This is a genomic window from Streptomyces sp. NPDC058284, from assembly GCF_042881135.1.
Classification (GTDB): Bacteria; Actinomycetota; Actinomycetes; order Streptomycetales; family Streptomycetaceae; genus Streptomyces.
In genome coordinates this window covers 118,826-163,878 of record NZ_JBHVYE010000005.1, presented here as the reverse complement: position 1 = coordinate 163,878, position 45,053 = coordinate 118,826, and the positions used below count along the sequence as shown (strand labels likewise).

41 protein-coding genes and 2 tRNA genes (1 of these 43 cut by a window edge) are annotated in these 45,053 nt (G+C 71.6%); 21 read left to right on the top strand and 22 right to left on the bottom strand.

The window, feature by feature from the left end; genetic code table 11:
* Positions 1–3: 3 nt before the first annotated feature.
* The 6 genes from ACFVYR_RS10055 to ACFVYR_RS10030 form a co-directional block, all read right to left on the bottom strand.
* A tRNA-Glu gene (locus tag ACFVYR_RS10055) sits at positions 4–76 on the bottom strand.
* Between the two features lie 55 nt (positions 77–131).
* Positions 132–203: transfer RNA gene (locus tag ACFVYR_RS10050), tRNA-Gln, on the bottom strand.
* A gap of 86 nt (positions 204–289) precedes the next feature.
* Positions 290–1,018 (bottom strand): HAD family hydrolase, encoded by a 729-nt coding sequence (locus ACFVYR_RS10045; RefSeq protein WP_384249917.1) that lies wholly within the window; start codon positions 1,016–1,018, stop codon positions 290–292.
* Positions 1,019–1,254: 236 nt separating this feature from the next.
* A complete protein-coding gene (gene gltX / locus ACFVYR_RS10040; protein ID WP_384249914.1) occupies positions 1,255–2,733 on the bottom strand; it encodes a glutamate--tRNA ligase in 1,479 nt (492 codons plus the stop codon).
* Complete coding sequence (locus ACFVYR_RS10035; RefSeq protein ID WP_384249912.1) at positions 2,726–3,514, bottom strand: fumarylacetoacetate hydrolase family protein; 789 nt, start codon at positions 3,512–3,514, stop codon at positions 2,726–2,728. The genes gltX and ACFVYR_RS10035 overlap by 8 nt, the downstream gene beginning before the upstream one ends.
* A gap of 131 nt (positions 3,515–3,645) precedes the next feature.
* Complete coding sequence (locus ACFVYR_RS10030) at positions 3,646–3,846, bottom strand: hypothetical protein (protein WP_389611587.1); 201 nt, start codon at positions 3,844–3,846, stop codon at positions 3,646–3,648.
* A gap of 572 nt (positions 3,847–4,418) precedes the next feature.
* Here ACFVYR_RS10030 and ACFVYR_RS10025 point away from each other — a divergent pair.
* From ACFVYR_RS10025 to ACFVYR_RS09990, 8 genes are all read left to right on the top strand, one after another.
* Positions 4,419–8,426 (top strand): nitrate- and nitrite sensing domain-containing protein, encoded by a 4,008-nt coding sequence (locus ACFVYR_RS10025; protein WP_384249907.1) that lies wholly within the window; start codon positions 4,419–4,421, stop codon positions 8,424–8,426.
* 9 nt (positions 8,427–8,435) lie between these two features.
* Positions 8,436–8,849 carry a roadblock/LC7 domain-containing protein gene (locus ACFVYR_RS10020; protein ID WP_030787430.1) on the top strand — a complete coding sequence of 138 codons (414 nt, stop codon included), beginning with the start codon at positions 8,436–8,438 and terminating at the stop codon, positions 8,847–8,849.
* A gap of 141 nt (positions 8,850–8,990) precedes the next feature.
* Positions 8,991–9,392, top strand: a complete 402-nt coding sequence (locus ACFVYR_RS10015; RefSeq protein WP_384249904.1) for a DUF742 domain-containing protein — start codon at positions 8,991–8,993, stop codon at positions 9,390–9,392.
* Entirely contained in the window at positions 9,373–9,963 is a 591-nt protein-coding gene (locus ACFVYR_RS10010; RefSeq protein ID WP_384249901.1) for an ATP/GTP-binding protein, read from the top strand. Before ACFVYR_RS10015 ends, ACFVYR_RS10010 begins: the two co-directional genes overlap by 20 nt.
* Positions 9,964–10,302: 339 nt before the next feature.
* Positions 10,303–13,497 carry a nitrate- and nitrite sensing domain-containing protein gene (locus ACFVYR_RS10005; RefSeq protein WP_384249898.1) on the top strand — a complete coding sequence of 1,065 codons (3,195 nt, stop codon included), beginning with the start codon at positions 10,303–10,305 and terminating at the stop codon, positions 13,495–13,497.
* A gap of 10 nt (positions 13,498–13,507) precedes the next feature.
* Positions 13,508–13,921, top strand: coding sequence for a roadblock/LC7 domain-containing protein (locus ACFVYR_RS10000; RefSeq protein ID WP_055564496.1), 414 nt, complete (start codon positions 13,508–13,510; stop codon positions 13,919–13,921).
* A gap of 95 nt (positions 13,922–14,016) precedes the next feature.
* Positions 14,017–14,607 carry a DUF742 domain-containing protein gene (locus tag ACFVYR_RS09995; protein ID WP_384249894.1) on the top strand — a complete coding sequence of 197 codons (591 nt, stop codon included), beginning with the start codon at positions 14,017–14,019 and terminating at the stop codon, positions 14,605–14,607.
* Positions 14,588–15,172, top strand: a complete 585-nt coding sequence (locus tag ACFVYR_RS09990) for an ATP/GTP-binding protein (protein WP_030361923.1) — start codon at positions 14,588–14,590, stop codon at positions 15,170–15,172. Before ACFVYR_RS09995 ends, ACFVYR_RS09990 begins: the two co-directional genes overlap by 20 nt.
* A gap of 64 nt (positions 15,173–15,236) precedes the next feature.
* Here the strand turns inward: ACFVYR_RS09990 and ACFVYR_RS09985 are convergent, their stop codons facing one another.
* Positions 15,237–15,632, bottom strand: coding sequence for a 4-oxalocrotonate tautomerase family protein (locus tag ACFVYR_RS09985; protein WP_384249891.1), 396 nt, complete (start codon positions 15,630–15,632; stop codon positions 15,237–15,239).
* Positions 15,633–15,747: 115 nt separating this feature from the next.
* On the opposite strand from ACFVYR_RS09985, the gene ACFVYR_RS09980 reads away from it, so the two are divergent.
* Positions 15,748–16,635, top strand: a complete 888-nt coding sequence (locus tag ACFVYR_RS09980; RefSeq protein WP_384249888.1) for a LysR family transcriptional regulator — start codon at positions 15,748–15,750, stop codon at positions 16,633–16,635.
* Between the two features lie 64 nt (positions 16,636–16,699).
* Here the strand turns inward: ACFVYR_RS09980 and ACFVYR_RS09975 are convergent, their stop codons facing one another.
* From ACFVYR_RS09975 to ACFVYR_RS09965, 3 genes are all read right to left on the bottom strand, one after another.
* On the bottom strand, positions 16,700–16,894 hold the full coding sequence (locus tag ACFVYR_RS09975; RefSeq protein ID WP_384249885.1) for an acyl-CoA carboxylase subunit epsilon: 195 nt from the start codon (positions 16,892–16,894) through the stop codon (positions 16,700–16,702).
* Between the two features lie 49 nt (positions 16,895–16,943).
* Positions 16,944–18,536 carry an acyl-CoA carboxylase subunit beta gene (locus ACFVYR_RS09970; protein WP_384249881.1) on the bottom strand — a complete coding sequence of 531 codons (1,593 nt, stop codon included), beginning with the start codon at positions 18,534–18,536 and terminating at the stop codon, positions 16,944–16,946.
* Positions 18,537–18,721: 185 nt separating this feature from the next.
* Complete coding sequence (locus tag ACFVYR_RS09965; RefSeq protein WP_384249877.1) at positions 18,722–21,082, bottom strand: polysaccharide lyase 8 family protein; 2,361 nt, start codon at positions 21,080–21,082, stop codon at positions 18,722–18,724.
* 211 nt (positions 21,083–21,293) lie between these two features.
* Here ACFVYR_RS09965 and ACFVYR_RS09960 point away from each other — a divergent pair, with 211 nt between their 5' ends.
* The gene (locus ACFVYR_RS09960; protein ID WP_384249873.1) at positions 21,294–21,914 is read left to right on the top strand and encodes a YceI family protein; all 621 of its coding nucleotides are present in this window, start codon (positions 21,294–21,296) and stop codon (positions 21,912–21,914) included.
* Positions 21,915–21,993: 79 nt separating this feature from the next.
* Positions 21,994–22,542 (top strand): hypothetical protein, encoded by a 549-nt coding sequence (locus ACFVYR_RS09955; protein WP_384249870.1) that lies wholly within the window; start codon positions 21,994–21,996, stop codon positions 22,540–22,542.
* A gap of 27 nt (positions 22,543–22,569) precedes the next feature.
* Here ACFVYR_RS09955 and ACFVYR_RS09950 read toward each other — a convergent pair whose 3' ends face one another.
* The 5 genes from ACFVYR_RS09950 to ACFVYR_RS09930 form a co-directional block, all read right to left on the bottom strand.
* Positions 22,570–23,469 (bottom strand): alpha/beta fold hydrolase, encoded by a 900-nt coding sequence (locus ACFVYR_RS09950; RefSeq protein ID WP_384249867.1) that lies wholly within the window; start codon positions 23,467–23,469, stop codon positions 22,570–22,572.
* A 115-nt stretch (positions 23,470–23,584) separates the two neighbouring features.
* Complete coding sequence (locus ACFVYR_RS09945) at positions 23,585–24,985, bottom strand: hypothetical protein (protein ID WP_384249864.1); 1,401 nt, start codon at positions 24,983–24,985, stop codon at positions 23,585–23,587.
* A gap of 48 nt (positions 24,986–25,033) precedes the next feature.
* Complete coding sequence (gene cimA / locus ACFVYR_RS09940) at positions 25,034–26,638, bottom strand: citramalate synthase (protein WP_384249861.1); 1,605 nt, start codon at positions 26,636–26,638, stop codon at positions 25,034–25,036.
* A 374-nt stretch (positions 26,639–27,012) separates the two neighbouring features.
* Positions 27,013–27,258 (bottom strand): hypothetical protein, encoded by a 246-nt coding sequence (locus tag ACFVYR_RS09935; protein ID WP_384249858.1) that lies wholly within the window; start codon positions 27,256–27,258, stop codon positions 27,013–27,015.
* 128 nt (positions 27,259–27,386) lie between these two features.
* Complete coding sequence (locus ACFVYR_RS09930; RefSeq protein ID WP_384249855.1) at positions 27,387–27,995, bottom strand: TetR/AcrR family transcriptional regulator; 609 nt, start codon at positions 27,993–27,995, stop codon at positions 27,387–27,389.
* Between the two features lie 293 nt (positions 27,996–28,288).
* Here ACFVYR_RS09930 and ACFVYR_RS09925 point away from each other — a divergent pair, with 293 nt between their 5' ends.
* The 3 genes from ACFVYR_RS09925 (at position 28,289) to ACFVYR_RS09915 (ending at position 30,337) form a co-directional block, all read left to right on the top strand.
* On the top strand, positions 28,289–29,500 hold the full coding sequence (locus ACFVYR_RS09925; protein WP_384249852.1) for a helix-turn-helix domain-containing protein: 1,212 nt from the start codon (positions 28,289–28,291) through the stop codon (positions 29,498–29,500).
* A 121-nt stretch (positions 29,501–29,621) separates the two neighbouring features.
* Positions 29,622–30,140: a hypothetical protein gene (locus ACFVYR_RS09920; RefSeq protein ID WP_384249849.1), complete on the top strand. Its 519-nt coding sequence runs from the start codon at positions 29,622–29,624 to the stop codon at positions 30,138–30,140.
* Entirely contained in the window at positions 30,137–30,337 is a 201-nt protein-coding gene (locus ACFVYR_RS09915; RefSeq protein ID WP_384249846.1) for a hypothetical protein, read from the top strand. Before ACFVYR_RS09920 ends, ACFVYR_RS09915 begins: the two co-directional genes overlap by 4 nt.
* Positions 30,338–30,526: 189 nt before the next feature.
* On the opposite strand, the gene ACFVYR_RS09910 is transcribed toward ACFVYR_RS09915, so the two are convergent.
* From ACFVYR_RS09910 to ureA, 3 genes are read right to left on the bottom strand one after another with little or no spacing between them, the layout of a single operon-like run.
* Complete coding sequence (locus tag ACFVYR_RS09910) at positions 30,527–31,573, bottom strand: agmatine/peptidylarginine deiminase (RefSeq protein WP_384249843.1); 1,047 nt, start codon at positions 31,571–31,573, stop codon at positions 30,527–30,529.
* A gap of 11 nt (positions 31,574–31,584) precedes the next feature.
* Complete coding sequence (locus ACFVYR_RS09905; protein ID WP_384249840.1) at positions 31,585–33,306, bottom strand: urease subunit alpha; 1,722 nt, start codon at positions 33,304–33,306, stop codon at positions 31,585–31,587.
* On the bottom strand, positions 33,303–34,007 hold the full coding sequence (ureA, locus tag ACFVYR_RS09900) for an urease subunit gamma (RefSeq protein WP_384249837.1): 705 nt from the start codon (positions 34,005–34,007) through the stop codon (positions 33,303–33,305). Before ureA ends, ACFVYR_RS09905 begins: the two co-directional genes overlap by 4 nt.
* A gap of 168 nt (positions 34,008–34,175) precedes the next feature.
* On the opposite strand from ureA, the gene ACFVYR_RS09895 reads away from it, so the two are divergent.
* Complete coding sequence (locus tag ACFVYR_RS09895; protein ID WP_384249834.1) at positions 34,176–35,603, top strand: cytosine permease; 1,428 nt, start codon at positions 34,176–34,178, stop codon at positions 35,601–35,603.
* A 417-nt stretch (positions 35,604–36,020) separates the two neighbouring features.
* Here ACFVYR_RS09895 and ACFVYR_RS09890 read toward each other — a convergent pair whose 3' ends face one another.
* Entirely contained in the window at positions 36,021–37,112 is a 1,092-nt protein-coding gene (locus ACFVYR_RS09890; protein WP_384249832.1) for a branched-chain amino acid aminotransferase, read from the bottom strand.
* 246 nt (positions 37,113–37,358) lie between these two features.
* Complete coding sequence (locus ACFVYR_RS09885) at positions 37,359–38,399, bottom strand: 3-isopropylmalate dehydrogenase (protein WP_384249830.1); 1,041 nt, start codon at positions 38,397–38,399, stop codon at positions 37,359–37,361.
* A gap of 129 nt (positions 38,400–38,528) precedes the next feature.
* On the opposite strand from ACFVYR_RS09885, the gene ACFVYR_RS09880 reads away from it, so the two are divergent.
* The gene (locus ACFVYR_RS09880) at positions 38,529–40,118 is read left to right on the top strand and encodes a purple acid phosphatase family protein (protein ID WP_384249827.1); all 1,590 of its coding nucleotides are present in this window, start codon (positions 38,529–38,531) and stop codon (positions 40,116–40,118) included.
* A gap of 33 nt (positions 40,119–40,151) precedes the next feature.
* Here ACFVYR_RS09880 and ACFVYR_RS09875 read toward each other — a convergent pair whose 3' ends face one another.
* Both ACFVYR_RS09875 and ACFVYR_RS09870 read right to left on the bottom strand, forming a co-directional pair.
* Positions 40,152–40,280, bottom strand: coding sequence for a hypothetical protein (locus ACFVYR_RS09875; RefSeq protein WP_384249824.1), 129 nt, complete (start codon positions 40,278–40,280; stop codon positions 40,152–40,154).
* Between the two features lie 277 nt (positions 40,281–40,557).
* Positions 40,558–41,109, bottom strand: a complete 552-nt coding sequence (locus ACFVYR_RS09870) for a GNAT family N-acetyltransferase (protein WP_384249822.1) — start codon at positions 41,107–41,109, stop codon at positions 40,558–40,560.
* Positions 41,110–41,161: 52 nt separating this feature from the next.
* On the opposite strand from ACFVYR_RS09870, the gene ACFVYR_RS09865 reads away from it, so the two are divergent.
* From ACFVYR_RS09865 to bla, 5 genes are all read left to right on the top strand, one after another.
* A complete protein-coding gene (locus ACFVYR_RS09865; RefSeq protein ID WP_384249819.1) occupies positions 41,162–41,767 on the top strand; it encodes a CDP-alcohol phosphatidyltransferase family protein in 606 nt (201 codons plus the stop codon).
* Positions 41,764–42,627, top strand: a complete 864-nt coding sequence (locus ACFVYR_RS09860) for a phosphatidate cytidylyltransferase (protein ID WP_384249817.1) — start codon at positions 41,764–41,766, stop codon at positions 42,625–42,627. Before ACFVYR_RS09865 ends, ACFVYR_RS09860 begins: the two co-directional genes overlap by 4 nt.
* A gap of 71 nt (positions 42,628–42,698) precedes the next feature.
* Positions 42,699–43,856 carry a lysophospholipid acyltransferase family protein gene (locus tag ACFVYR_RS09855; RefSeq protein WP_384250211.1) on the top strand — a complete coding sequence of 386 codons (1,158 nt, stop codon included), beginning with the start codon at positions 42,699–42,701 and terminating at the stop codon, positions 43,854–43,856.
* 80 nt (positions 43,857–43,936) lie between these two features.
* On the top strand, positions 43,937–44,644 hold the full coding sequence (locus ACFVYR_RS09850) for a nitroreductase family protein (protein WP_384249815.1): 708 nt from the start codon (positions 43,937–43,939) through the stop codon (positions 44,642–44,644).
* Positions 44,645–44,671: 27 nt separating this feature from the next.
* Positions 44,672–45,053 carry the start of a class A beta-lactamase gene (bla, locus tag ACFVYR_RS09845; RefSeq protein WP_384249812.1) on the top strand. It continues 536 nt past the right edge of the window, so the window shows 382 of its 918 coding nt (coding positions 1–382); it begins with the start codon at positions 44,672–44,674; the stop codon falls past the right edge of the window.

Here is a 45,053-nt window from a genome sequence, read left to right as displayed (position 1 = left end):
CTGTACCCCCGACCGGATTCGAACCGGCGCTACCGCCTTGAGAGGGCGGCGTGCTAGGCCGCTACACAACGGGGGCCTTGCGGATGCTGTGTCATTGAACGACACCCGCGGTTGCAGATGAGCTCTGCGAGCTGGCCTACCAGGACTCGAACCTAGACTAACGGAACCAGAAACCGTCGTGCTGCCAATTACACCATAGGCCATCAAAACGCAACCCCTTGCGGGGTTTTATTTGATGTGCGCTTCCCGGCCGGACCTTTCGGCCTTCTCGGGCGGCGCAGAAAGAACATTACCCGAAGGTGGACGGCGCTCCAAAACGGGTATCCGCACGCAGCAGCGCGGGGAGCTCGGAGAGACGCGAGATGCGGTGTACGCCCGCCGGGGCGTCCCGCGCCGAGCCGTCGCGGTCGAGCCAGATGCCGAGCAGACCGGCGTCCCGCGCCCCTCTCGCGTCGATCTCCGGCTGGTCGCCGACGTAGGCGATCTCGGCGGGCGCGAGGCCGAGCGTCGTGCAGACCGCGCCGAAGGCCTCCGCGGCGGGTTTGGAGAAGCCCAGGTCAGCGGCGCACAGGACCGCCTCGAAGTGGCTGCGGATGCCGAGGATGGTCAGCTTGCGGTCCTGGACGGCCAGGGCGGAGTTGGACAGGACCGCCTGGCGGTAGTCGCCGGCGAGGGCGTCCAGGGTGGGGAGGGTGTCGGGGAAGAGCGACCAGGCCGATTCGTAGTGACCGACGTAACGCGCGAACCAGGCGTCGGCGTCGGCGTCGGACAGCTCCGGGGCGTCGAGGAAGTCGCGTACGCGGTCGCGGCGCTGCTGCTCGAATGTCACTCCCCCGGCGCCGAAGCGGGCCCAGTGGCGCTCGGTGAGCCCCTTCCAGAGGTCGAGGGCGCGCTCGGCGGACTCGTACCGCTCAAGGAGCCCCTCGGCGCTGAGGTGGGCCCGCATACCGGTGGTGTCGGCGCGCGCGTAGTCGAAGATCGTGTCATCGATGTCCCAGACCACGGCTTTGATCGGCATGGCTTCGACGGTAACGCTCGCCGTCGGTTCCGGCTGGGGGTTCGGGGGTTCTCGACGGTAACGCTCGCCGTCCGTTCCGGCTGGGGGTTCGGGGGTTATCCCCCGATGAACGCAGTATCGATGTCCCAGACCACGGCTTTGATCGGCATGCCTTTGACGGTATGCGAAGGACCCGGAAGCCGGGAGGGCTTCCGGGTCCTTCGTGGACTTCCGGGTCCTTCGTGCAGGGATCTCGGCTACGCGGTCAGCTTCGCCAGGGCCGCGTCGATGCGGGAGAGCGCCTTCTCCTTGCCCAGGATCTCCATGGACTCGAAGAGGGGCAGGCCGACCGTGCGGCCGGTGACGGCGACGCGGACCGGGGCCTGGGCCTTGCCGAGCTTCAGGCCGTGCTCCTCGCCGGCGGCCAGGACGGCCTCCTTGAGGGACTCGGGGGAGGTCCAGTCGGCGGCGTCCAGCTTGGCGCGGGCCGTGCGCAGGAGCGCGTCGGAGCCTTCCTTCATGGCCTTCGTCCAGGAGGGCTCGTCGAAGACCGGCTCCGCGCGGAACAGGAAGTCGACGTTGGCCGTGATCTCCGAGAGGACCTTGAGGCGGGTCTGCGCGTGCGGCGCGATGGCCTGCCAGGCCGCCTCGTCGAACTCCTCGGGCGCCCAGTTGGCGTGCGGGGCCTTCAGCCAGGGCTCGCAGGCCTCGGCGAACGCCCGCACGTCCAGCATGCGGATGTGGTCGGCGTTGATCGCCTCGGCCTTCTTCAGGTCGAAGCGGGCCGGGTTGGCGTTCACGTCCGCGAGGTCGAACTTGGCGACCATGTCGGGGATCGAGAAGACGTCCTGGTCCGCGGAGAACGACCAGCCCAGGAGGGACAGGTAGTTCAGCAGGCCCTCGGGGAGGAAGCCGCGCTCGCGGTAGAGGTTCAGGGACGCCTGCGGGTCGCGCTTGCTCAGCTTCTTGTTGCCCTCGCCCATGACGTACGGGAGGTGGCCGAACTCGGGGATCGTCTTCGCGATGCCGAGCTCGATCAGCGCCTTGTAGAGCGCGATCTGGCGGGGCGTGGAGGAGAGCAGGTCCTCGCCGCGCAGGACGTGGGTGATCTCCATCAACGCGTCGTCGACCGGGTTGACCAGCGTGTACAGCGGGGCGCCGTTGGCGCGCACGATGCCGTAGTCGGTGACGTTCTCCGCCTGGACGGTGATCTCGCCGCGGACCAGGTCGGTGAAGGTGGTGGCCTCGTCGGGCATCCGGAAGCGGACGATGTGGCTGCGGCCCTCGGCCTCGTACGCCGTCTTCCGCTCGTCGGTGAGGTCGCGGCAGTGGCCGTCGTAGCCGGACGGCTTGCCGGCGGCGCGGGCGGCCTCGCGGCGGGCGTCCAGCTCCTCGGTGGTGCAGTAGCACGGGTAGGCGTTGCCGGCCGCGATGAGCTTCTCGGCGACGTCCTTGTAGATGTCCATGCGCTGCGACTGGCGGTACGGCGCGTGCGGGCCGCCGACCTCCGGACCCTCGTCCCAGTCGAAGCCCAGCCAGCGCATCGAGTCGAGGAGCTGCTCGTAGGACTCCTCCGAGTCGCGAGCCGCGTCGGTGTCCTCGATGCGGAAGACCAGGGAGCCCTCGTTGTGCCGGGCGTAGGCCCAGTTGAAGAGGGCGGTGCGGACCAGGCCCACGTGGGGGTTGCCGGTCGGCGAGGGACAGAACCGTACGCGTACGGGGGTCGCGTTAGCCACGCTTGATCACCTTGTTGGTGAGAGTGCCGATGCCTTCGATGGTGACGGCGACCTCGTCGCCGACGTTGAGGGGTCCGACGCCTGCCGGGGTGCCCGTGAGGATGACGTCGCCGGGGAGCAGCGTCATGGCCTCGGAGATGTTGACGATCAGGTCCTCGATGGAGTGGACCATCTCGCTGGTGCGGCCGAGCTGGCGCTGCGAGCCGTTGACCGTGCACTGGATGGTGAGGTCGCTCGGGTCGAGCTCGGTCTCCACCCAGGGGCCGAGCGGGCAGGCGCTGTCGAAGCCCTTGGCCCTGGCCCACTGCTTCTCGCGGCGCTGGACGTCACGCGCGGTGACGTCGTTGGCGCAGGTGTAGCCGAAGATCACGTCCTTGACCCGCTCGCGCGGGACCTCGCGGCACATGCGGCCGATGACCACGGCCAGCTCGGCCTCGTGGTGCAGCTCCTCGGAGAACGAGGGGTACGTGATGGCGTCACCGGTGCCGACCAGCGAGGTGGAGGGCTTGAGGAACGCGAAGGGGGTGTCGGGCACTTCATTGCCGAGCTCCGCCGCGTGCTCCCGGTAGTTGCGGCCGAAGGCGACGATCTTGTTGGGGAGCACGGGTGGCAGCAGGCGCACCTTGCTCAGCGGGACCTTGGTGCCGGACAGCTCGAAGTCGGCGTACGGGATGCCCTTGATGATGTCGAGGACGAGCTCGCCCTCCTTGCCGGGGGCGCTCTCCCCCTCGACCACGCCGTACCCGACATTGCCGTCGATGGAGAACCTGGCGATGCGCACGTGAGCCTTAGCCTCTTGAGGTGGGTGGGGTCTGACACTCCAGGCTAACGGGGGCCTGCGGCCTGCGGTGACGGTGTCGCCGTGCGGCGGTGACTTCGGCTCCGTCTGGCGCCGCTGCGCGGCTGGGAGTGTCAGGCGGCGCTCGGGGTCGGCTGCTCCGGTACGTCCATGAGGATCGTGCGCTTGGGGTTGGCCGTCTGGGCCGGGAGCTCGACGGCGTGCTCCGGCTGCTCGGGGGCGGCCTGGAAGTCGTCCGCGTCCGTGAGGTGCGCGAGCGTGGTGCGGCGCGGGTTGGCTATGTTGCGGAACATGGTGGACTTCACAGTCTTCATCTGCTGTTCGGACCCTGTCGTTCGGGCGTCGCGTGACGGACGCGGTTGTCGGATTCGCCATCCCTGTAAAGCGTCAGGCTAAACATCCAATTCCCGGCCAAAGTCCGGAAGACGCCATGATCTTCGTGTGAGTTTGCTCACGAGGGAGCGGGCAAATGGGTCAATTCCGGCCCGCGGCCAGTCAGTTGGAAACGGACATTGCGCCACTGAAGGCACCATTCCGCTCCTGATCATGAACACTGGGACACCCCCCGTCGGTAGCGGCTTTGTAGGCATCCGCCCGTTTTCACCTAGATCACTTTCTACGTCTCGTTACCCCGCACTCACAACGCGTCACGTAGGTCGTGGCGCGACACACGGGCCTTGTTGGAGGTCCGGCACTGTGCTGGAATTCCCGGGACCGCCGCGGGATCGAACCGGCGCGCAGGGGCGCAACGCAGCGCCGAGTGGCGGCGGGAAGGGGAAGCAGCGCCGGTCACTCACGACCACCCATGGGGCGCTCGCCGCCCCACGACGCCGACACCGTCCCGCCGTTATCCGGCAGGACGCCTGGTCCAGAGGTTGCGACGCTAGTGCAGGGACGTTTCAAGAGGGATGGCAAGGGGTCTCCCCAGGCCGACCACGGCCGAGGGAGTGCTCCGGCGGAGCCGGAGCGCGGCTCCTCGCCCCAGCACGCCCAGAGCCCCGCACCGGGTACGCCCGGCGACAGCGGCCTCGGCGCCGCGCGCCAGGGCACCGCGGGGAGCGGCACGGCGACCGCTCCGGCCAAGGGCAAGGGCAAGGGTTCGGCCGGCACCAAGACGCCCACCGGACCGGGCTCGCGAATAGCCCTGCGCAACTGGCGCATCTCGACCCGCCTGGTCTCGCTGCTCGCCCTCCCCGTGATCACCGCGACCTCGCTCGGCGCGCTCCGCATCAACTCGTCCCTGGACGAGATCCAGCAGCTCGACAACATGAAGCTGCTGACCGAGATGACCAAGCAGGCCACCGAGCTGGCCGCGGCGCTCCAGGAGGAGCGCGACAAGTCGGCGGGCCCCCTCGCCCACAACGCCGACGCCTCGGACTACACGGTCAAGGGAGCGCGCGAGAAGACCGACCGGGTCTACCGCAACTTCCTCCAGGGCACCCAGGACCTCAACGACACCGACGGCGAGAAGGGCCTCCTCGGCGTCCGGCACAGCGCGGTCCAGATCACCCAGCAGCTCCAGGGCATCAGCGACGTCCGCAAGAAGGCCTTCAAGGCCAAGGGCTCCACCTCGCAGACCGTCGAGGCCTACAGCCAGCTCGTCGAGCAGCTGCTCAAGCTCTCGCAGGACATGGCGCAGGCGACGAGCAACCCCGACATGATCCAGCGCACGCGTTCGCTGGCCGCCTTCTCCTCGGCCAAGGAGTACGCCTCCGTACAGCGCGCGATCATCGCCGCGGCGCTGCCGCCGAACGACAGCGAGTACGGCAAGATCTCCGAGACCGACCGCACCTTCGGCCTCAGCGCCAACGAAAAGGAGCGCTCGGAGCTCCAGACCTTCAGCAAGATCTACGCGGGCAACGCCGGTGAGCTGACCAAGCCCATCGACGGCGGCAACCCCGCGGTCAAGGCCGCCAACGAGTACGCCAAGCGCGTGCTCGAGCAGGAGGGCGGCATCAAGCTCCAGGACAAGCGGTCGTACAAGGACTGGGTCGACAACGACACCACCAAGATCGACGCGATGTCCAAGATCGAGCTGACGCTGCTCGGCGAGATGGAGCAGAAGGCCCGCGAGCTGCGCAACGAGGCCGAGCAGGAAGCCATCATCAACGGTGCGCTGATCCTGCTCGTGCTCGGCGTCTCGCTCGTCGGCGCGTTCGTCGTCACCCGGTCCATGATCCGCTCGCTGCGCAGGCTCCAGGACACCGCGACCAAGGTCGCCCAGGACCGCCTGCCCGAGCTGGTCAAGCAGCTCTCGGAGTCGGACCCGCAGGACGTCGACACCTCCGTCGAGTCCGTCGGTGTGCACTCCAGGGACGAGATCGGCCAGGTGGCCGCGGCCTTCGACGACGTGCACCGCGAGGCCGTCCGCCTCGCCGCCGAGCAGGCCCTCCTGCGGGGCAACGTCAACGCGATGTTCACCAACCTCTCGCGGCGTTCGCAGGGCCTCATCCAGCGCCAGCTCTCGCTCATCTCCGAGCTGGAGTCGCGCGAGGCCGACCCGGACCAGCTGTCCTCGCTGTTCAAGCTCGACCACCTCGCGACCCGCATGCGCCGTAACGGCGAGAACCTCCTCGTCCTCGCCGGTGAGGAGCCGGGCCGCCGCTGGACCCGGCCCGTCCCGCTCGTCGACGTGCTGCGTGCCGCCGCGTCCGAGGTGGAGCAGTACGAGCGCATCGAGCTCTCCTCGGTGCCCGCGACCGAGGTCGCCGGACGCGTCGTCAACGACCTCGTGCACCTCCTCGCCGAGCTGCTCGAGAACGCGACCTCGTTCTCCTCGCCGCAGACCAAGGTCAAGGTCACCGGTCACGCGCTGCCCGACGGCCGCGTGCTCATCGAGATCCACGACACCGGCATCGGCCTCTCGCCCGAGGACCTGGCTGCGATCAACGAGCGGCTCGCGTCGCCGCCCACCGTGGACGTCTCGGTCTCGCGCCGCATGGGTCTGTTCGTGGTCGGCCGTCTGTCGCAGCGCCACGGAATCCGCATCCAGCTCCGTCCTTCCGACTCCGGTGGTACGACCGCGCTGGTCATGCTCCCCGTCGACGTCGCCCAGGGCGGCAAGAAGATGCCGGGCAAGCCCGGCGCGCCCACTCCGACCGGTGGCCCCGCCGCGGCGCAGGCCGCCGCCGGTGCCGCGGCCGCGCGACGCGGTGTCGGCGCGGGCAACGGCGGTCCCGGTCTGACCGGTGGCCCCGGCCGCGGCGGTCCCGCGCTCGGCGGCGGCCCGGGAGCCGGTGGCCAGGGCGGTCCCGGGCTGCTCGGTGCCGGTGCGCCGCGTCAGCAGGTCGCGGGCTCCGGTCCGCGGGCCGCGCTGCCCTCCCGGGACACGGGCCAGGGCCAGGGCCAGTCCCAGGGGCCGGGCCGGGGTCAGGGTCAGGGTCAGGGTCAGCAGCGTCCTCCGGTCGCTCCGCAGGGCGGTCAGCCGCAGGGCGGTCAGCCGCAGGCGCCGCGGCGGGGTCGCGGTGCCAACGCGCCGCAGCCTCCGGTGCCCCAGCAGCGTACGAACGCCATGAATCCCCCCGCCGACTCCGGCGCGGGCAACGACCAGGCCGGCCAGGGCCGCAGGCCGCAGCTGCCGCCGCGCGGCGGCCCCCGTGCCGAGCTGCCCGGCGGCAACCCCGCGCCGAGCGCGCCCGGCGGCTACTCCGGTCCTCGCGTGCCCAGCTGGAGCGACGAGAACGCGCAGCCGCAGGTGGGGCGCGAGCCCTTCGACACCCCGCGCGGGCACGAAGAGCCCGAGTCCACCGGGCAGTTCCCCCAGGCCCCGGCCGACGACCGGCAGGGCCCCGGCTCCACCGCGGAGTTCCCCCGCCCCGACTTCGACGCTCCGCAGCCCGGCACGTCCGCGCCGCAGGGTGACGGATCCACCGGCCAGTTCGTCCGCTCGGACGTCTTCGGCGGCGGGCAGAACCCCGGCCAGAACGCCGGCCTGCCCACCGGGCAGAACGACTTCGGCCAGAACGCTTTCGGGCAGAACCAGCAGGGCCAGCAGGACCCGCAGGACCCGCAGGACCAGGCGAACGGTTCCGCGCAGCACGGCAATCGGGAGATGCCCGACTACACCGTGCCGCGTCCGCCGACCCCGCGCCGCGGCCAGGGCGACCCGAACCAGGGCATGCCGCAGCGGTCGCAGCGCTCGGCTCAGCAGCCGGGTCAGGCGCCGCAGCCCGGTCAGGCACCGCAGCAGAACCAGGCGCCGCAGCAGAACCAGCAGGCTCAGCAGCAGCTGCCGCCCTCCGCGCCCCTGCAGCCCGCGGAGCCCGAGCCGCTGCCCCCCGCGGGTCCCGGCGACGGACGCACGCCGCTCTTCGACACGCTGGAGACCAACTGGTTCCAGCAGCAGCAGAGCCAGCGGGCCGCCCAGCACCAGCAGGCCGCGCAGCAGCAGGACCAGAGCCAGCAGGCGGCACACCAGCAGCAGCACCAGCAGGAGGAGCAGAACCGGCAGGCCCGCGAGGCCGCGCCGCGCCCCGCTCCCGAGCCGGCGCGGCACCAGGCCCCCGAGCCGCCGCAGCGTCCGCTCCCCTCGCGCACCCCGCGCCAGGACCCGGCCGGTGCGCCCGTCGCCGCGGCCGGAGAGGGCACCAACGGCATGGGCGCGCCCGGCAACTGGCGCTCCTCCCCCAACGACGAGCTGGGCCGCCAGGCCGAGCGCGTCAGGCAGCCGTCCGCGGGCGGCATCACCACATCCGGACTGCCGCGCCGCGTCCCGCGGGCCAACCTGGTCGCGGGCACGGCCCAGCAACAGCAGGACAGCACAGGTCCGCAGGTCTCGCGTGCGCCCGAAGAGGTACGCGGCCGGCTGACGAATCTCCGTCGGGGCATCCAGCAGGGTCGCCAGGCCGGTACCGGCCAGACCGGCAGTTTCCCCACTCACCAGCAGGAGCGTTAGTTGAGTCCGATGAGCCAGGCGGCACAGAATCTGAACTGGTTGATCACCAACTTCGTGGACAACACCCCCGGGGTGTCCCACACGGTCGTGGTCTCCGCCGACGGCCTCCTTCTGGCCATGTCCGAGGGCTTCCCGCGCGACCGCGCCGACCAGCTCGCCGCGGTCGCCTCCGGGCTGACCTCACTCACCGCGGGCGCCTCCCGGATCTTCGAGGGCGGCACCGTCACCCAGACCGTGGTGGAGATGGAGCGGGGGTTCCTCTTCATCATGTCCGTCTCCGACGGTTCGTCCCTCGCGGTGCTCGCGCACCCCGAGTGCGACATCGGCCTCGTCGGGTACGAGATGGCCCTCCTCGTCGACCGCGCGGGCGCCGTCCTCACCCCGGACCTCCGCGCCGAGCTGCAGGGCAGCCTGCTCCACTAGCCCCGAGCACGCTCCGAAGTCCTACCCCTTCGGCCGCCCCACCGACCGAACGTACTGACCAACCGTCCGGCCGCCACACTGCCCCCACCGGCTCTGTCAGACGGCACACGCAGATGACCTGCTGTCCCGCCCGGAGGATCCATGACCCCGCCCACCGCCTCTCACAACCCGTACGGGGACGCTTCGTACGGAATGGAGGGCGACCAGCCGCTGGTGCGTCCCTACGCGATGACCGGCGGCCGGACCAGGCCCCGTTACCAGCTCGCCATCGAGGCGCTGGTGAGCACGACGGCCGACCCGGCCCAGCTGATGGGGCTGCTCCCCGAGCACCAGCGGATCTGCCACCTGTGCCGTGAGGTCAAGTCGGTGGCCGAGGTCTCGGCGCTCCTGTCGATGCCGCTCGGCGTGGCCCGGATCCTCGTGGCGGACCTGGCCGAGGCCGGGCTCGTCGCGATCCATCAGCCCGGCGGCGACGAGACCGCCGGCGGCCAGCCTGCCGTGACACTGCTCGAAAGGGTGCTCAGTGGACTTCGCAAGCTCTAGCGGTACGGGCACGGACACGGCCCGTTCCACCACCTCCGCGAAGATCGTGGTGGCGGGCGGCTTCGGCGTGGGCAAGACCACGTTCGTCGGGGCGGTCTCCGAGATCAACCCGCTGCGCACCGAGGCCGTCATGACGTCCGCGTCCGCGGGCATCGACGACCTGACCCACACCGGGGACAAGACGACGACCACCGTCGCCATGGACTTCGGCCGCATCACCCTGGACCAGGACCTGATCCTGTACCTCTTCGGTACGCCGGGCCAGGACCGCTTCTGGTTCATGTGGGACGACCTCGTCCGCGGCGCCATCGGCGCGGTCGTGCTCGTGGACACCCGCCGCCTCGCCGACTGCTTCCCCGCCGTCGACTACTTCGAGAACTCCGGGCTCCCCTTCGTCATCGCCCTCAACGGCTTCGACGGCCACCAGCCGTACACCCCCGACGAGGTACGCGAGGCACTCCAGATCGGGGACGGCACGCCGATCATCACGACCGACGCGCGACACCGTGCGGACGCAAAGAGTGGCTTGATCACATTGGTTGAACACGCACTTATGGCACGTCTCAAGTAACCAGGTCCGTACGGTAGTTGCCGTAGCCCACTTGGAGTGATCTGTGTCCTTTGACACGGCCGCGAGCCGTGTTCATAACGTTTCGACAGAGAATTGCCCGGCGGCGGCCACGCGTCGCGGTCACCTGGTGTCGCTGTGCTCACAAGAGCCCCGCCTTTTGGCGGGGCTCGCTCTTTATGACCGATTTATCTTGGGCTTACATCACGGGGCGTCACCGCATCCCACTGTTTGGAAGAGCAGCCCCTGACGTGCTGGAATGCGCTGAACTGCCCAGTAGCACGGGCCTTGGAGACGACAGCGGCACGACGTGAGTGCCGCCGCCGAGAGGTTGTTGGTCGAGTGAGGCGAAGCAAGCCGAGCCCCGCGGCATCCCCCACGGGGGACACCCGGGGCAACTTCACCCCGCCGCCGCGCACAGCGGCGTCCCCCGCCGACATGGCCGCCGCGCCAGGAAACGAGCCCCCGGTCGCCTCCGGTGGACGGATGTCCCCCCGCAACTGGCGTGTGCCGACCCGGCTGAACGCGATCCTGCTCATACCCGTGCTCGTCGGCCTCGTCATGGGCGGCTTCCAGGTGAAGGGCTCCATCGACACCTGGAGCGAGGCGCAGGACGCCGAGAACACGGCCCGTCTCGTGCGGGCCTCCCTCGACTACGGCAACCGTCTCATCGAGGAACGCGACATCACCGCCGCTCCGCTGCTGAGCGGCAAGCGGAACGACCCGGCCGTCGTCAAGGCGCGCAAGGCCACCGACCAGGCCGCCGCCGATTTCAAGGCCGCCGCCGAGAACATGCCCGACAAGGAAGGCCTCAACCGCCGCCTGGAGGGCTTTCGCAAGGTCGAGCCGAAGCTCGTGCCGCTGCGCCAGGCCGCGTACACCACCAGGCTTCCCGGTGTGCAGACCGAAGAGGGCTACGTCGCCATCCAGCACCCGCTGATGGAGTTCGCCAACGAGCTCGGCCTGGGCACCGGCAACATCACCAGCTACGGCCGGACCGTCTACGCGATCTCCCTCTCCAAGGCCGCGCTCTCCCTTGAGCGGTCCATCGGCACCCATCTGCTGGTCAAGCCGGGCCCCGGCACCGGTTCGCTGACGTTGCAGCGCACCTCTCTCGCGTCGTACGCCTACCTCGAGCGCATCGCCATCGAGGAGTACACCGGCGGTGGCACCCCCGAGGACGTCGCCAAGCTGGAGGACGCCAGGAAGGAGCTGACGGCCGCCGGCGAGAAGCAGGCCAAGCAGGCCGCCGCCGACGCCAAGGCCGAGGGCAAGACCTTCGTCCCGCCGCCCTCGCAGGACAAGATGGTCGCGGCCCTCGCCACCCTGCCGAGCACCCAGCCGAGCGCCCGCGTCACGCTGGCCGGCAAGGGCATCACCCGCCAGGCCTGGTGGGCCACCACCACCGCCAAGGTCGACGCGTACCGCACCATCGAGTCGGACCTCGCCGACAAGGCCGTGGACGAGGCGTCCGACATCGCCGCCACCGCGCAGCGCAACGCGTACATCACCGGCGCCATCGTCGTCCTCGCGCTGCTCGCCGCCTTCATCCTGGCCGGGCTCATGGCCCGCCAGATGTCCAAGGCGATGCGCCAGCTGCGTACCGCCGCCTTCGGCATCGCCGAGCAGCGGCTCCCGATGCTGGTCGACCAGCTGTCGCGCACCGACCCGGGCCGGGTCGACACCCGTGTGCAGCCCATCCCGATCTCCACCACGGACGAGATCGGCGAGGTCGCCCGCGCCTTCGACCAGGTGCACCGCGAGGCCGTCCGGCTCGCCGCCGAGCAGGCGCTGCTCCGCGGCAACATCAACGCGATCTTCACCAACCTCTCGCGCCGCAACCAGTCGCTGATCGAGGGCCAGCTGACTCTCATCACCGACCTGGAGAACAACGAGGCCGACCCGGACCAGCTGGAGAACCTCTTCCGCCTGGACCACCTGGCGACCCGTATGCGCCGCAACGGCGAGAACCTCCTCGTCCTCTCCGGCGAGGAGCCCGGCCGCCGCTGGGACCAGCCGGTTCCGCTGGTGGACGTGTTGCGCGCCGCCTCCTCCGAGGTGGAGCAGTACGAGCGCATCGAGCTCTCCGGCGTACCGGAGGCCGAGATCCACGGCCTGGCCGTGACCGACCTCGTGCACCTGCTCGCCGAGCTCCTGGAGAACGCGACCACGTTCTCCTCGCCGCAGACCAAGGTCCGGGTCACCGCGACCCGGCTGCCCGACGGCCGCATCATGGTCGAGATCCACGACAAGGGCATCGGCCTCACCGCCGAGGACTTCGCGGACATCAACCACAAGCTGGCCAACCCGCCGACCGTGGACGCCGCGATCTCGCAGCGCATGGGCCTGTTCGTGGTCGGCCGGCTCTCCGACCGGCACGGCATCCGCGTACAGCTGCGCCCCTCGGGCGAGCAGGCGGGCACGACGTCGCTCGTCATGCTGCCGGACGCGATCACGCACGGTGGTGGCGGCGACCAGTCCCCGCACGACAACGAGTTCACCGTCTCCTCGATCATCCCGGAGCAGCAGGCCCTGGCGCCCGAGCCGCTGCGCACGGCCGCCGAGCTCGGCTTCGACGACAGCCGCTACCACGGTGACGGCTCCGAGGCGCAGCCCGAACTCGACCCGGTCGGCCGCTCCCTGATGCGTGAGGAGCGCCGCGCGGCGCTGGAGGCGCAGGCCCAGCAGGCCGACGGCCGCCCGCTCTTCCGCGACGAGGTGGCACCGCAGCAGCACCAGCAGCCCCAGCAGGGCGGCTACGAGCAGCAGGCCCCCGCGTACGATCAGGGCCAGGGTCAGGGCCAGGGTTACGAGAACGAGCAGTACGCCACCGGCCAGTACAACGACCCGCAGTACAGCGACCCGCAGTACGGAGACGGGCAGTACGCCGACCCGCAGTACGCGGGTGACGGTTACCGGGACGAGCAGTACGCGGCCGAGCAGTACACGACGGGGCAGTACCCGGCCCAGCCCTCCCAGGACGGCTACCAGGACCCGCAGATCTCCTATCCGGAGCGCTCCGGTCAGGACGACTGGCCCAGCGCGGACGGCTATCAGCCCGAGTACGGCCAGGAAGCGGAGTCTGCCTCACCGGCCCACGCGGGCGAGGCCGAGCGCGTAGGCTTCGACCGGCCGGGACCGACTCCTTCGGTCGTCCACGACACGACCGACGCGGGTCTGCCCCGCAGGGGCTCCGCCGCCGCGAACGGGAACGGCAGTTCCCCCGCCGAGAGCGAGGGCAAGGACGACTGGCGTTCGTCCAACGACGAGCGCTGGCAGCGCGCCGAGCGCCTCAAGGAGCCGAAGGCGGGCGGGATCACCCCGTCCGGGCTCCCGCGGCGGGTGCCCAAGGCCAACCTGGTCGAGGGCACCGCGGAACAGACCCCACAGGGCGGCCCCCAGGTCTCCCGCGACCCCGAGGAAGTACGGGGCAGGCTGAGCAACCTGCGCCGCGGCGTCCAGCGGGGCCGCACCGCAGGCAGTGACACGAATGGCCAGGGCTTCAGCCCTGATAGCACCTACAACCAGGAGCGTTAGTGTGAGCCCGATGAGCCAGGCGGCACAGAACCTGAACTGGTTGATCACCAACTTCGTGGACAACACCCCCGGGGTGTCCCACACAGTGGTGGTCTCCGCCGACGGACTCCTTCTGGCGATGTCCGAAGGCTTCCCCCGCGACCGCGCCGACCAGCTCGCGGCCGTCGCCTCGGGTCTGACCTCGCTGACCGCCGGGGCCTCCCGGATCTTCGAGGGCGGCTCCGTGACCCAGACCGTTGTGGAGATGGAGCGAGGATTTCTCTTCATCATGTCCATCTCCGACGGCTCCTCGCTCGCCGTTCTCGCCCACCCGGATGCGGACATCGGTCTCGTTGGGTACGAAATGGCACTTCTTGTCGATCGCGCGGGCACGGTCCTCACTCCGGACCTGCGCGCCGAGCTCCAGGGGAGCCTTCTCAACTAACAGACAGACGGTGCGTTTTCGTGTCCCGTGCCCGTAAGGTTTCGGGACGCGGCTCCACAGTGATGGTGCCCGGCACAGTTGGAGGAGGAAGCAACGTGGCAACACCCCCAGACGGTTCGTCATCGGCGAACTGGTCCCCTGGTCACGGCCAGGGCGGCCAGCACGACGGCGGTCCGAACAGGTACAACTTCCCCTCCGCGCCGAGCCACCGCCGCCAGCCCTACGCGCAGCCCCAGCAGCCGGGACCGCGCCCGTACGACCAGGGCACCCCGGCGCACGCGCCCCGTATCCAGCCCGTGCACCCCCAGCGGCGCGCCCCCGAACCGGCGCCCGCGGGGTCGGCGCACAACCCCCTGGTGCGCCCGTACGCCATGACGGGCGGCCGCACCAGGCCCCGCTACCAGCTCGCCATTGAGGCGCTGGTGCACACCACCGCACAACCGCATCAGTTGCAGGGCCAGTTGCCCGAGCATCAGCGCATCTGCAACCTGTGCCGCGAGATCAAGTCAGTCGCCGAGGTCTCGGCGCTGCTCTCCATCCCCCTCGGCGTCGCCCGGATCCTCGTAGCCGACCTGGCGGAGGCCGGACTTGTCGCCATCCATCAGCCCGGCGGCGACGAGACCGCCGGCGGCCAGCCAGACGTGACACTGCTCGAAAGGGTGCTCAGTGGACTTCGCAAGCTCTAGCGGCGGAGCAACAGCCCGCTCCACCACCAGCGCGAAAATCGTGGTGGCGGGCGGCTTCGGCGTGGGCAAGACCACGTTCGTCGGGGCGGTCTCTGAGATCAACCCGCTGCGCACCGAGGCCGTCATGACGTCCGCGTCCGCGGGCATCGACGACCTGACCCACACCGGGGACAAGACCACCACGACGGTGGCCATGGACTTCGGCCGCATCACCCTGGACCAGGACCTGATCCTGTACCTCTTCGGTACGCCGGGCCAGGACCGCTTCTGGTTCATGTGGGACGACCTCGTCCGCGGCGCCATCGGCGCGGTCGTGCTCGTGGACACCCGCCGCCTCGCCGACTGCTTCCCCGCCGTCGACTACTTCGAGAACTCCGGGCTCCCCTTCGTCATCGCCCTCAACGGCTTCGACGGCCACCAGCCGTACACCCCCGACGAGGTACGCGAGGCACTGCAGATCGGCCCGGACACCCCCATCATCACCACGGACGCGCGCCACCGCGCGGACGCGAAGAGCGCGCTGATCACGCTGGTCGAGCACGCGCTGATGGCGCGCCTTCGGTAGCGGTCCTTCCCACCTTTGCCCGTACGCGGATGTGGGCCCGCGCGCTTCGGCGTGCGGGCCCCTGTCAGTTCCCGCGGTAGTGCTCGAACTGGGTCACGCCCTGGTAGCCGTAGCTCTCCGGGTGCAGTTCGTGCAGGGCGACGCCGCCCCGGGCGAGCGGACCGAGCAGCCGCGAGAGGAACGCGTTGGCCTCGCTGACGAACGCCGCCTTCTCGGCCGCGCTGTTCGTGCCCGCGGTGATGCTGACTTCCAGATGGGCGTCCCGGGCGCCTTCGGCTCCGGCAAGGGGTTTTCCGGCCACGTAGTAGCGCTCCGCGGGGACGAGGTCGAGGTGGACGATGGTCCGCGCGGCGGACTTGCCGAGCGCGGAGACCGCCAGGCGGGTCAGCCCCTCGGCGAGCGACTGCTGCACGTCGGCGGAGAGTTCGGGGTCGGTGACGGTGGCCCTGATGTGGGGCATGGCGCTCCTTCGCGTGGGGTTCGGTGTACGCCGGACCGGCGGCACGGAGCAACCCTCGCCCGGCCGGGCATGATTGATCCAACGCATAGCTGTCATAGCCATATGAGGCCGCCTCATGACCGTGAACCTCCCGCAGCTCAGGGCCTTTCTCGCCGTCGTCGACACGGGCGGCTTCAGTGCGGCCGCCGCCGACCTCGGCATGAGCCAGTCGGCGGTGTCGCACGCCGTGGCCTCCCTCGAACGTGAGCTGGCGGGACCGCTGCTCGTGCGGGCTTCCCCGGCGCGGGCGACGGCGCTCGGCGAACGCGTCCTGCCGTACGCCCGCAGCGCGCTGTCGGCGGTCCGTTCCGTCGAGGAGATCGCGGCGGACGCGAGCCGCACGCTGACCGGCACGGTGCGGCTCGCCGCGACGCCCACGGTCTGCCAGGGCCTGCTGCCCGGCCTGCTGCGGCACTGGCGGGAGAGCAGTCCACGCGTCACGGTGCGGGTCTTCGAGGGCGACAGCGCCGAGGTCGCCGAGTGGCTGGAGAACGGCACGGCCGACGCGGGCGTGCTGATCGACCCGCCGCCGGGCCCCGGCACCCGGCTCGCGGTGGACGGCTACCGTGCCCTGCTCCCCCGCGACCACCCGCTGGCGGGCGAGCCCGCCGTCGACCTCGGCGATCTGGAGGACGACGACTTCCTGCTGTCGCCGGGCGGCTGCGAGGACCGGCTCCGCGCGCTGCACGGCCGCGCAGGGCTGCCGCTCGCCCCGGCGCACCGCGTACGCGACCTCGCCACCCTGATCAGCATGGTCCAGGCAGGCCTCGGCGTGACCGTCCTTTCCGAGGTCTCCCGCTCACTGGTCCCGCCCGACCTGGTGCTGCTGCCGGTGACTCCGCCGGTCTCACGCCGGCTGGTGCTGTCGGGACCGCGGGGCCGCGTATGGCATCCGGCGGTCGGACCGCTGGCGGAGTCGGCGGCGGCCCACCTGTCCCGTCCCGGCCGTGAGCCCGCCCGGTAGGAACGCACGCGGGCCCCGCCCTCCCGAAGGAGAACGGGGCCCGAAGTCAGGAGAGCCGAAGCGCTCAGCCCTGCCAGCTGTGCGGGGCGCGGAAGCCCGGGGTGCGCTCCAGGCGGCGCCAGCCGGCCTTGTCACGGCCGCGGCGCGCGGGGGCGGCGGCGGGCTGAGCGGCGGCGCGGGCCAGCAGGATCGCGGTGATGGCCGCGACCTCCTCGGGCTCGGCGTGGCCCTTCTCGACGCGGATGTCTGGGGTGGTCATCTGCAGCGTTCTCCTTGTGGGCTACTGCGGTGCAGGAACGGACCTGCTGCTACTGCGGGGGGTTGCCGTGCTTACGCGAGGGCAGGTCGGCGTGCTTGTTGCGGAGCATCGCGAGGGACTTGATGAGGACCTCGCGGGTCTCGGCCGGGTCGATGACGTCGTCGACCAGACCGCGCTCGGCGGCGTAGTAGGGGTGCATCAGCTCGGCCTTGTACTCCTTGACCATGCGCGTCCGCATCGCCTCGGGGTCCTCCGCGGCCGCGATCTGCCGACGGAAGATCACGTTCGCGGCGCCCTCGGCGCCCATGACCGCGATCTCGTTGGTGGGCCAGGCGTAGGTGAGGTCGGCGCCGATGGACTGGCTGTCCATGACGATGTAGGCGCCGCCGTAGGCCTTGCGCAGGATCAGCGAGATCCGCGGGACCGTGGCGTTGCAGTACGCGTACAGCAGTTTCGCGCCGTGCCTGATGATGCCGCCGTGCTCCTGGTCGACGCCGGGCAGGAAGCCCGGGACGTCCAGGAGGGTGAGGATCGGGATATTGAAAGCATCGCACATCTGCACGAAGCGGGCGGCCTTTTCCGAGGCCTCGATGTCCAGGACACCGGCCAGGGCCTGCGGCTGGTTGGCGACGATGCCGACGACCTTGCCGTCGAGGCGGGCCAGGGCGCAGATGATGTTGCGCGCCCAGCGCTCGTGGACCTCCAGGTAGTCGCCGTCGTCGACGAGCTCCTCGATGACCTTGGTCATGTCGTACGGCCGGTTGCCGTCCGCCGGGACCAGGTCGAGCAGGACGTCCGAGCGGCGCTCGGCCGGGTCCTCCGACTCGTGCGCCGGCGGGTTCTCCCGGTTGTTGGAGGGGAGCATCGAGATCAGGTAGCGGACCTCGGCGAGGCAGGTCTCCTCGTCGTCGTAGGCGAAGTGGCAGACGCCCGACGTCTCGGCGTGCACGTCGGCGCCGCCCAGGCCGTTCTGGGTGATCTCCTCGCCGGTCACCGCGCGGACCACGTCCGGCCCCGTGATGAACATCTGCGAGGTCTCGCGGACCATGAACACGAAGTCGGTCAGCGCCGGCGAGTAGGCCGCGCCGCCCGCGCACGGGCCGAGCATGACCGAGATCTGCGGGATGACGCCCGAGGCCTTGGTGTTGCGCTGGAAGATGCCGCCGTACCCGGCGAGCGCCGAGACGCCCTCCTGGATACGGGCGCCCGCGCCGTCGTTCAGGGAGACCAGCGGGGCACCGGCCGCGATGGCCATGTCCATGATCTTGTGGATCTTGGTGGCGTGCGCCTCGCCGAGGGCGCCTCCGAAGATCCGGAAGTCGTGGGCGTAGACGAAGACCGTGCGGCCCTCCACCGTGCCCCAGCCGGTGATGACACCGTCCGTGTACGGCTTCTTGGCCTCCAGGCCGAAACCGGTCGCCCGGTGCCTGCGCAACTGCTCGACCTCGTTGAACGAGTCCGGGTCGAGGAGCAGCTCGATCCGCTCACGGGCGGTCAGCTTGCCCTTGGCGTGCTGCGCCTCGGTCGCCTTCTCGCTCGGTCCGCGCAGCGCCTCCGCACGGATCTCGTGCAGTTCGGCCACGCGGCCACGCGAGCCGGTGGGCTCGCCGTCAGAGGAAGCGGTCTCGTCCAAAACGGTCATGTAGCGACCTTACGGAGCGCGCCCGGGGAAAGGGACCGTCGACTCCTCACAGTCTCCGGGCCGTTTTCCTGGCACCCCCGGACAGAAGAGAGGCCCGGCGACGAAGAAGTGACGGCTCACAGCGGCCCCCGCTGTAGGGGTTCCACAAAGGGAAGGCCGTCCCGCATTTCCCGCGGCGACCTGCGTCAACCCAGGACCACCTCACATCGATGGCTCATACAGGCAGTGCCCGGCGTGATCCGCAGCCGCAAGGCGCTTCCCGTGGCGAGAACCTCCACCGATGGGTCCTTGTCCACCACTCGGGAGACGGGCCGGTTCCAGGTGAATTCCACGGAATCTCCAGTTCGCGGCGGCTCGCTCACCCGAACCGTAGCGCTTCTCCCCCTGCGCCGGACGAGCACGCTCGCGGGCGCGGTGACGGCGAGCGGTCCGGCCCGCCCTGCCCGCCAGAAGTTGGCGGCCGTCAGACCGAGCGAATCGACGGCCACGGCCTGGACCTCCGCCGAATTGGCGAGGACCGACAACCAGCGGCGGTCGGCCGCACGGGCCGCCAGGGCGCGGCGCGAGGCCCCGGGCATCAGGACATAGGCGTACGTCGCGTCCGTGGGGTCCGTGCCGTGGTCGAGCCAGAGCGTCTGCCAGCGCCGGGTCCGCCGCTCCGTGGAGCTGGTGGTGTTGATGTCGGACCAGGCGCCCGTGCGGTCCTCGCGCAGGGTGCGCAGCCGGGACGTACCGCCGGGGAAGACCCAGCCGCCGTGCCCTTCGAGGTGGGCCCAGCGCGGGTTCGGACGGTCGTCGAGGGTGAAGGCCGCGGTACCGGCCTCGCCGAGGTTGCGGTTGTCGACGACGCTCTCCACGGGGACGCCGTCGGCGGCGGTGATGCCCGCGCCCAGGCAGATCACGGCGTCCGCGGCGCAGAACCACGACTTGCGGGCCCGCAGCGTGGAGCCGAGGCCCCTGACGTGCTGGCCGACGGCCGCGAACTCGCCGTCGGTCGCGCCGCCCACCCAGCTCGCGGCGGGCCTGGACGCGCCCCACTCGCCGCCCGCCCTGTCGGGGAGCCGCTTGGTGGAGACGGTGGTGCCGGGCAGCCGGTAGGGGTCGACGGTCGGCCAGAACCAGTCCGTGTACTGGTCGCTGCGCCGGCCTGCGGCCCACCACAGGAGCATCCCCGCGCCCGTGTGCCAGCCGCGGGGATTCTCGCCGTTGCCGCACTCGTAGTACGCGATCCGCTCCGAGGCCATGGAGAGGTTCGCGGTGAAGCCGGGGCGCCGGTGCACCGCGCGGTCCATGGCGGGAAACAGCCGGTGCTCCACCGGTTCGGGCGCCGCCGTCACGCCGGAGTCCGCGACCGCGTGCAGCCGGGCGAGATCGGCGACCCCGAGCTGCCGGGCGCCGAGGATCGGCGTGACGGTGTCCCGCTCGATCCACCCCTTGATGCGCCCGTACCAGCGCTCACGCTCGGCCGCGCTCGCGCCGCCCGCGAGCAGCGCCATGGCGGCGATGAGACCCTGCCCGTGGAAGTGGTCGCTGCGCATGATCTTGCGGTCGTCGCTCTTGAGGTAGCCGCGGCTGACGGCGCGGCCGTTGACGCTGTCCATCATGAGGCCGTCGACGATCAGGGGCGCGTACGCCCGCTCGACGCTGTCGAGGATGATCTGCTTCTTCGGGTCGGTGACGGCCCAGGATGACCCGGCGAGCAGCGCGAAGAGCCTGCCGAGACCGTCGAGCATGACTTGCCCGTACGTTCCCGAGTAGGCGACCCAGGCGTGCTGGATGAACGAGCCGTCCGCGTAGAGGCCGTCTCCCTTGGTGACGTGGGGGAAGACAGGTGAGAGCGCGTCGCGGGCGAGGGCGATCTTGGCCGGGGCCCTGCCCAGGACGCCGCGCAGGGCGACGGAGCGGCACAGGTCGACGCGGTTGGCGCCGGTCGATGTGCCGGTGTAGTCGCCGATCGCGGAGTCGGGGACGAAGTGGTCGACGGCGGCGAAGGCCTTCTCCCTGCGGTCCGCGCCGAGCTCGTCGTGGAGGGCCGCCACGATGTCCATGAGCAGTCGCGGGCTGCCGATCTGCCACTCCCACCAGTTTCCATAGCGGGTGGTGGCGGGATGGTAGACGGTGGCGGCGACGTGGTCGAGGCCGCGCAGGATGTCGGTGAGTAGTCCGGCGTCGCCCGTCGATCCGGTGCCTTCGCAGACGTACGCCTGGGTCATCGTCCACAGCCTGCTGTAGCTGAGGGTGATGCCGGACGGTGGGTCGAACGGGGCGTCGGGCCAGAGCGACGCGGCGGCGGGGGCCATGGCCGTGCGGAAGGTGCGGGCGAGGTCGCCGGTCTCCTTGAGCCGGAAGGCGTACGGCTCGTCGGCGGGGTCGTAGCCGGTGCCGAGGGAGATCTCCAGCCAGCGTTCGCGCAGGACCGTGAACTCGTCGGCCGTTTCGGCGGCGGATGCCGGGGGCGGCAGGGTCAGCATGGTGGTTGCTCCGGCTCCGGTGGCGGCGACGCTGAAAGCGGTTGCTGCCAAGAAGGTGCGGCGGGTTGGCGTCATGCGTCAGGGGTGTATCAGCGGGGAGAAAGCGCTGTCTAGACCTCACACCGAAGCTCCTGCATCCATGGGCCCCCACACCCCTCCTTCGAGTGACCCACAGAAGACACGCCGCGCTAGAGGTTGAAAGTTGAACAGAATCGCGCTACTGTCAATCTCGTTGAACATTCAACAGTAGCTCCCCATCGGAGCTCTCGTCCCCAAGGAGCACGTCATGGGCATCTTCGGCCGCAAGAACGACACCGCCACCACCGCCGCGACCCCGGCCGCACCCGCCGCGGTCAGCCCGGAGCTCGCCGCGCTGACCGGTGACTACACCATCGACCCCGCGCACACGACGATCGGCTTCGTCGCCCGGCACGCCATGGTCACCAACGTCAAGGGCTCCTTCCTCGACTTCACCGGCTCGCTGCACCTGGACGGCACGGACCCGGCCCGCTCGACCGCCTCCCTCGACATCACGATGGACAGCATCGACACGGGCAACGCCGACCGTGACGGGCACCTCAAGAGCGCCGACTTCTTCAAGACCGACGAGTTCCCCGCCATGACCTTCCGCTCGACCGAGGTGAAGGCGCTCGGCGGCGACGACTACCGCGTCACCGGCGACCTGACGATCCTGGGCACCACGAAGCCGCTCTCCATCGACCTGGAGTTCAACGGCGCGGCCAAGGACCCGTTCGGCAACGACCGCGTCGGCTTCGAGGGCAAGGCGGAGATCCTGCGCTCGGAGTGGGGCCTCACGTGGAACGCCGCGCTGGAGACCGGCGGCGTGCTCATCTCCGACAAGATCAAGCTGAACTTCGACATCTCGGCGATCAAGGCCGGGGCCTGAGCCGACCGCCCGCGCCACCCGCTCGGCCGCGCCACCTGCCCGGCCACGCCGCCCGAACCGTACACGCTACCGTTTCGCCGTGCCCGAGTTCATCCAGCAACTGCCCGCTCTCCTCGGCGTGATCGTCGGCGCGCTCGGCTCGTACGTGGCGATCACGCGGGGCGACCGCATCCGGTTCCGGCGGGAGCAGGCGGCGCGCTGGGAGGAGCGGCGGCTCGCCGTCTACACCGAGTACGCCCGGGTCCTGCGGCAGACCGTCAGCCTCACCTACCGGGTCGCCGCCCACCTCGGCAACGACCCGCACCCTCACCCGCTCACCCCCGAAGAGGCGGTGCCGCTCTTCACCCAGGCCGCCGAGGCGCGCGACCCCGCCGGAGAGGCGCTGCTCATGCTGGGCGCGCCGGAAGTGGTCGACGAGGCGCGGGCATGGGTGCTCCTGGTCATCCGGATGGAGCGGTTCCTGCGCGCGGACACGCACGACCCCGAGGCGTGGGGCGAACTCCTTGAGCGGCAGCGGGCCGCGCGCGAGGCGTTCTACGCGGCGGTCCGGCGGGACCTGGCGCTGCCGCCGGGGCATCCGGGGCGGTGGCCGGTGACGGATCCCCCGGCCGACCCCCGGACGGACTGACCTGGCCGCCCTCCCCGGTCGGACCGATCACCCCGTGCCGAGCGTGTGCCCCAGGATCGCCTTCGCCAGCGGCTCCTGCACCGCCGGCGGCAGCGAATGCCCCATGCCGGGAATCTCCACGAGCCGCGCACCGGCGATGACCTGGGCCAGATGCTGGGGATGCGGCAGCGGGAAGACGGGCTCGGCGGGGGCGGACACGACGAGCGTCGGGACCTTCGTCCGGGCCAGTTCGGCGGTGCGCACCATCCCCGAGGAGTCGGCGCGCCCATGGGCTGTCGAGTCCAGGTAGCTGCCCGCGTGCTCGATGATGCGCCGCTCAAGGTCCCTGAAGTACGCGGCGTCGAAGGGCAGTTGGTCTCCGCTCAGCAGACGCCAGTGCTCCACCCTGCGGTCCAGCTCGGCCTCCAGCCCGTGGTCCTCGACGGGGCGGGACCACAGCTCCAGGATCTCCGGCGCGATACCGGGCAGCTCCGCGACGGGGACGTGTACGCCGTCCGGCCGCACGTACGGCGTCTCGCTCAGCGCGCACGTGCCCATCAGGGTCGCGCTCAGCACCCGCTCGGGGTGGTCGGCGACCAGCAACTGGGCGAGCATGCCGCCCAGCGAGAGCCCCACGACGTGCGCGCGCTCGACGCCCAGGCCGTCCAGGACCGCCACGGCGTCTTGCGCCAAGTCGGTGACGGCGTAGGGGTTCTGGTCGAAGGGGCGGTCCGAGCGGCCCGTGTCGCGGTGGTCGTAGCGGATGACGTGGTGGTGGGCGGCGAGCGCCTCCACCAGCGGCTCGGGCCAGCCGAGCCCGGAGGCTTGGGCCCCCATGACGAGGAGCAGCGCGGGGGCGTCGGACGCCCCTCGCCGCTCGGTCCACAGCCGAACTCCCGGCGCGACCTCGACGTACTGCTCGTACTGCTCCTGAACGTGTTCCGGCACGAGTCATCCCCTCTCCGGGCGCGTATCCGCGCCCACTCTAAGACGAAACGTATCGTCTCGCATCAGGGCCGTGCGGTCAAGCGCCGGAGCCCGCGCCGCGGCCCAGGCCCCCGGCCTAGAACCCGCCGCCCCCGCCCCCGAAGTCTCCCCCGCCTCCGAAGTCACCGCCCCCGCCGAAGTCCCCACCACCGAAGTCACCGCCACCGAAGTCACCCGGGTCGAAGTCGGCGCCCGAGAAGTCGCCGCCCTCGTAACCGCCGCCGAAGTCGCCGTACCCCGAGCCGTAGTCGGCGGCGTAGGCGGGGGCCGACATCATGCCGCCGAGCATCGTGCCGAGCAGCAGTCCTGGCAGCAGGCCGCCGCCGAAGTAGCCGCCCGCCCAGGGCCCGTACGCCGGGCCCGCCTCCCAGTAGGGCCGCCGCTCGCCGGAGTCCGTGGCCACCGTCCGCGCCATCGGGTCCCGGCCGTCCGCGAGGCGGGCCGCGTCCGCCGCGCAGACCGGGACCGAGCGTTCCGGCGCGCCCGGGGGCGCCCACATGACGTCCTCGACCGAGGGGCCGTGCCGCGGGTCGAAGAAGCAGGGGGCCCGCCGCTCCGGCAGCTCGCGGCCCTCGCGGCGCGCGGCGAGCAGGGCCAGGGAGAAGCGTCCGTCCTCCAGGGCCTGGGTGACGGCCCGCACGTCCTCGGGGCCCGTCGCCGCGGCCATGTACGACTTCGCCTTCTCGTACGCGTCGAGCGCCCGCTCGTAGTCCGCGCGCATCGCGTCGTTCGCACCGGCCTCCGCGGGATGGAAGTCGAGCCGGTCAAGCTCCTCGCCGAACGCGGTGATGTCCTCGTCCACGACGACGGACAGCTTGTTCAGTGCCTCGCGCCGGCTCTCCTCGTGGCGCCGCTTCTTGCGCCGGATCACGGCGTACGCGCCACCGGCGCCGGCGACGACCACCACTCCGACGCCGATGACGGCGCCCGCCGAGACGCCGTCGTCCGCGCCGCCCCAGGACTGCGGGGCCCTGCCGCGCGCCTGCACCAGGGCCTGGCCGACGAAATGGTCGAGCTGGACGGCGGTGTCCTCGCCCTGGACCAGCGAGACGAGGTTCCTGACGGCGTTGCCCGTCAGGACCGAGCGGTCGGCCCGCGCGTCGAAGCCGCCGCCGAGCCGGACCGCGTAGACGCCGGTCACGCCGGTCTCGGCGCGCAGCCGCGTGAAGAGGCGCTGCTGCGGGAAGTTGTCCGGCAGCACGGCCACGAACACCGGCTTGTCGGCCTTCTTGATCTTTTGGGCGAGGGCGTCCGCCTGCGCCTCGGACAGCTGGTCCGACGCCGCGGGATCGACGTACACCGGACTCTTCTCCCAGGCGTCCGCCACGACCGACGCGCTGGAGGCGTTCGGCGCCACCGGCGCCGCCGAGACTCCGGGCGCCGCCGAGACCCCGGGCGCCGCGGTGAAGGATACGGCGCCCAGGACGAGCAGGAGCCCGGAGAGTCCTACGGTGATCCGCTTCGTCCGATTCTTCATACTTCGAACGTAACCCAGCGCGGACCCCGACGGAGGCTCGGGCGGCTGCTATTCCACCGGCTCGACCCCGGCCCGCAGCAGGCCGTAGGTGTACGCGTCCTCCAGGGCGCCCCACGACGCGGCGATGACGTTCTCGGCGACGCCGACGGTCGACCACTCGCCGACGCCGTCGGAGGTGGAGATCAGGACCCGCGTGGTGGAGGACGTGCCGTGCTTGCCCTCCAGGATGCGGACCTTGTAGTCGACGAGCTCCAACTTGGCGAGCTGCGGATAGATCCGCTCCAGGCCGACCCGCAGCGCCCGGTCGAGGGCGTTGACCGGGCCGTTGCCCTCGGCCGTGGCGACGATGCGCTCGCCCTTCGCCCACAGCTTCACGGTGGCCTCGTTGGCGTGCGTGCCGTCGGGGCGGTCCTCGACGATGGCCCGCCAGGACTCGACGCGGAAGTAGCGGCGGGCCCGGCCCTCGGCCTCCTCGCGGAGCAGCAGTTCGAAGGAGGCGTCGGCGGCCTCGTATGTGTACCCCTGGAGCTCGCGCTCCTTGACGCGCTCCACGACGCGGCCGATCAGCTCGCGGTCGCCGCCGAGGTCGACGCCGAGCTCCTTGCCCTTGAGCTCGATGGAGGCGCGGCCCGCCATGTCGGAGACGAGCATGCGGATGCGGTTGCCGACGAGGTCCGGGTCGATGTGCTGGTACAGGTCGGGGTCGACCTTGATCGCGGAGGCGTGCAGGCCCGCCTTGTGCGCGAAGGCGGAGACGCCGACGTAGGGCTGGTGGGTCGATGGGGTCAGGTTGACGACCTCGGCGATGGCGTGCGAGACGCGGGTCATCTCGCGCAGGGAGCCCTCGGGCAGGACCTGCTTGCCGTACTTGAGCTCCAGGGCGGCAACGACGGGGAAGAGGTTGGCGTTGCCGACGCGCTCGCCGTAGCCGTTGGCCGTGCACTGCACGTGGGTGGCGCCCGCGTCGACGGCGGCGAGGGTGTTGGCGACGGCGCAGCCTGTGTCGTCCTGGGCGTGGATGCCGAGCCGTGCGCCGGTGTCGGCGGCGACGGTGCCCACGACGGCCTGGACCTGGGCGGGCAGCATGCCGCCGTTGGTGTCGCACAGGACGACGACGTCGGCGCCCGCGTCGGCGGCGGCCCGCACGACGGACTTGGCGTACTCGGGGTTGGCGCGGTAGCCGTCGAAGAAGTGCTCGCAGTCGACGAAGACGCGGCGTCCCTGGGCGACGAGGTGGGAGACGGTGTCGCGGACCATCTCCACGTTCTCTTCGAGGGTGGTGCGCAGGGCCAGCTCGACGTGCCGGTCGTGGGCCTTGGCGACGAGGGTGATGACGGGGGCGCCGGAGGCCAGGAGGGCGGCCACCTGCGGGTCGTCGGCCGCCTTGGCGCCCGCGCGGCGGGTGGCGCCGAAGGCGACGAGCCGGGCGTGCCGGAAGGTGATCTCCTGCTGTGCCCGCGCGAAGAACTCGGTGTCGCGCGGGTTGGCGCCGGGCCAGCCGCCTTCGATGAAGCCCACGCCGAAGTCGTCCAGGTGCCGGGCGATGGTCAGCTTGTCCGCGACGGTGAGGTTGATGCCCTCGCGCTGCGCGCCGTCGCGCAGCGTGGTGTCGAAGACGTGGAAGGAATCGTCGGGTGCGCTGGTTTCCGTCATGCTGATCTGGCTCCTGTGTCGGATCTCGGTCTACCGGAATGACCGGCTCCACCACCCCCAATGATCCCTCGCGCTCCGTGTCCGGCTGCAGTTGGGCCGGGAAACGAAAAAACCCCTCGCGGGTGCGAGAGGTCTGCGCGCGGGTCGAGGCGACGGTGTCCGCCCGTACGTGATGGGTACGAGGCGGTCACTGCGGACCGGCGCGCCTGCTGCCAATAATCATGGCGAACGAGAGCACGACAGGCAGCTTGCCACGGTTCGCCCCCGTGCGGAACGGCGTCTCACGATGCGGGCGGCGCGTGCTCGCGCCGCCCGCTCCGGGTCGAACGTCAGCGCAGACGGCGTCAGCGCAGGCGGCGTCAGCGCAGGCGGCGTCAGCGCAGGCGGCGTATGAAGATGTCGTCGCCGTCGTTGGTGTCGCCGGGCAGCAGCGTGGCGTCGCCGGACGAGAAGGCGATCCGGCGGGCGTCCGCCGAGATGCCGCCCGGCGCGACCGTCGCCGTGGCGGCGCCGCCGGTGGTGTCCGGGGTGACGAGCGTGGTCGTGCCCGTCCTGAGGTCCCGCAGGTAGACGGGCCACTCCTTGCCGTACTGGCTGCCCGCCTCGGTGAGTTCGGACATGAAGGTCAGGCGGCGGCCGTCGGCGCTGATCGCGGGCGCCCGGGTGTAGGCCCTTGCCCTTGCCCGCAATGACGGGCTGCACCGGTGGCGCGGTTCCGCACGCGGAGGTCGAACGGCCTCAGCGGCTCTCAGACCTCCGCGCCGAGCGACCCGTCCAGGAAGTCCCGTACGTGCGTGAGGACTTGGGCGCGGCCCGTGCCCCGCAGCCCGATCGCCACGTGGATGGCGAAGCCGTCGAGCAGCGCCCTCAGCCGGGTCGCGAAACGGTCCGGGTCGACCGTCTTGAACTCGCCGCGCGAGACGCCCTCGGCGAGCAGCGCCACCAGGTCGCGGTGCCAGGCGCCCTCGATCGCGGCCTGCCGGTCGCGGGCGTCCTCGTCGGCCCCCAGGGAGCGGTTCCAGACCTCGAGCCAGAGGGTCCAGTGCGGGTCACCGGGGCCGTCGGGGACGTACAGCCCGACGTAGGCGTCCAGGCGGGCGCGGGCCGTGCCGGGGCGGGCGAGGAGGCGGCCACGCTCGGCGCCGAGGCGGCCCTCGCTCCACTCCAGGGTGCGCAGGAGCAGTTCGTCCTTGGTGCGGAAGTAGTAGAGGAGGTGGCCGGAGCTCATGCCGACCTCGCGGCCGAGCGCGGCCATGGTCAGCTTCTCCAGGCCGCGCTCGGCGATCATCTCCATGGCGGCCGCCAACACGTCCTCACGCGGCGGGGCGTTCTTCCGCGCGCGGGCCTGACCGGCCATGTCCGTACTCCTTGATCACACCTTCGGCTGCCGCCGGGAAGCAGACCCCGGCCCGCGCCCGCCGCACCACCGCGTCCGGCGCCCCATCTTAGGCACCACGCCCCACCACCCGACGAGCCGGACCCGCCCCGGCTCACGGCGTACGGCCAGGGCTTCTCCGGCGCGGCCTGCGCACCGGTGGGGTGGCCAGGCGGGCCCGGCCCGGCCCGCCGCCAATACCCGTGGCGCAGGCCCCCTTCGCCTTCGGGTGGAGGGGCCCTTTCGTCATGCTCGAATCGGCGTACCGTGACGGCGTGGCAAACGACGACCTCGGGCGAACTCTCCGACGCCTGCGCCGCCTGGCCTCCCTGACCCAAGAGGAGTTGGCCGAGCGCTCCGACGTGTCCGTGGACGTGATTCGGCAACTGGAGCAGCGCCGCAAACACTCGGCACGTCTGCCCACACTGCACGCCCTGGCCAACGGTCTCGGCGTGGAGCTGACGACGCTCCTGGGCGATCCGCCGGCTGTCTCGACGGGCGAGAACGACGGGCCCCGTTTCGTGGCAGTGCGCCGGGCCGTCATGCCTGCCCTGGGGGGCGCTGAACCCAAGGCACCAGGGCCCGACTTCTCACTGCCCGACCTGCGGGAGCAGATCGCCGAGGGCTGGACGCAGTATCACGCTGCTGAGTTCGACACTGTGATGAAGACCCTGCCTGGCATGATCACGGACGCGCGTACCGCCACAGCGGCGCCGGACCGCGTGGACCAGGGCGCCGGATTCGCGGCGCTGGGCAAAGTCCTGCAGCTGGCGGGACACGTCGCTGTGCGGATGGGGAAAACCGACCTCGCCCTGATCAGTCTGGAGCGGGCCATAGACGCGGCGGGCCGATCGTCCGACCCCCTGCTCCGCGCGATGATCGTCAACTCTGTGGCGTGGACGTACCAGCGGCAGGGCCGCCTCGGCGATGCCCTGGACATTGCCCTGCACGCCGCCGCCGACATCAAGAACGACGGGCGCACCGGTACCGCTGACGGCCTGAAGGTCTGGGGCGCGCTGACGATGTCCGCCGCTACGTCGGCCGCGCGCGGCAACGACTATGAGCGAGCCGCCTCGTTGATGGAGCACGCAGAGACGGAAGCGGCTCGCGTGGCCAAGCTGCCACAGAGCAGCGACAGCCGCATGGTCAGCGTCTTCAGCCCGTCCTCGGTACGCATCGAGCGCGTCCGCCTGGCCGTGCAGTACGGGCACCCCGAGGAGGCCCTGACTCTGGCGAAGGGGATGCGGCTGAGCAAGGACACTCCGCCGTCCTGGCGGACGTGGCTGTTGCTGGACGTGGCCCGCGCTCACACGGACCTCGGAGACGCTCCGGGCGCCGTAAAAGCCCTGGAGTCGCTTCGGCGCGTGGCGCCGACATGGATGCAGCACCACACCCTGGCGGTCGCCATCGTGCGCGACCTGTGGTCACTTCCCAACCATCCCGCCGGACTGCGTTCGTTGGCCGAATTCCTGGGGGGCGACGGGTAGCGTCGCGAAACTAGGACGCCACGCCACTGTCACCCTGTGCAACGCACCGATTCCATGAGTCGCACAGCGTCCCGGCGACCGCCCGACGGCCCCGGGGCATGGCCGACTGGTAGGAGTCGACATGGCCGACAGTATGGGCCGCGCCCTCAGCGCGGGACGTAGCGGATCACCGGCGCTGATGAGTGCCGCGTTCGACTGGCTGGCGCGCGCCCAGCGGGAGCCGCATCTGGCGCACCGGGAGTGGATGGAGCGCGGCGCCGCACTGATGCCGCTCGGCACTCGGTTCAACGCCGTGTGCTTGTCCGCACGGATCGTGCACGCGGGCGTCGACACCGATGACCCGGAGACGGTGGCCGCGGCGCTGGCCCATCTGCTCTGCGGCCCGGTCCTCCACCACCGACCGAAGCAAACGTACTACGCACTGACCGCACCGCATCCGCCCACCCTGTGGGCCCGCGCCGACGAGGCCCCGATGCTCGGCGCCGGTCACTTCCTCTCCGTCCCGGCCCCGGACATGCTCGGCCCGTACGGCCTGCACTGGGTCGTGCGCCCACGCATCGTCGGCGACCTGTGCCCGGTGCCGTCCGTCGCCGCCCTCGTCCACATCGCGATCGGCACGGGAACAGGGGGCCATCGGTGAACGCCGCCATCAAGAACATAGACCTGCGGCAGTACGAGCACGAGGTCTACGTGATCCTCCTCATGCACACCGTGGAGTGCGCCACCTGTGGGGCCGAGCAGGACTGTCCTGACGCGGCGTGCATCCGGCGCGTACTACGAGAGACACGGTTCGTCCTCCGACACGGCGACGAGTTCGCCGCGGCCGGCGATGAGTGAAGGCGCGCGGTTCTGCCGGCGCTGTGACGAGCCCATCTTGCCCGGGCAGGCCGTCGTGACGTACGTGAAGCCGTCGGTCTCGGTCGGCGGCTACGTCGTCATCGTGCACGCGGAGTGTCCGAAGCCGAAGCCGAAGTCGCCCCGGCGGGCGTGAGCCGGGGCCTTACCTCCCGTCGGAGACCGGCGCGCTCACCGGCCCGTGACCGCCGGCTGCTGCTGGGTGATGCAGTGGATGCCACCGCCCCCGGCAAAGATCGTACGGGCGTCGACGAGCGTCACCGTACGGTCGGGGAAGAGGCCGCGGAAGATGCCGGCCGCGATCTCGTCGTGGGGGTCGCCGAAGGCGCACAGGACGACGCCGCCATTGCAGAGGTAGTGGTTGATGTACGAGTAGTCGACCCAGCCCTCGTCGTCCTTCAGGACGGTCGGGGCGGGCACCTCGACGATGCGCAGGGTGCGCCCGCGCGCGTCCGTCTGTCCCTCCAGCGCCGCCACGACCTCCTTGCTGACCTCGAAGTCGGGGTGGGCGGGGTCGCGCTGGGAGTGGACGAGGACCACGCCGGGGGCGGCGAAGGCGGCGACGATGTCGACGTGGCCGAGGGTGCCGTAGCCGTGGCCGGGGTAGTCGGCGGTGAGGCCGCGCGGCAGCCAGATCGCCTTGGTCGTGCCGAGCTGGGCGTGGATCTCCGCCTCGACCCGCTCCTTGGTCCAGCCCGGGTTGCGCTCGGGGCCGAGCTGCACGGTCTCGGTGAGCAGGACGGTGCCCTCGCCGTCGACGTGGATGCCGCCGCCCTCGTTGACCAGGCGCGAGGTGTACGTCGGCGCTCCCGCGAGGTCGGCGACGTACGCGCCGATCTTCGCGTCGTGGTCCCAGCGGGCCCACTCCTGGGCTCCCCAGCCGTTGAACACCCAGTCGACGGCGGCCAGTCGCCCCTTGCCGTCGGTGAGGAAGGTCGGCCCGATGTCCCGCATCCAGGCGTCGTCGAGCTCGCGCTCCACCACCTCGATGTCCGGGCCGAGGAGTTCGGCCGCGTACACGGACTGGGCGGGCCCGCAGACCACGGTGACCGGTTCGAAGCGGCGTACGGCGCGGGCGACGTTCGCCCAGGCGAGGCGGGACTCGTCCAGGCCCGCGGGGTCGTCGAAGGTGGGGTTGGGGCACGGCCACGCCATCCAGGTGCGCTCGTGCGGGGCCCACTCGGCGGGCATGCGGAAGCCGTCGGCGGCAGCGGTCATGACGTACACCTTCAGAGGAAGTAGAGGCGGTTGAGGGAGACGGAGTCGGCGGGCTCGGAGCGGACCGGGTCGCCGTCGAGGGTGACGAGGCCGGTGCGCTGGTTCACGTCGACGGCTCCGGTACGGGAGTTCAGGCGCAGGTCGGCGGGGCCGATGCCACGGGTGCCCCGGACGGCGACGCGACGCCTGCGGGTGGGCATGAGGTCGTTGCCCTGGTCGACGGCGGCCTGCGCGACGAAGGCCACGGAGATGTCGGCGGGCACGGCGCCGTGGGCCCCGAACAGCGGGCCGAGCACGAGGGGTTCGCAGGTGTCGGTCGCGGCGTTGGGGTCGCCGGTGACGCCGTACGCGGGGAAGCCGGACTTCAGGACCATCTGCGGCTTGGCGCCGAAGTACTGCGGGCGCCAGAGCACGATGTCGGCCAGCTTGCCGACCTCCAGGGAACCGACCTCGTGGGCGAGGCCGTGCGCGAGGGCGGGGTTGATGGTCAGCTTGGCGATGTAGCGCAGGACGCGCGCGTTGTCGTCGTGCGGGCCGTCGCCCTCCATCGGGCCGAGCTCGGCCTTCATCTTCCCGGCCATCGCGAACGTACGGCGTACGGTCTCGCCCGCGCGGCCCATGCCCTGCGCGTCGGACGAGGTGATGCCGATGGCGCCCAGGTCGTGCAGGACGTCCTCGGCACCCATCGTCCCGGCGCGGATGCGGTCGCGGGCCATGGCGGCGTCACCCGGCAGGTCGGTCTTGAGGTCGTGGACGGAGACGATCATGCCGTAGTGCTCGGCGACGGCGTCGCGCCCGAAGGGCAGCGTCGGATTGGTCGAGGAGCCGATCACGTTCGGCACGCCCGCCATCTTCAGGACGTTCGGCACGTGGCCGCCGCCGCAGCCCTCTATGTGGAAGGCGTGGATGGTGCGCCCGTCGAGGACCTTCAGGGTGTCCTCGACGGAGAGGCACTCGTTCAGGCCGTCGCTGTGCAGGGCCACCTGCACGTCGTGCTCCTCGGCGACGCGCAGCGCGGTGTCCAGGGCGCGGGTGTGCGCGCCCATGTCCTCGTGCACCTTGAAGCCGGACGCGCCGCCCTCGGCGAGCGCCTCGATCAGCGGGGCGTCGTCGGAGGACGAACCCCGGCCGAGGAAGCCGATGTTGACGGGCCAGGCGTCGAAGGCGTTGAAGGCGTGGCGCAGCGCCCAGGGCGAGTTGACGCCGACGCCCCATACGGGCCCGAACTCCTGGCCGATGATCGTGGTCACGCCGGAGGCGAGGGAGGCCTCCATGATGCGCGGTGAGAGCAGGTGGACGTGGGTGTCCACCGATCCCGCGGTGGCGATGAGACCCTCCCCCGACACGATGGACGTGCCGGTGCCGACCACGACGTCGACGCCGTCGAGGGTGTCGGGATTCCCCGCTCGCCCGATGGCTTGGATGCGGCCTTCGCGGATGCCGATGGACACCTTGCGGATGCCCTGCACGGCGTCGATGACGACGACGTTGCTGATGACGACGTCGCAGGTGTCGCGAACTGCGGCGGCCTTCAGATGCAGCCCGTCGCGGGCCGTCTTGCCGAATCCGGCGAGGAATTCGTCGCCGTGCTTCTGGGAGTCGGACTCGACGCGGATCGTCAGGCCCGAGTCGCCGAGCCGGACGTGGTCGCCGGCGCGGGGGCCGTGGGTGGCGGCGTACTCGTACGGGGTGAGGCGGCGCGGTTCGGCGGCGTGACCTCCGGGGCGGCTCATCGCTGGACCTCCTGCTCGGTTGTTTCCGGTACGCCGAGGTAGCCGCAGGCGGCGGCGCGGCGCAGCGCCTCATCGCGGGCGCCCGGCGCGTCAAGCGGCCCGTCCACCAGGCCCGCGAATCCGATGGCGATCCGCTCGCCGCCGATGGGCAGCAGCCCGACGTCGAGGCTCTCGCCGGGCCCGAAGCGGACCGAGGAACCGGCCGGGACGGCGAGGCGCAGGCCGTACGCGGCGGCGCGGTCGAAGTCGAGCCGGGGGTTGGCCTCGAAGAAGTGGAAGTGCGACGTCACGGAGACCGGCACGGTGGCGGTGTTGCGCACGGTCAGCGTCACGGTGGGGGCCGGGTCGTCGTGCTGCGCTGCGGGCAGGAGCGCGCCGGGCGCCGCGTCGCCGAGGCCGGGGCCGATCGGGTCGGAGACCACCGCGAGGCGGGACCCGTCGTCGAAGACCGCCTCCACGTGCACCTCGGTCACCACGTCCGCGACGCCGGGCAGCACGTCGTCGGGGCCGAGGACCGCGCGGGCCCGCTCGACCGCCTCGGCGAGCCGGGCGCCGTCGCGGGCGGCCTCGCAAACCGTGTCGGCGATCAGCGCGGTGGCCTCGGGGACGTTGAGTCTGAGGCCGCGCGCCCTGCGCGAGCGGGCGAGCTCGGCGGCCCCGAAGAGCAGCAACCGGTCGCGTTCGGTGGGCGTGAGTCGCACGCGCCGTACCTCCCTGTTCCACATCCTGTTTCCGGCTTTAGAGCAACACTCTAACTACGAAATCCGCAAGCGGGAAGCATTGACGGATCAGGCCTTCGCACGTCACATTGAGCGCTGCTCAAATGTCGGGGCAACCATCGGGACCAAGCGAGCGTCAGGGGCACCCTCATGCCGATAGAACAGCGCGGAGTCGACACCATCCCGGACGGGGAGCGCACCAGCGGCCCCCGTGATCTCGTGTCGATCCTCATCGGCTCCAACCTCTGCCTGGGAGTGATCGTCTTCGGCTGGCTGCCGGTGTCGTTCGGCCTCGGCTGGTGGGAGTCGGTCGGCGCGGTGGCGGCGGGCACGGTGATCGGCACGGCACTGACCGCGCCACTCGCCCTGGTCTCGCTGCGCACCGGGACGAACCTCTCCACGTCGTCCGGCGCCCAGTTCGGCGTGCGCGGCCGGCTGGTCGGCTCGGTCGTGGGGCTGCTGCTCTCGCTCGGCTACACCGCGCTGACCATCTGGATCGGCGGCGACGTGATGGTGGGCACGCTGCACCGCCTGCTCGGCCTGCCGGCCGACGGCGTCTCGTACTCCGTGGTCTACGCCCTGCTCGCGGCGGCCACCGTCACGGGCGCCGTCCACGGCTACCGCGTGCTGCTCCGTCTCTCCCGCGTCCTCGCCGTCGGCATGACGGCGCTGCTGGTCCTCGGCGTTGTCGCGTACGGCCCCGATTTCACGGCCTCCGCGCTGCCCGGGGCGGGCGGCTACGCGCTCGGCTCGTTCTGGCCGACGTGGCTGCTCGCGCTCGTGGCGGCGGGCCTGTCGGGACCGATCGCCTTCATCACCCTGCTCGGCGACTACACCCGCTACGTCTCCCCCGCCCGGCACAGCTCCCGCAAGGTGCTCGGCGCGGCCTGGCTCGGCCTGATCGCGGGGCTCCTGATCCCCCAGCTCTTCGGCACGTTCACCGCGTACGCGGCGCGCGCCGCCCTCGACTACGCGGGCGGGCTCGTCGACGCGTCCCCCACCTGGTACCTGCTCCCGCTGCTGCTCGCCGCCTCCGCCGGTTCGGTCGGCAACGCGGGCCTGATGCTCTACTCCATGGGCCTCGACCTGGACGCGATCCTGCCCCGCGCGTCCCGTGCGCGGGCCACCTGCACGGTCGCCGTCGTCGCCACCGCGTGCGTCTTCGCCGGGCACTTCGCCTGGGAGGCGCAGGACGCGATGACGTCCTTCGTCCTGCTCCTGACGGCCATCGGCACACCGTGGGCGGTCATCACGCTGATCGGCTTCACGCGCTGTCGCGGGGAGTACGACGCGGAGGCCCTCCAGGTCTTCAACCGCCGCTCCAGGGGTGGGGCCTACTGGTACCGCTCCGGCTGGAACGTCCGGGCCACCACGGCGTGGGCGCTGGGTGCGGTGGTCGGTCTGCTCGCGGTCTCCCTGCCCTCGTACGAGGGCCCGCTGCTCTCCCTGACGGGCGGGGTCGACTGCAGCTTCCTGCTGTCGGGCGTGGTCGGCGGCCTGACGTACGCGACGCTGACCCGCCGCGCCTCGCCCCTGCCCCCGCTCCCCCTCACGGAGGAGCAGCCCCTGACGAGCTGAACGCCGCCCCCCGCGGGCCCGACGTGGCTGACGTCGCGCAGTTCCCCGCGCCCCTTATCACTCACCCGCGGGCCCGACGTGGCTGACGTCGCGCAGTTCCCCGCGCCCCTTATCACTCGCCCGCGGGTCCATCGTGGCTGGTCGCGCAGTTCCCCGCGCCCCTGAGCGGCTTCGCCGTCAGGGCGCGGGGGGGCGGTGCGTCGACGTTGTGCGGCGATGAGGTCCGGCCAGGGGCGCGGGGAACTGCGCGACAAGCCCCCACCGGCCCGCAGACGAAAGGCAGACGCCGGGTCACCACCAGGGGCGCGGGGAACTGCGCGACCAGCCCCCACCGGCCCGCAGACGAAAGCAGGCACCCGGCGCGCAGGTACACGCACAGGCGCGCCCCCGCCCCGCCAGGGGCGCTACCGAGCCCGCTCAGCCGAGGTCGTGCATCCAGCCGTGCTGGTCCTCAACCGTGCCGCGCTGAATGTCCAGCAACGCCTCACGCAGCCTCATCGTGACCTCACCCGGCTCGCCACCACTCTGCCGCCACTCCCCCGCCGCACTCTTGACCGTGCCGACCGGCGTGATGACCGCCGCCGTGCCGCAGGCGAAGACCTCGGTGAGGGTGCCGTTCTCGGAGTCGGTCTTCCACTGGTCGATGGAGACGCGGCCCTCCTCGGAGGCGTAGCCGAGATCGCGGGCGACCGTGAGGAGCGAGTCGCGGGTGATGCCGGCGAGCAGGGACCCCGTCAGGGTGGGCGTGACGATCCGGTCCCCGTACACGAAGTACAGGTTCATGCCGCCGAGCTCCTCGACCCACTTGTGCTCGACCGCGTCGAGGTAGGCCACCTGGTCGCAGCCCCTGGCCGCCGCCTCCGCCTGCGCGAGCAGCGACGCCGCGTAGTTGCCGCCGGTCTTGGCGTCGCCCATGCCGCCGGGCACGGCCCGCACGCGGTCCTCGGAGAGCCAGATCGAGACGGGCTTGACGCCACCGGGGAAGTAGGCGCCGGCGGGCGAGGCGATGACGACGAAGAGGTACTCGTTGGCGGGCTTCACGCCGAGGCCGACCTCGGTGGCGATCATGAACGGGCGCAGGTAGAGGGACTCCTCGCCACCGTGCGCCGGAACCCACGCCTTGTCCTGCTGGACCAGCGCGTCGCACGCCTCGATGAACGTCTCGACCGGCAGCTCCGGCATGGCGAGGCGGCGCGCGGAGGCCTGGAAGCGGCGGGCGTTGGCGTCGGGGCGGAAGGAGGCCACCGAGCCGTCGGGCTGGCGGTAGGCCTTGAGGCCCTCGAAGATCTCCTGGGCGTAGTGCAGGACGTTGGTCGCCGGGTCGAGCGCCAGCGGACCGTAAGGCACCAGCTGTCCGTCGTGCCAGCCGCGGCCCTCCGTCCACTTGATCGTCACCATGTGATCGGTGAAGTGGCGGCCGAACCCGGGGTTCGCCAGGATCGCCTCGCGCTCGGCTGAGGCCAGCGGCGTCGAGGAGGGCTTGAGCTCGATGGTCGGCGTCGTCGTCATGAGTACTTCAGTCCTTCACGTGTGATGGTGACGGACCGCGCTCAATTCGTACGCCCAGTACTGGGACGTCCGAGTTTCCCTGCTGCTTTCACGGCCCCACGTTCGATTATCGCCCGTGGGGTCCCGAGGAAGAAACGGCATGATTGCGGCCCGGGGGTCGATGGTGACACCCGGGAGCCGGATACGAGAAGCCGCCGGGTGCCGATGAGGACCCGGCGGCTGCTGTCTGGTCTGCGCGCTGCCGGGTCAGCCCGCTACTCGTACGGCGAGCGCGTCGCCGATCTGCTCGGTGCTGCGCACGGTGTCGCCGCGCTCCGCGAGGTCGGCGGCGACGGCGTCCTCGATGCGGGCGGCCTCCGCCTCGTACCCGAGGTGACGCAGCAGGAGCGCGACGGAGAGGACGGTGGCCGTGGGGTCGGCCTTGCCCTGGCCCGCGATGTCCGGCGCGGAGCCGTGCACCGGCTCGAACATGGACGGGTACTCGCGGCTCGGGTTGATGTTTCCGGAGGCCGCGACGCCGATGCCGCCGGAGACGGCCGCGGCGAGGTCGGTGATGATGTCGCCGAAGAGGTTGTCGGTGACGATCACGTCGAAGCGGGCCGGGTCGGTGACGAGGTAGATCGTCGCGGCGTCGACGTGGATGTAGTCGGTGGTGACGTCGGGGAACTCCTCGGCGACCTTGTTGAAGGTGTTCGTCCAGAGGTGTCCGGCGTAGGTCAGCACGTTGTTCTTGTGGACCAGCGTCAGCTTCTTGCGCGGGCGGGCCTGGGCGCGCGCGAAGGCGTCGCGGACCACGCGCTCCACACCGAAGGCGGTGTTGACGGAGACCTCGGTGGCCACCTCGTGCGGGGTGCCCTCGCGGATGGTGCCGCCGTTGCCCGTGTAGGGGCCCTCGGTGCCCTCGCGCACCACGACGAAGTCGATCGCGGGCTGGCCGGCCAGCGGGGTCGCGACGCCCGGGAGCAGCTTGGAGGGCCGCAGGTTCACGTGGTGGTCGAAGAGGAAGCGGAGCTTCAGCAGGAAGCCGCGCTCCAGGACGCCGGAGGGGACCGAGGGGTCGCCGATCGCGCCGAGGAGGATCGCGTCGTGCTGCTCGAGGGCGGCCGCGTCGGTGTCGGTGAGGGTCTCACCGGTGGCGTGGTACCGCTTGGCGCCGAAGTCGAAATCTCTCGTCTCCAGCTTCACGTCCTGCGGAAGCACGGCGTTGAGGACCTTGAGCCCCTGGGCCACGACCTCTGGGCCGATGCCGTCTCCGGGGATGACTGCGAGATTGATGCTGCGAGACATGTCCGCACCCTACTCTCCGTCCCACGGGATGACACCGGATGTCCGGCATACGGACAGTCGCCCCGTCGTCGAATTCTGTTCACCCCGACGACTGGCCCCAGTTGGCCCGCGCTGGGAACTTCTCTAGTCATGGACACCCCGAACGTCGGCATTCCGGAGCGGCTCGCGGCCCGGATGAGCATGCCGGAGCAGCACGCCTACCTGCGCGGCAGGCTCTCCCGCCGCAAGGTGCTCGCCGGTTCGTTCGCGACGGCCGGAGCGGTGGGCGGCGCGGCCCTGCTCGGCGGCGGTTCGCGCGCCACCGGCGGCGGGAGCCCGTCGGCGGCGCGCCCCCTGCCCGCGCCGTCCGCACCGGTGCGGGTCGACGGCAGGCTCGTGGCCCCCTTCGGGCGGCATCTCGCCTTCGGCGCCGACCCGCGGACCCAGATGCGGATCTCCTGGCAGGTGCCGTTCGCGGTCAAGTCCCCCTACGTACGCGTGGGAGCGAAGCCGTGGGAGCTGGGCCAGAAGATCGAGGCGGAGGTGCGCGCCCTGCATACCCCGTCGCTCGCCGAGGAGCTGCCCGCGGTCGAGCAGTACTACCTGCACGCCGCGCTCGACGGCCTCGCGCCCGGCACCACGTACTACTACGGCGTCGGCCACGACGGCTTCGACCCGGCATCGCCCGAGCGGATGGCGACGACCGGCACGTTCAGGACGGCGCCCGCGCGGGCGGAGAAGTTCGTCTTCACGGCCTTCGGCGACCAGGGCGTCAGCCACCACGCGCTCGCCAACGACCACGTGATCCTGGGCCAGAACCCGTCCTTCCATCTGCACGCGGGCGACCTCTGCTACGCGGACACCACCGGCCACGGCAAGGAGTCGGACACCTACGACGCGCGCGTGTGGGACACCTTCCTCGCGCAGACCGAGTCCGTCGCGAAGTCGGTGCCGTGGATGGTGACCACCGGCAACCACGACATGGAGGCGTGGTACTCGCCGAACGGCTACGGCGGCCAGTACGCCCGCTGGTCGCTCCCCGACAACGGCTTCGACCCGGCGGGCGCGCCGGGCGTCTACTCCTTCAGGTACGGCAACGTCGGTGTCGTCGCGCTCGACGCCAACGACGTCTCGTACGAGATGCCCGCCAACAGGGGCTGCACGGACGGCCGGCAGACCGCCTGGCTCGACCGGCGACTGCGCGAGCTGCGCGCGGACGACGCCGTGGACTTCGTGGTGGTCTTCTTCCACCACTGCGCGTACTCGACGTCGACGCACGCCTCCGACGGCGGGGTGCGCGACGCGTGGCTCGAACTGTTCACCAGGCACCAGGTGGACCTGGTCGTCAACGGCCACAACCACGTCTACGAACGCACGGACGCGATCAGGGACGGCCGGGTCGGCAGGCCCGTGCCGGTCGGCGCGTCGACCGATCCGACGCGCGACGGCATCGTGTACGTCACCGCGGGCGGCGCGGGCAAGGACCTGTACGGCTTCGGCCCGGGCGTGCGGGACAGCCACGAGGGCAACGTCCACGATCACGAGAGCATCGCGACCTTCCACTGGACGAAGTCCCGCGAGCCCCACCCCGAGACCGTGGAGTGGTCACGGGTGCGCTACACCGGCTACTCGTTCCTCGCAGTGGAGGTGACGGCCGGCGCGCACCCGAAGCTCTCGGTCTCCGCGCTCGCCGAGAGCGGCGAGCGCGTCGACCAATTCGAGGTGGTGCGGGGTTCGTAGGGGACGGCTGGGCCGGTCGGGGGAAGCGCGGGCTCAGTGGCCCGTCGCGCCGCCGTTGTCCCTGCGGTCGAGTGCTCGCTGGAGGGCTGCGGCGGCGTTCTTGCGCTCGGAGTCGGTCGTACGGGAGGTGTGACGGACTCGGCGTGCGGTCGTCTCGGCCATGGGAGATCCACTCCTTGCGGGAAGCGTGTATTCGAGACTCCCCCACAAACCTGAAGTGTGGGGGCAACCCCCAACGGGCGGGGAGCGGTGGAGCGGCAGGGGTTGCCTGCGTGCGGCTCCGGCTCACGACCGCCATTCGCTTGATCGAGCGAGACGTTCGGCTCCTACCAAGCTAAGGGAGATCGGAGCGTCTGTCTCCACAATTACTCGGACTTCCTACTATCTGAGACGGCTCCCGCCTGACCTGCACGGATGTCCGGCCCGGCAGACGCCCGGCTCAGTAGACGTCCCCGTCCCGCCAGTCGATGAGCAGCTCGTACGCCGGGTCGAGATCCGCGCCCCACAGCAGCGGGGGCTCCTCGTGGGGCAGGTGGACCGGGCCCTGCGGACCGAGCGCGCCGACCGCGCCCTTCCACTCCTGCCAGCCGCGCCCGAGGTACAGCCGCGCCCCGTCGTCGGACGCGGAGAGCGCCCCCAGCTCGTACGCCCCGTCGATGACCCGCTCCAGGGCGTCCATGACCTGCCCGCCGAGGCCCTGGCGCTGCCGGTCGGGGCGGACGGCGACCGCTTCGACGTAACCGATGCGCAGAGAACGGCCGTTGTGCAGGATTCGCCGCTGCGCCACCGAACCGTGCGCGACCAGCTGCCCCTCCTCGTCGTGGACGAGGGCATGGACCCCGCCGAGGCCATGCTCCCAGTCGTGGTCGCTGAAGTCTCCGTCGAAGGCCTCGTCCAACAGGGCGCGCGCGGCGCGCAGTTCGGTCGCGGTCAGGCCACTGGTGTGAGCGGTACGCAGGGTGTTCACGGGCCTACCGTACTCAGGCCGCATCTGAGTACGCACCCCGATTTGCCCGCGCCAGAACGGCGGCAGAGTCGGCGCCATGAACGGCCTCTACGCTCTCAAGCCCTGGTACGCGGACAAGCTGTCCGGCGTGCGTACCGCGCTCGCCCGTCGCGAGGTGTCGCCCGACACCCTCACGCTGGCGGGCGTCGTCTGCGCGGCGGGCGCCGCCGTCGCACTCGCCGGGCTCCCCTTCGGCGCCTCGGCGCCGGTGGTCGCCGTGCTGCTCGCCGCGCGCCTGGCCTTCGCCAACCTCGACGGCGCGCTGGCCCGCGACACCGGCCGCACGACGCGCAGGGGCGCGCTCCTCAACGAACTCGGCGACCGCGCAGCCGACTTGGCCGTCCTCGCCGGTTTCCTGGCACTGGCCCCGCTGTGGCTGGTGGCGACGGCGGGACTGGCGGCGACGCTGCCGTCCTGGGTGTCTCTCGCGGGCGCGGCGGCGGGCGCCGGACGCCTGAACGGCGGCCCGGTCGGCAAGACGGAACGCTGCGCGCTGGTCGTGGTGGCGGCGGCCTCCGGCTGGGTGACCCCGGTCCTCGCTGTGATCGCGGCGGGCTCCGCACTGACGGCGGGCCTGCGCCTTGCCCGGCTGTGGCGGGAACTGGGCCAGGACGCCCCGGCGGAGTCGGGCGGTGCGCGATGAGTGCGGGACTTCTCGCGGGTGAGGCCGTGGGGCGGGCGGTGCCCGTGGTCGCCGGGGTGCTGGGGGCGGGCGGCGTCGCCGTCGCGGCGCTGCCCTCGCGGGTGCGGATGCGGGGCGAGCTGCGCAAGCGGTGGCGGACCTGGGCGCTGGCCGCGCCGCTCTTCCTCGGCGCGTTCCTCCTGGGGCGCGCCGGGGCGTTCGCGCTGGCGGCCGGGCTCGGTGTGATCGCGGTCGGCGAGTACGCGCGGATGGCGGCGCTGCCCCGGGGCGAGCGCGCCGTCCTCGGCGGCGCGGCGGTGGCCGTGCCCGGCCTCGCGTGGACCGCGCCCGAAGCACTCGGCCTGCGCGCGACGGGCGTGGCCCTGATCGCCGCCGCGGCGGTGGCGCTCTTCTCCGCGGACACCGCGCAAGGCTTCACGCGCGCGTGCCGCACGGTTTTCGGACTCCTGTGGATCCCGGTCTCCCTGAGCGGCCTCGTCCTGCTCGGCGACACGGCGGTGGCGGTGGGCGTCGCGGTGGCGTTCGGGGACGTGGGGGCATGGTGCGGCGGCACGGCGCTCGGGCGCGGCGGGCCGCTCGCCCGCCCGCTCTCCCCGCTGTCGCCCCACAAGACCTGGGCGGGCGTCGTGGGGGCGGCTGGGGCGACGGCCGCGGCGCTGGCCGCGGTCGGCGCGTTCTCCCCTGCCCTGTGGGCCGCGGTGCTCGTCGGCTGCGTCCTCGGTGACCTCCTTGAGTCGATGGTCAAGCGGGAGGCGGGCGTGAAGGACGCGGGGAGCTGGCTGCCGGGGTTCGGCGGGCTGCTCGACCGGATCGACTCGCTGCTCGTGGCGCTGTCGCTGACGATGCTGGTGACGCTGTGAGGGCAACTCGAAGCCGTCCGGCGGTCGATGGCGGAGCCGGTGACCGGCCGAGCCGCGCGTCCGGCCCACGGATCTCGCCCGCCGCGTACCTCCGCCGCGCCCTGTGGTGGACCCTGCTCACCCTCACCGGAGGAGTGGAACGGCGCGGCCGGCTCCCGCCCGGCGGCTGCGTGGTCGTCGCCAACCACTCCTCCCACGCGGACACCGCGGCCCTGATCGCCGCCCTCGACGCCCGCCACGCCCCCGCGATCGGCGCGGCAGCCGACTACTGGTTCGCCTCGCCGTGGCGGCGCCGGATCTGCAGCCGCCTGGCCGCCGGCTTCCCGGTGCGCCGCACCGGCGGCGGCATGGACGACCTGCTGTCCCGGTCGGCCGGACTGCGCGCGGGCCGCGCCGTCGTCCTCTTCCCCGAGGGCACCCGCGCGCGGGACGGCGAGCTGGGCTCGTTCCACCGCGGGGCACTGGTCCTCGCGGAGCACGCGGGCGTCCCCGTCGTCCCGGTCGCCATCGCGGGCACGGACCGCCTGCTGCCCAAGCACGGCAGGCTCCGCCCCGCCCTGGTGCGGATCACCATCGGTGCGCCGCTGCCCGCGACCACCGGCCCGGAGGAGGCCCGCGACGCGGTGGCGGCGCTGCACCGGCGTACGACGTCCGAGCCGCTCGCCGACTCCCGCGCGCGCAAGCGCGTCGCCGCGGTCGCCGCGTCCCGCACGGGCCTCGCGCTCGGCTTCGCGTGGGCGTGCGCGGAGGCGCTGAGCTGGCCGCTGATGCCGGAGCTGTTCCTCGCGATCGCGTGCGCGGCGGTACCGCGCCGGGCCCTGAAGCTGTCCCTCGCGGCCCTCGCGGGGAGCCTCGCGGGCGGCCTCCTCGCGCTCCAACTCGCCGCGAGCGGCGTGCAGTTGCCGCAGCCTCTGACGACCGACCGGATGCGGGCCGAGGTACGCCACGAGCTCTCCGCCGAGTCCGCGGCGGCCGTCCGCCACCAGCCCTGGAACGGCATCCCCTTCAAGGTGTACGCACGTGAGGCGGGCCGCGCGGGCACCGCGCCGTCCGCCTGGCTGGCCCGCTCGGCGCTCTCGCGCGGCTCCCGCACCCTCTCGGTGGGCCTGGCGTTCGGCACCCTCGGATTCCTGGCCCACCGGCTGCGGCGGCTCTACGGGCTCTACCTGGCGCTGCTCGGCGGCGGGTTCGCGGTCGGGCTCTCGCTCATCGTGGCGGGGTGGAGCTGACCGTACCGTTCCGGCCCCACGAGGGCCGGAATTGGTCTGCACCATGGCGCCGGACCCGCCTCACGCCGCAGAATCTGACCATGCCTGAGACCGAGCAGCAGCGAGAGTGGACCCCCATCCACGGCGAGCCCTACCGCTCCGTTCCCTACCGCCCCGCGCGGATGCCCGAGGCCGAATCCCTCGCGCACGCGGCCGAGTTGAGGGACCGGATGCGGGAGCGGCGGACCGTGCGCCAGTTCGCCCCCGACCCCGTGCCCACGCAGGTCGTGCGCGACGCCATCGCCTGCGCGGCGACAGCCCCGTCCGGCGCGCACCAGCAGCCGTGGACGTTCGTCCTCGTCCAGGACCCGGAGATCCGCCGCCGCATCCGCGAGGCCGCCGAGCACGAGGAGCAGATCTCCTACGACGGCCGCCTCGGCGAGGAGTGGCTCGCGGCCCTGCGCCCGCTCGGCACGGACGAGGTGAAGCCGCACCTGACGGACGCGCCCGCGCTGATCGTCGTCTTCCAGCAGCGGTACTGGCTGGGCGAGGACGGCACCAAGCACAAGCACTACTACGTCGACGAATCGGTCGGCATCGCGGTGGGGATGCTGCTCTCCGCCCTGCACCTGTCCGGCCTGGCCGCGCTGATCCACACGCCGAGCCCCATGCGCTTCCTCCAGCAGGTGCTCGGCCGCCCCGAGAACGAGAAGGCGTTCGCGGTGATCCCCGTCGGCTATCCGGCGCCGGAGTGCCGGGTCCCCGACCTCGTACGCAAATCCCTGGACCAGGTTCTCGTAGAGGTCTGAACGGCGCGCCCCGGTACCGTCGGGATCATGAACTCGACCCCCTCCCGCAGAACGCTCCTCGGCGCCGCGGCCGCCGCCCCCGTGCTCCTCTCCGTCCCGGGCACCGCGAAGGCGGCGGCCCCGGCGGGCGGCGCCAGGGCGGCGACCGGTGGCGATGTCCGGCGCAGGCTGCGCGAGATCGAAGAGAGCTATCCGGGCCGCATCGGCGTCCACGCGCTGCACACCGGCACCGGCGCCACCGTCGGCTACCGCGCACACGAAAGGTTCGCCCTCGCCTCGACGTTCAAGGTCCTGGCCGGCGCGGCCGTCCTGCGCAGGGCGCGGGAGCAGGAGCCCGGACTGCTCGACATACTGATCCGGTACGGGCGCGACGACCTCGTCACGTACTCGCCGCGTACCGAGCTGCATC

Bases quoted from the DNA above. Each gene is read 5' to 3' on its own strand.
- ACFVYR_RS10045 (WP_384249917.1), bottom strand. From the start codon at position 1,018: ATGCCGATCAAAGCCGTGGTCTGGGACATCGATGACACGATCTTCGAC.
- ACFVYR_RS10030 (WP_389611587.1), bottom strand. From the start codon at position 3,846: ATGAAGACTGTGAAGTCCACCATGTTCCGCAACATAGCCAACCCGCGC.
- ACFVYR_RS10020 (WP_030787430.1), top strand. From the start codon at position 8,436: ATGAGCCAGGCGGCACAGAATCTGAACTGGTTGATCACCAACTTCGTG.
- ACFVYR_RS10015 (WP_384249904.1), top strand. From the start codon at position 8,991: ATGACCCCGCCCACCGCCTCTCACAACCCGTACGGGGACGCTTCGTAC.
- ACFVYR_RS10000 (WP_055564496.1), top strand. From the start codon at position 13,508: ATGAGCCAGGCGGCACAGAACCTGAACTGGTTGATCACCAACTTCGTG.
- ACFVYR_RS09985 (WP_384249891.1), bottom strand. From the start codon at position 15,632: ATGCCCCACATCAGGGCCACCGTCACCGACCCCGAACTCTCCGCCGAC.
- ACFVYR_RS09980 (WP_384249888.1), top strand. From the start codon at position 15,748: ATGACCGTGAACCTCCCGCAGCTCAGGGCCTTTCTCGCCGTCGTCGAC.
- ACFVYR_RS09975 (WP_384249885.1), bottom strand. From the start codon at position 16,894: ATGACCACCCCAGACATCCGCGTCGAGAAGGGCCACGCCGAGCCCGAG.
- ACFVYR_RS09970 (WP_384249881.1), bottom strand. From the start codon at position 18,536: ATGACCGTTTTGGACGAGACCGCTTCCTCTGACGGCGAGCCCACCGGC.
- ACFVYR_RS09965 (WP_384249877.1), bottom strand. From the start codon at position 21,082: ATGACGCCAACCCGCCGCACCTTCTTGGCAGCAACCGCTTTCAGCGTC.
- ACFVYR_RS09960 (WP_384249873.1), top strand. From the start codon at position 21,294: ATGGGCATCTTCGGCCGCAAGAACGACACCGCCACCACCGCCGCGACC.
- ACFVYR_RS09945 (WP_384249864.1), bottom strand. From the start codon at position 24,985: ATGAAGAATCGGACGAAGCGGATCACCGTAGGACTCTCCGGGCTCCTG.
- cimA (WP_384249861.1), bottom strand. From the start codon at position 26,638: ATGACGGAAACCAGCGCACCCGACGATTCCTTCCACGTCTTCGACACC.
- ACFVYR_RS09935 (WP_384249858.1), bottom strand. From the start codon at position 27,258: ATGTCCGAACTCACCGAGGCGGGCAGCCAGTACGGCAAGGAGTGGCCC.
- ACFVYR_RS09930 (WP_384249855.1), bottom strand. From the start codon at position 27,995: ATGGCCGGTCAGGCCCGCGCGCGGAAGAACGCCCCGCCGCGTGAGGAC.
- ACFVYR_RS09920 (WP_384249849.1), top strand. From the start codon at position 29,622: ATGGCCGACAGTATGGGCCGCGCCCTCAGCGCGGGACGTAGCGGATCA.
- ACFVYR_RS09910 (WP_384249843.1), bottom strand. From the start codon at position 31,573: ATGACCGCTGCCGCCGACGGCTTCCGCATGCCCGCCGAGTGGGCCCCG.
- ACFVYR_RS09905 (WP_384249840.1), bottom strand. From the start codon at position 33,306: ATGAGCCGCCCCGGAGGTCACGCCGCCGAACCGCGCCGCCTCACCCCG.
- ACFVYR_RS09895 (WP_384249834.1), top strand. From the start codon at position 34,176: ATGCCGATAGAACAGCGCGGAGTCGACACCATCCCGGACGGGGAGCGC.
- ACFVYR_RS09890 (WP_384249832.1), bottom strand. From the start codon at position 37,112: ATGACGACGACGCCGACCATCGAGCTCAAGCCCTCCTCGACGCCGCTG.
- ACFVYR_RS09885 (WP_384249830.1), bottom strand. From the start codon at position 38,399: ATGTCTCGCAGCATCAATCTCGCAGTCATCCCCGGAGACGGCATCGGC.
- ACFVYR_RS09880 (WP_384249827.1), top strand. From the start codon at position 38,529: ATGGACACCCCGAACGTCGGCATTCCGGAGCGGCTCGCGGCCCGGATG.
- ACFVYR_RS09875 (WP_384249824.1), bottom strand. From the start codon at position 40,280: ATGGCCGAGACGACCGCACGCCGAGTCCGTCACACCTCCCGTACGACC.
- ACFVYR_RS09870 (WP_384249822.1), bottom strand. From the start codon at position 41,109: ATGCGGCCTGAGTACGGTAGGCCCGTGAACACCCTGCGTACCGCTCAC.
- ACFVYR_RS09865 (WP_384249819.1), top strand. From the start codon at position 41,162: ATGAACGGCCTCTACGCTCTCAAGCCCTGGTACGCGGACAAGCTGTCC.
- ACFVYR_RS09860 (WP_384249817.1), top strand. From the start codon at position 41,764: ATGAGTGCGGGACTTCTCGCGGGTGAGGCCGTGGGGCGGGCGGTGCCC.
- ACFVYR_RS09850 (WP_384249815.1), top strand. From the start codon at position 43,937: ATGCCTGAGACCGAGCAGCAGCGAGAGTGGACCCCCATCCACGGCGAG.